48 protein-coding genes and 2 pseudogenes (2 of these 50 only partly in view) are annotated in these 57,671 nt (G+C 48.0%); 44 read left to right on the forward strand and 6 right to left on the reverse strand.

Annotated elements, in window-relative coordinates; translation table 11 throughout:
* The 36 genes and pseudogenes from PHT49_03780 to PHT49_03955 all read left to right on the forward strand — a co-directional run.
* Window positions 1-1,685, forward strand: partial view of a glycosyltransferase gene (locus PHT49_03780; GenBank protein MDD5450995.1) — the 3' portion only. The gene continues 190 nt to the left of window position 1, outside the view; the window shows 1,685 of its 1,875 coding nt (coding positions 191-1,875); its start codon lies off the left edge, out of view; its stop codon occupies window positions 1,683-1,685.
* Window positions 1,686-1,863: 178 nt separating this feature from the next.
* Complete coding sequence (locus PHT49_03785) at window positions 1,864-3,051, forward strand: glycosyltransferase family 9 protein (GenBank protein MDD5450996.1); 1,188 nt, start codon at window positions 1,864-1,866, stop codon at window positions 3,049-3,051.
* 54 nt (window positions 3,052-3,105) lie between these two features.
* Entirely contained in the window at window positions 3,106-4,101 is a 996-nt protein-coding gene (locus PHT49_03790) for a glycosyltransferase (GenBank protein MDD5450997.1), read from the forward strand.
* Window positions 4,102-4,540: 439 nt separating this feature from the next.
* Window positions 4,541-6,187, forward strand: coding sequence for a glycosyltransferase family 9 protein (locus tag PHT49_03795; GenBank protein MDD5450998.1), 1,647 nt, complete (start codon window positions 4,541-4,543; stop codon window positions 6,185-6,187).
* 769 nt (window positions 6,188-6,956) lie between these two features.
* Window positions 6,957-7,160 (forward strand): annotated as a pseudogene (locus tag PHT49_03800) (MerR family transcriptional regulator).
* Between the two features lie 36 nt (window positions 7,161-7,196).
* Window positions 7,197-8,159, forward strand: a pseudogene (gene pseB / locus PHT49_03805) (UDP-N-acetylglucosamine 4,6-dehydratase (inverting)).
* A 574-nt stretch (window positions 8,160-8,733) separates the two neighbouring features.
* Window positions 8,734-8,940, forward strand: a complete 207-nt coding sequence (locus PHT49_03810; GenBank protein ID MDD5450999.1) for a GxxExxY protein — start codon at window positions 8,734-8,736, stop codon at window positions 8,938-8,940.
* Window positions 8,937-10,325 carry a UDP-4-amino-4,6-dideoxy-N-acetyl-beta-L-altrosamine transaminase gene (gene pseC / locus PHT49_03815; protein ID MDD5451000.1) on the forward strand — a complete coding sequence of 463 codons (1,389 nt, stop codon included), beginning with the start codon at window positions 8,937-8,939 and terminating at the stop codon, window positions 10,323-10,325. The genes PHT49_03810 and pseC overlap by 4 nt, the downstream gene beginning before the upstream one ends.
* A gap of 9 nt (window positions 10,326-10,334) precedes the next feature.
* Window positions 10,335-11,354 (forward strand): Gfo/Idh/MocA family oxidoreductase, encoded by a 1,020-nt coding sequence (locus PHT49_03820; protein ID MDD5451001.1) that lies wholly within the window; start codon window positions 10,335-10,337, stop codon window positions 11,352-11,354.
* A 164-nt stretch (window positions 11,355-11,518) separates the two neighbouring features.
* On the forward strand, window positions 11,519-13,570 hold the full coding sequence (locus PHT49_03825) for an aminotransferase class III-fold pyridoxal phosphate-dependent enzyme (GenBank protein ID MDD5451002.1): 2,052 nt from the start codon (window positions 11,519-11,521) through the stop codon (window positions 13,568-13,570).
* 48 nt (window positions 13,571-13,618) lie between these two features.
* Complete coding sequence (locus PHT49_03830; GenBank protein MDD5451003.1) at window positions 13,619-13,978, forward strand: four helix bundle protein; 360 nt, start codon at window positions 13,619-13,621, stop codon at window positions 13,976-13,978.
* Between the two features lie 28 nt (window positions 13,979-14,006).
* Window positions 14,007-15,569, forward strand: a complete 1,563-nt coding sequence (gene pseG, locus PHT49_03835; GenBank protein MDD5451004.1) for a UDP-2,4-diacetamido-2,4,6-trideoxy-beta-L-altropyranose hydrolase — start codon at window positions 14,007-14,009, stop codon at window positions 15,567-15,569.
* 4 nt (window positions 15,570-15,573) lie between these two features.
* Window positions 15,574-16,629, forward strand: a complete 1,056-nt coding sequence (pseI, locus tag PHT49_03840) for a pseudaminic acid synthase (GenBank protein MDD5451005.1) — start codon at window positions 15,574-15,576, stop codon at window positions 16,627-16,629.
* A 358-nt stretch (window positions 16,630-16,987) separates the two neighbouring features.
* Entirely contained in the window at window positions 16,988-18,211 is a 1,224-nt protein-coding gene (locus PHT49_03845; protein ID MDD5451006.1) for an N-acetyl sugar amidotransferase, read from the forward strand.
* 143 nt (window positions 18,212-18,354) lie between these two features.
* Window positions 18,355-18,972: an imidazole glycerol phosphate synthase subunit HisH gene (hisH, locus tag PHT49_03850; protein MDD5451007.1), complete on the forward strand. Its 618-nt coding sequence runs from the start codon at window positions 18,355-18,357 to the stop codon at window positions 18,970-18,972.
* A gap of 174 nt (window positions 18,973-19,146) precedes the next feature.
* Window positions 19,147-19,902 carry an imidazole glycerol phosphate synthase cyclase subunit gene (locus PHT49_03855; GenBank protein ID MDD5451008.1) on the forward strand — a complete coding sequence of 252 codons (756 nt, stop codon included), beginning with the start codon at window positions 19,147-19,149 and terminating at the stop codon, window positions 19,900-19,902.
* 373 nt (window positions 19,903-20,275) lie between these two features.
* Entirely contained in the window at window positions 20,276-20,821 is a 546-nt protein-coding gene (locus PHT49_03860) for a GNAT family protein (protein ID MDD5451009.1), read from the forward strand.
* A gap of 64 nt (window positions 20,822-20,885) precedes the next feature.
* Window positions 20,886-23,345, forward strand: coding sequence for a glycosyltransferase (locus tag PHT49_03865; protein ID MDD5451010.1), 2,460 nt, complete (start codon window positions 20,886-20,888; stop codon window positions 23,343-23,345).
* Window positions 23,338-25,245 (forward strand): DUF115 domain-containing protein, encoded by a 1,908-nt coding sequence (locus PHT49_03870; GenBank protein ID MDD5451011.1) that lies wholly within the window; start codon window positions 23,338-23,340, stop codon window positions 25,243-25,245. Before PHT49_03865 ends, PHT49_03870 begins: the two co-directional genes overlap by 8 nt.
* On the forward strand, window positions 25,245-25,913 hold the full coding sequence (locus tag PHT49_03875; GenBank protein MDD5451012.1) for a hypothetical protein: 669 nt from the start codon (window positions 25,245-25,247) through the stop codon (window positions 25,911-25,913). The genes PHT49_03870 and PHT49_03875 overlap by 1 nt, the downstream gene beginning before the upstream one ends.
* 526 nt (window positions 25,914-26,439) lie before the next feature.
* The gene (locus tag PHT49_03880; GenBank protein ID MDD5451013.1) at window positions 26,440-27,063 is read left to right on the forward strand and encodes a hypothetical protein; all 624 of its coding nucleotides are present in this window, start codon (window positions 26,440-26,442) and stop codon (window positions 27,061-27,063) included.
* Window positions 27,064-27,112: 49 nt separating this feature from the next.
* A complete protein-coding gene (locus PHT49_03885; GenBank protein MDD5451014.1) occupies window positions 27,113-28,714 on the forward strand; it encodes a glycosyltransferase family 9 protein in 1,602 nt (533 codons plus the stop codon).
* A gap of 144 nt (window positions 28,715-28,858) precedes the next feature.
* Window positions 28,859-29,266, forward strand: coding sequence for a GxxExxY protein (locus PHT49_03890; GenBank protein MDD5451015.1), 408 nt, complete (start codon window positions 28,859-28,861; stop codon window positions 29,264-29,266).
* Between the two features lie 324 nt (window positions 29,267-29,590).
* Entirely contained in the window at window positions 29,591-30,874 is a 1,284-nt protein-coding gene (locus PHT49_03895; GenBank protein ID MDD5451016.1) for a glycosyltransferase, read from the forward strand.
* A 498-nt stretch (window positions 30,875-31,372) separates the two neighbouring features.
* Window positions 31,373-32,800 (forward strand): flagellin, encoded by a 1,428-nt coding sequence (locus PHT49_03900; GenBank protein MDD5451017.1) that lies wholly within the window; start codon window positions 31,373-31,375, stop codon window positions 32,798-32,800.
* 188 nt (window positions 32,801-32,988) lie between these two features.
* Complete coding sequence (locus tag PHT49_03905; GenBank protein ID MDD5451018.1) at window positions 32,989-33,384, forward strand: flagellar protein FlaG; 396 nt, start codon at window positions 32,989-32,991, stop codon at window positions 33,382-33,384.
* 83 nt (window positions 33,385-33,467) lie between these two features.
* Window positions 33,468-36,929 carry a flagellar filament capping protein FliD gene (gene fliD, locus PHT49_03910; protein MDD5451019.1) on the forward strand — a complete coding sequence of 1,154 codons (3,462 nt, stop codon included), beginning with the start codon at window positions 33,468-33,470 and terminating at the stop codon, window positions 36,927-36,929.
* Window positions 36,930-36,957: 28 nt separating this feature from the next.
* A complete protein-coding gene (gene fliS / locus PHT49_03915; GenBank protein ID MDD5451020.1) occupies window positions 36,958-37,392 on the forward strand; it encodes a flagellar export chaperone FliS in 435 nt (144 codons plus the stop codon).
* 1 nt (window position 37,393) lies between these two features.
* Window positions 37,394-37,954: a hypothetical protein gene (locus PHT49_03920; GenBank protein ID MDD5451021.1), complete on the forward strand. Its 561-nt coding sequence runs from the start codon at window positions 37,394-37,396 to the stop codon at window positions 37,952-37,954.
* 179 nt (window positions 37,955-38,133) lie between these two features.
* Window positions 38,134-38,826, forward strand: coding sequence for a response regulator (locus tag PHT49_03925; protein MDD5451022.1), 693 nt, complete (start codon window positions 38,134-38,136; stop codon window positions 38,824-38,826).
* Window positions 38,827-38,958: 132 nt separating this feature from the next.
* Entirely contained in the window at window positions 38,959-40,530 is a 1,572-nt protein-coding gene (locus tag PHT49_03930; GenBank protein ID MDD5451023.1) for a response regulator, read from the forward strand.
* A gap of 289 nt (window positions 40,531-40,819) precedes the next feature.
* Window positions 40,820-41,410 carry a hypothetical protein gene (locus PHT49_03935; GenBank protein MDD5451024.1) on the forward strand — a complete coding sequence of 197 codons (591 nt, stop codon included), beginning with the start codon at window positions 40,820-40,822 and terminating at the stop codon, window positions 41,408-41,410.
* 147 nt (window positions 41,411-41,557) lie between these two features.
* Window positions 41,558-42,358, forward strand: a complete 801-nt coding sequence (locus PHT49_03940; protein MDD5451025.1) for an ATP-binding protein — start codon at window positions 41,558-41,560, stop codon at window positions 42,356-42,358.
* On the forward strand, window positions 42,359-43,108 hold the full coding sequence (locus tag PHT49_03945) for a protein phosphatase CheZ (protein ID MDD5451026.1): 750 nt from the start codon (window positions 42,359-42,361) through the stop codon (window positions 43,106-43,108). It abuts the gene before it with no gap.
* A 13-nt stretch (window positions 43,109-43,121) separates the two neighbouring features.
* Window positions 43,122-45,695, forward strand: a complete 2,574-nt coding sequence (locus tag PHT49_03950) for an HDOD domain-containing protein (GenBank protein ID MDD5451027.1) — start codon at window positions 43,122-43,124, stop codon at window positions 45,693-45,695.
* Window positions 45,696-45,756: 61 nt separating this feature from the next.
* Window positions 45,757-47,598: a response regulator gene (locus PHT49_03955; GenBank protein MDD5451028.1), complete on the forward strand. Its 1,842-nt coding sequence runs from the start codon at window positions 45,757-45,759 to the stop codon at window positions 47,596-47,598.
* A 129-nt stretch (window positions 47,599-47,727) separates the two neighbouring features.
* Here PHT49_03955 and PHT49_03960 read toward each other — a convergent pair whose 3' ends face one another.
* On the reverse strand, window positions 47,728-48,489 hold the full coding sequence (locus tag PHT49_03960; GenBank protein ID MDD5451029.1) for a flagellar motor protein MotB: 762 nt from the start codon (window positions 48,487-48,489) through the stop codon (window positions 47,728-47,730).
* A 6-nt stretch (window positions 48,490-48,495) separates the two neighbouring features.
* Window positions 48,496-49,284, reverse strand: coding sequence for a flagellar motor protein (locus tag PHT49_03965; GenBank protein MDD5451030.1), 789 nt, complete (start codon window positions 49,282-49,284; stop codon window positions 48,496-48,498).
* A gap of 143 nt (window positions 49,285-49,427) precedes the next feature.
* Between PHT49_03965 and PHT49_03970 the strand changes: the two genes are divergently transcribed.
* The 5 genes from PHT49_03970 (at window position 49,428) to ptsP (ending at window position 54,599) form a co-directional block, all read left to right on the forward strand.
* Window positions 49,428-50,405, forward strand: a complete 978-nt coding sequence (locus PHT49_03970; GenBank protein MDD5451031.1) for an HD domain-containing protein — start codon at window positions 49,428-49,430, stop codon at window positions 50,403-50,405.
* Window positions 50,406-50,417: 12 nt separating this feature from the next.
* Window positions 50,418-51,413 (forward strand): HDOD domain-containing protein, encoded by a 996-nt coding sequence (locus PHT49_03975; GenBank protein MDD5451032.1) that lies wholly within the window; start codon window positions 50,418-50,420, stop codon window positions 51,411-51,413.
* Between the two features lie 245 nt (window positions 51,414-51,658).
* The gene (gene rsmI / locus PHT49_03980; protein MDD5451033.1) at window positions 51,659-52,510 is read left to right on the forward strand and encodes a 16S rRNA (cytidine(1402)-2'-O)-methyltransferase; all 852 of its coding nucleotides are present in this window, start codon (window positions 51,659-51,661) and stop codon (window positions 52,508-52,510) included.
* On the forward strand, window positions 52,510-52,815 hold the full coding sequence (locus PHT49_03985; protein ID MDD5451034.1) for an HPr family phosphocarrier protein: 306 nt from the start codon (window positions 52,510-52,512) through the stop codon (window positions 52,813-52,815). The genes rsmI and PHT49_03985 overlap by 1 nt, the downstream gene beginning before the upstream one ends.
* On the forward strand, window positions 52,812-54,599 hold the full coding sequence (gene ptsP / locus PHT49_03990) for a phosphoenolpyruvate--protein phosphotransferase (GenBank protein MDD5451035.1): 1,788 nt from the start codon (window positions 52,812-52,814) through the stop codon (window positions 54,597-54,599). The genes PHT49_03985 and ptsP overlap by 4 nt, the downstream gene beginning before the upstream one ends.
* Before the next feature lie 8 nt (window positions 54,600-54,607).
* On the opposite strand, the gene PHT49_03995 is transcribed toward ptsP, so the two are convergent.
* Together PHT49_03995 and PHT49_04000 are read right to left on the reverse strand one after the other, a co-directional pair.
* Complete coding sequence (locus tag PHT49_03995) at window positions 54,608-54,862, reverse strand: hypothetical protein (protein ID MDD5451036.1); 255 nt, start codon at window positions 54,860-54,862, stop codon at window positions 54,608-54,610.
* Window positions 54,863-54,924: 62 nt separating this feature from the next.
* Window positions 54,925-55,119 (reverse strand): hypothetical protein, encoded by a 195-nt coding sequence (locus tag PHT49_04000; GenBank protein ID MDD5451037.1) that lies wholly within the window; start codon window positions 55,117-55,119, stop codon window positions 54,925-54,927.
* 382 nt (window positions 55,120-55,501) lie between these two features.
* On the opposite strand from PHT49_04000, the gene PHT49_04005 reads away from it, so the two are divergent.
* Genes PHT49_04005 through PHT49_04015 form a run of 3 tightly spaced genes read left to right on the forward strand, consistent with a single transcriptional unit; the run spans window position 55,502 to window position 56,837 of the window.
* Window positions 55,502-55,801: an MTH1187 family thiamine-binding protein gene (locus PHT49_04005; protein MDD5451038.1), complete on the forward strand. Its 300-nt coding sequence runs from the start codon at window positions 55,502-55,504 to the stop codon at window positions 55,799-55,801.
* A gap of 11 nt (window positions 55,802-55,812) precedes the next feature.
* Window positions 55,813-55,944: a CD1871A family CXXC motif-containing protein gene (locus PHT49_04010; GenBank protein MDD5451039.1), complete on the forward strand. Its 132-nt coding sequence runs from the start codon at window positions 55,813-55,815 to the stop codon at window positions 55,942-55,944.
* Entirely contained in the window at window positions 55,941-56,837 is an 897-nt protein-coding gene (locus PHT49_04015) for a 4Fe-4S binding protein (GenBank protein MDD5451040.1), read from the forward strand. The genes PHT49_04010 and PHT49_04015 overlap by 4 nt, the downstream gene beginning before the upstream one ends.
* 48 nt (window positions 56,838-56,885) lie before the next feature.
* Here PHT49_04015 and pth read toward each other — a convergent pair whose 3' ends face one another.
* Both pth and PHT49_04025 read right to left on the reverse strand, forming a co-directional pair.
* On the reverse strand, window positions 56,886-57,464 hold the full coding sequence (gene pth, locus PHT49_04020) for an aminoacyl-tRNA hydrolase (protein ID MDD5451041.1): 579 nt from the start codon (window positions 57,462-57,464) through the stop codon (window positions 56,886-56,888).
* A gap of 2 nt (window positions 57,465-57,466) precedes the next feature.
* A protein-coding gene (locus PHT49_04025) for a 50S ribosomal protein L25/general stress protein Ctc (protein ID MDD5451042.1) crosses the window boundary here: on the reverse strand, window positions 57,467-57,671 show its 3' end. Its footprint extends 458 nt past the window's final position; 205 of the gene's 663 nt are visible here — the last part of the coding sequence; the start codon falls outside the window, past its right edge; its stop codon occupies window positions 57,467-57,469.

Raw genomic sequence — 57,671 nt, forward strand, 5'->3', positions numbered from 1 at the left:
TGCAGTTTGGCGTAATGGATATCCGTAAGTTACCTTTCGTAGACAACTCCTTTGATCTTGCTGTCAGTTTCGAGACCCTGGAACATATAGTGGAGGGAGATCAGTTTTTAAGGGAGATATGCCGTGTCCTTTCAGAAGATGGGGCATTGGCAATATCAACACCATTCGGAGGGCCATGCGGTAATCCGTATCACGTAGCATATTACCAGAGACAAAGTTTTGAAGAATATTTACTCGATTACTTTAAAGAGGTAAACCTTAAGTTCCAGAGAGGATCCCAATTTTACTCCTCAAGCATATCCCCGGGTTACGCACCCACTTTTACCGGCGAATATGGACTGGCTATCTGCCGCAAACCCAAAAAAGAGTTTCAGAAACTGACCTCCATTATCATCCTCACCCACAACCAGCTCGAATACACTAAAAAGTGCGTCGATAGCATCTTTGAACATACCGGAGAGCCTTTTGAGTTGATTGCAGTTGATAACGGCTCTACTGATGGCACGGCGGAGTATCTGGAATCAGAAGCCAGAAGTCATAAGGCAGGAGTCAGGATAAAAATAATCAAAAATAAAGAGAACTTTGGGTTTGCTGCGGGGAATAATCAGGGGATGGCTGAGGCTAAGGGAGACCATATCATTTTGATGAATAATGACGTGGTAGTTACCCCGGGCTGGCTGGAGCGGTTGGTTGCGTGTGCGGAGCGGAGTCCGAGAATCGGTATTGTTGGACCGATGTCCAACTATGTTTCCGGTCCGCAATTGGTCAACGGGGTTGAATATGGCACAACCTCCCTCGCCGGTTTGAATAAATTTTCTCGGTCATTTGCCAAAAGGTATGCGAGCCACGCTAAGCCCTTCTGGCGGGTAGTCGGCTTTTGTATGCTCATCAAACGGGCTGTGATCGAGAAAATCGGCGGGCTGGACGGTCGCTTTGGGTTGGGTAATTTTGAGGATGATGATTTCAGTCTGCGTGCGGCCCTGGCCGGCTTTGAGTCGTGGATTGCAGGGGATTGTTTTGTCCACCATTTTGGCAGCCGTACATTTGCCGGCGCAGCGATTGACTATCGTGAAAGTCTGCATACAAATTGGGAAATATTCAAACAAAAATGGGGCATACCGGCTGAGGTTAACTACGGAGCTCCGTATGACATGGCCGCAGTTATAAAAGATGGTTTTATTCCTGCAAAGCATTATTGTCCGTTAACTCCTCAGGAATATACGGTGGCAGATGGTGAAAAACTCTTTGAAGTGGGAGATATTAAAGGGGCCAGGAGGATATTTGAAAAAATACTTTTGGTTGCGCCGGACAATATTGAGGCCATTAATAACCTAGGCGTAATTGTCTTCCAGCAGGGTGAGATCGACGAGGCGATTTCCTGTTTTACCCGTGTTCTGGAAATAGACCGCGATTACTTTGAAGCCATAGAAAATCTGGGTAAGTGCATGGGGACGAAAAAGGACTATGCCGAGGGTATCAAGTGGTTTAAACGGGCGGTGGAGTTGAGGCCGGATGACGCGACCGTGTTAAATTCCCTGGGGAACTGCTTCATTCAGGTCAAGGATTTTGCCAGTGCGAAAGAGGTCTACGAAACATCACTTATGGTTGATGGCAAACAGAGTGGTATTGAGATAATGCTTCGGGAAATTGATAGATTAGAAAAGGCAATAATGTCTGTAACGTGAAGACTATGAAGGCCAGATATTATTGGTTAGCAGTTTCGTTTGGCCCCCCTACTTTTACGATTAGGCCTTGTACGCGGAAGAACTTGTTTTAGGCAAAGGCTAAGGAACACTTACACGATTTATTAAAATCGGGAGACGAAGAGGGAGAGTGCCGCTAAGCGGGCCCGTGTAACCTGTTGTGGCAACTTTAAATATTCCAGGCGTATGTTTTCTTACTTCATCTGTTCCGTTGGAGTTTAACACAGATGGCTGCACGACGTCGATTCAGCCCTCGGCTCACCATGGTTTTGATCCGGAGCATGTGTTGGTTTTGACAGATATGCATGTCAATCTTTTCGGCTTGCGGTCTGTCCCCGGGCTTTCGCTCTATAACTCAATAGCGACTCCTGAGAACATTAAATTTCCCCAAATCTATGACAGCACCCAGCACCTTGGTGGCAAGCGAGTCTTGATCCTCATGCTGACCGGCTGGGGTGACATGATCCTGATCCAGCCTGCATTAGCGGCCTTATACAAAAAGACTATGGTGAAGGGCGATCCCCCGTATATCACCCTGGGCTGCAATTGGATCCATAACTTTCCCTATCCCGGTGCGCCTTATGTGACCGACGTGCGACCGAATATTTTGAGCCTGCGAGAATTAAGCACGTTTGATTTCCTTGTCAATTTTATTCCGGTAAACTATCAGAGGTCTCTGCACAAATCGATGAAGGATTTATGCCTTGAAATACTTAAACTGAGTCCACATGAAGGGATCGATTCACCTTATATTAGACCTGATGCCGAGAGGGTAGAAAAGGTTAAGCCTGTGCTGGACCGGATTCGAAAGGAAACGGGCAAAAAGCTGCTTTGCCTTAATTGGAAATCGAGATTTCAACATAAGAATGCCTCGCCGGTCCTTTTTGCCGGGATAGCGAGCAAACTACAGGATAGATACCAGGCCTTGCTTATTAAGGATAAAGAGGCCTCAAGGCTTATGCAAAAAGAAATTGATGTCTTAAGGACGCCGATAATAAATCTTTCACATCTTGTTCACGACTACCATGACACGGTTGCGGCTATGTCATTGATCGATGCCTTCATATCTGTTGATACCGGTATTGTTCATGCGGCGGGGGCTATGGGCATACCCGGCATAGCCCTTTTCGGGCCGTTTCCCCCGGAAACGCATGTGGCCGATTATCCTTCTGTCGTCGGCATCAGGGCGCCGTACGAGGGCAAAACGTGTAAAGGCCCTTGTTTGGAAACGCACCGCGGCTGCAAGGAGGTTGATTTTACGCCGACCGAAGTGAGTCCTTGTTTTGAGGCGTTGCGGCCGGACGAAGTGGTTGAGGCATTTAATAAGCAGTTGACCGTTGTCCGTTAACCGTTGACCGAATAAAAGCAGTTAGCCGTGAACGAATATTGTCGGAGGCAATAGATGCGTATCCTGGTTGTTGGGGCAATTTATGGCGGCACCGTACCCATGGGACGGGCCATTTATCAGGCCTTCAACGAAATCAAGCTTGAGGCCGATTTTCTTGATTATGCAGACCTTCAGAAAGAACTGCTGGAGATAAGAAGCGTACGGGATGAGCAGAAATCATATCAGTTTTATTTGAAAGTTAGAATAAGGCTATTGGAAAGGGTTAGTAATTTCAAGCCCGATGTTATTTTCGGCGTTGCCCAGTCTCCCCTTAACGATTCCGAAATGCTGCAGGGGTTCAAAAAGGCGGGCATACGGCTGTGCTACTGGTTTATGGAAGACTATCGTATTTTTGAGTACTGGAGGGCCATAGCACCCCATTTTGATCACTTTTTTACAATACAAAAAGAAACCTTTTGGGACCAGTTAAACCAGATCGGCTGCAATAACTATTATTACTTGCCTGCTGCGTTCGACTCCAATTTGGAATGTCCGGTCCGCGAAAAGAAGCCAAAAATATCCGTTTCTTTTGTGGGGGCCCCATATCCGAATCGCGTTCATTTTTTTGGTAAGCTGCGAAGGACGGACTTTAAAATATATGGCGAAGGATGGAACAAACATCCTAACTCATCGGTGGTTGTCGGCGATCGTAGGATCACGGAATGTGAAGCGCGGGATATATATCAACGTTCGGTCATAAATATTAATCTGCATTCATCCCCGTTTCCGCACACATTTGAGGGAGGGGACTTTTTAAATCCGAGAACATTTGAATTGGCCGGGCTGGGCGCTTTTCAGTTGACCGACATGCGAAAGCCTCTGACACTTCATTTTGATCCGGCGGAAGAGGTAGTTTCCTTGAACACCTGGGAGGATATGGAACGGGCCATAGATTATTTTCTTGAACATGAAGCTGAGCGCGAGGCAATTGCAAAAAGGGCTCAGGAGCTTGTGTTAAAAAAGCATACGTATAAACACCGCGCAGAGGAAGTTTTGAGTGTTTTGTCATAAGAGCCTGTTCGTAACAAGTTAGCGTTTTTAGAATACATGATAAAAAGTGCAAAGAACATATCAAATCAGGAACTCGGGGAGGAGAGGGCTTGAAAGAATTCAGGAAGACGTTTGAATTAGGAACTCAGGAAATCAGGAAAATAAGGCTGATAATCAGGAACTCATGAACTCAGGAAAAATGTTGTTCCATTCCTGATTTTTTGATTTCCAGATTCATTCATATAAATTGTTACCAGGAAAGTATTATTGAGAAATTGATTTTCAGCAGTCCGGCTTCTGGTTGCTCTGTTCTTTCATGAGTTCGTGAGTTCCAGATTGATAGCCCTTTCTGAATGTAGGACTGTTTCAAACACCTAAGGTGTTATTGATATTCTTATTTTTTCTGTGTGCTTTGTGGTTAATCTTTTGACAATACGGGAAGCCCGGAAAGGGGATTTATATGGACGATGGAAAAATTTTGATAATCCATCTCAGTCGTCTGGGTGACATGGTTCAGAGTCTTCCGGCATTAAAGTTATTGAAAGAGGAGCAGCCTCACAGCGTAATCACTTATCTTGGCATTGAGGATTTTTGCCATATTCTTTCTGATGTTCCGTGGATCGATAATTTAGTGACACTTCCGTGGCAGGAGATCGGTTCTATTGTGGGGGAGTTAAGCGAAGGAAGTCTAGGTGCGCTCGACCGATTATGGAACAGGGTTCCTGAGTTGGCCGAAGAGTATGACTTATTAGTCAATTTGACCCATAATTGGGGCAGCAGTTACTTGTCCGGGAGGGTGAGAGCCAGGCAGAAGAGAGGCAGGGTATTTTCGGACAAAGATGAGATTGTCGTCTCCGGCAAATGGGGAAAATATCTTTTTGCTATGACAAGAAATCAGAAAGACAACTTACTAAATTTAGTTGATATTTACATGGGAATGGCTGGTGTCAAAAACAGGCCGGCAGGGCAGTTTTTGCCTACTGATCCGGCGTTAGATCAAAAATGCGCCTCTCAACTATCCGATCTCGGAGTTCGAGGTGGAAAGTTATCCGTTGGTTTTCAGCTCGGAGCAAGCAAACCCAACAGGGCGTGGCCGTTGGAAAATTTTATCAAATTAGGAGAACTCCTTTTCCAGCACCTGGATGCACAGATCGTTCTTTTCGGATCTGAAAGAGACCTGGCTCTTGCCGATAGGTTTCATGAACAGGCGACCTATCCCCTTACAAGCCTTATCGGGAAGACGAGACTTTCGGAGCTGGGTTCATTTTTTAAGGGGATCGATCTATTAATAGGTAATGATACAGGTCCGATCCACATCGCGGCTGCGGTGGAAACCAAAGTGGTCGGGATCTTCGTTAGTACGGCCCATTTCGGGGTGACAGGTCCTTATGGGGCCGGACATGTGGCCGTCCAGTCGAATTATCCATGTGCGCCGTGCCTAGGCTCAACTGCGTGTTATTATCCCTTATGCAGAGAAAACATAAAACCTGAAACCGTGGAGCAAGGGGTGAGGCTGTGTTTGGGTCTGGATGAAGGCATAGCGGCTGCGGGGCCGGAAGCCAGCTTATACAAATCTTCCTTCCATACCGATGGAACGTTGAGATACCGGTTGATCAGCCCAAATACAGACGGTTTTTTGCCCTGGCTGAGGTCGTTCCACTATCTAAAAGCATCAGTCAGCCAAAACCTCTGGAATGACTGGCTTGGCCTGCACTCGGACTTTGTTGATGTTGAAGTGAAAGGTAAGGACTTACGGACAGAAGAAATCTTAGCCGCCATTAAAACAGCTTGTTCATCCTATAAAAAGATCTATGAAGACGGAAGGACTTTATGTCAGAAGATAATCGATCAATTTCAAAGAGATAAACCGGATATCCCGCTTGTCCAGGTTATGATCGAATCCTTAAGGCAGATTGAGGAAAGGGTAAGAGGTTTAGAATGCCCGCTTTCCATTCTGAAAGAGATGCATGAGTACTATATGGCGGAAATGGAGCCTTGCAATTTTCCTGAGCTCGCGCACAAGTTTTTGGAAAAGTATATGGCACTAACGGATATTGTAACCAGTTTTGAGATAACGCTTAAAAAACGTAACAATTTAGCGTTTTGAAAATGCATGATAAAAAGTGCAAAGAAACATATCAAATTAGGAACTTAGGAAAATAAGGCTGATAATCAGGAACTCAGGAAATCATGAAGAAAAATGCATTCCTGATTTTTCGCCTCGGTCGAAGATACGCCGTAGGCGTGCGAATCTGCCTATGGCACGACTTGATTTCCAGATTCATTCATATAAGCAGTAACACTTCAGGCATTACAACCCCTCGCATTTACGACAGGCCTTCAAAAATCTAAATTGTTGCCAGGAAAGTATTTTTGAGAAATTGATTTTCAGCAATTCGGCTTCTGGTTGCTCTGTTTTTTCATGAGTTCCTGAGTTCCAACTGTAAAAATCTACAGCATTTCAGACGTTGTCGTCAAATCTTTGACTTATTTGCCTAGTACCCGGAACAATTTGCCTACCCTCGTTCCTACTGAAGATTCAGCAATTACTCTAACTACCTGGTTTCATAAGTAAAATAAGTACAAATAATTATGGCATAGCAATTGCTAATCCTAAAGTGAATCTAAAAGTTAAATTAAAGTTTCTTCTCCCATGTGCCGAGAACGGTAATAATAGTTGACCGTTATCCGTTAACCGTTGACCGAAAACAGACGCCGGGACTGGCAGGCGCGGTGACAACCGATTTCGGGATTGGGGAATGATAACGACAGAATCGGAGAGCCGGTGATACGGAGAGCAATTGAGGACTTCAATGCTATCCGGTCGGTAAACGGTGAACAGTCAACGGTGAACAATCCAACAGTGGAGCGTGACTATGGATTACAGGGTGCAAGAGGTGAGTAAGAAGTTAGGTGTCCCAACATCTACGATCCGATATTGGGAGTCCGCCTTTCCTGCGTTTGTCAAACCAATAAGGACGAATGGCGGGCAGAGAAGATATTCTGATGAGGATATTGATGCATTGATGCAAATCAAGGAATTGCTTCACGGCAAGAATAGAACAATTGAGCAGGCCAAGGGACTTCTTAAAAAAGGGAATGCCGACATCGGAAAGATAGATTGGGAAAAACAATCGATTCTCTTAACCGGTGGAACGGGGTCTTTTGGAAAACATTTCTGTAAGGTAATGGTCGAAAAGTATAACCCAAGGGTCATAAGAATTTACAGTCGTGATGAGTTAAAACAACACGAGATGCGCCAACAATTCGGCGAGGAGGTTTTAAGGTATTTTATCGGTGATGTAAGAGATGCTGACCGTTTAAAAAGGGCGATGGAGGGAGTAGATATAGTCGTACATGCCGCAGCGCTTAAGCAGGTTCCCTCCTGCGAATATAATCCTTTTGAGGCGGTAAAAACCAATATCTACGGGGCGCAGAATGTCATCGATGCTGCCATCAACACCGGTGTGAAGAAAGTAGTGGCACTGAGTACGGACAAAGCCGTAAACCCGGTCAACCTCTATGGAGCTACCAAACTCTGTGCGGACAAGCTTTTCATCCAGGGAAATTCCTACTCCGGTTCACGGGGTACGCGGTTTTGTTGCGTGCGGTACGGCAATGTTATTGGAAGTAGAGGCAGCGTTATCCCTCTATTCAAAGAGCAGAAAAAGAGCGGAAAGGTAACCATAACGGACAGACGGATGACCAGGTTCTGGATTACGCTCGATCAGGCGATTGAATTGGTTATTAAGGCCCTCTGCCATATGCAGGGAGGGGAAATTTTTGTGCCTAAGATACCAAGTATGAAGATCATGGATTTAGCCAGAGCAGTAGCCCCGGGATGTGAAATCGGATTTATAGGGATAAGGCCGGGCGAGAAACTCCATGAGGCTCTGATTACAGAGGAGGAAGGGCGGAACACTGTTGCCTACGATGGTATGTATATCATCATGCCACGCTATTCATGGTGGGAAAACCGTAATCGTTATGACATCGGTCAGAAGCTGCCGGATGGCTTTGTATACACCAGCGATAAGAATGACGAATGGCTGACGGAGGATCATTTGAGGGAAATCATCTACGACTCCCCAGCGGCGGAAGACGATTCGGCTCACGAATTATTATCCACTATTCATCATTTAAACGAGAAGGTGATCTTGAACATGCTGAATTCCGAAGAAGGATTGGAAGGAGTTCACCGTTGACCGTAAGGCTTTTAGCCGCAGACGCATTTCAAGACTGTCTTGCCACAGAGGACACAGAGGGCACAGAGAAAATTCAATGACTTCCAAAAAATCAAAAGAAAAAGGCAAGGCAGTTAAGAAAAACCGTCCAGACTGCTACCCGTGGGAAAACGGATTCTGGCTTGAATTACTGATCTCTGTGCCCCTGTGGCAAGATTCTGATTTTGGGAATAAGACATGGCAGATAAACTAACGGAACAGATCATAGCGGCGGCAATAGGTAACCGTTCACCGTTGACTGTTCACCGTTGTCCGTAAGAATTCGAAAAGCATCTTTTTGGCAAAGGGGCACGGTGATCGCGTATTCCATCGGTCTCCGGTCCTGGTGCCAAGAGACTAGGGACCAGAGATCAGGAGCCAAGTATTCTCTGAAAAGCACAAGGAACGTCTTTTCGGTGAACGGTCAACAATGAACGGTGAACGGTTACAGGGACAACGGATTGATTTACTGGTGAATAATGAAGTTGTGGTCGAAATTAAGTCGGTTCGCAGGCTGGAGGATATCTTTACGGCTCAGGTATTGTCGTATCTAAAAAGCATGGGCTTAAAACGGGGCCTGCTTATCAACTTTGGCGAAAGCAAACTGGTCAGCGGTGTGAAAAGGCTGTCTCTATGAACTCTGTGACCTCTGTGCCCTCTGTGGCAAAGAGTATTGGTGAACGGTCAACGGATAACGGTGAGCGTCCCCTTATTCCCTACGGCCGGCAGTCGGTTGATGACGACGACATAGCCGCAGTGGTTGAGACCCTGCGATCAGATTGGCTAACCCAGGGCCCCAGGGTGCGGGAATTTGAGGAGGCTTTTGCCGTCTATGTCGGTTCCAGATACGCTGTAGCGGTGAACAGTGGGACGGCTGCGCTGCATCTGGCATGTTTAGCCGCCGGCCTTGGTCCAGGAGATGAGGTTATAACCAGCCCGATTACTTTTGTGGCCACGGCCAACTGTGCGCTTTATGTGGGCGCCCGGCCCGCTTTCGTGGATATTGACCCTGCAACCTTCAATCTGGATCCCGGGCGGTTGGAAGCATATCTAAAAAGTCGTCCACCGTTTACAGTTCACCGTTCACAATCAAAAGGTCGGGCAACGGTCAACGGGCAACGGTCAACGTCCAGGCCTCGTGCAGTCATCCCTGTCCACTTTGCCGGCCTTCCCTGCGACATGTCTGAAATCCACCGGGTCGCAAAAAAGTTTGATTTAGTCATTATTGAGGACGCCTGCCATGCTCTGGGGGCCAAGTACAGAGTAGGGCGGGAAGAAGACAGCCGATGGATCAGTATCGGGAGTTGTTCTCATTCCGATATGACTGTGTTCAGCTTTCATCCTGTTAAGCATATCACTACGGGTGAAGGTGGTATGGTGACTACCAACGACGCAGCTCTGTATGGGCGTCTGGTCCTCCTCAGAAACCATGGTATTACGCGTAACCCTGAAGAGTTCACGGTTCACAGTTCACAGTTGACCGTGAAAGGCAATTCAATTGTTTCCGTCGGTGAACGGACAACGGTGAACGGACAACGGGCCATGCCCCCATGGTATTACGAGATGCAGAACCTCGGCTATAACTACCGGATCACCGATATCCAGTGTGCCCTCGGGAGATCTCAACTGAACAAAATAGGGTCTTTCGTGGAACGAAGGCGTTCCATCGCCGGGCAGTATTCACGAATAATAGGAGGGCTCCCCAAATTACGTCATCAGACGGAGCCGGACGGGTGCCAATCCTCCTACCACCTTTATGCCATACTTATACACGATGAGGCCAGGATGTCGAGAGACGAGGTCATGGCAGAGCTTAAGAGGATGGGAGTGGGCGCACAGGTCCATTATATACCGGTTTACAGGCACCCTTTTTACCAGAAATTGGGCTTTAAGGCTAATAGCTGGCCCAATGCCGAGCACTTTTTCCGGCATTGCCTGTCCATTCCCATGTTCCCCGGAATGTCCGAGAAGGAGATAGAGCAAGTGTCGAATGTCTTGGAAGAAGTAGGAAGCAGACTTTAGAGAAGCAATATGAGAATTGCTGTAGTCGGCTGTGGTTCTATTGGAAGACGTCATATCAGGAATCTGATTGTTCTGGGTGTACAGGACATTATCGGATGCGATGCCGACCCTGAACGGCTTAGTATTGTGAGAGCGGAGAATGGCATTACAGGGTTTTCCAGGTTCCCGGACGTTTTAGCGGCAAGGCCTGACGCAGTCGTTATTGGCACGCCCCCGAGCCTTCATGTTCCCCTAGCTCTGGAGGCGGCGAGAACAGGATGCCATCTTTTTATCGAAAAACCATTGTCGAACAGCTTCGATCAAGTAGCTGATTTGGTAGAAGAGGTGGAGAGGAAACAGCTTATTACCTTAATCGGTACTAACTTCAAATTCCACCCGAGCTTTGTAAAGATGAAGAAAATCCTCGAATCTGGTGTTTTGGGAAGAATGCTGTCGGCACGGTGCCAGTTTGGTCAGTACCTGCCCGACTGGCATCCGTGGGAGGACTATCGGAAGACTTACAGCGCCCGGCGGGAGCTTGGCGGTGGTATCCTTTTTGACTCCCACGAGTTTGACTATATGAGCTGGTTCATGGGCGATATAAAAGAGATCTTTTGTATGGCCGGGAAACTGAGCGATCTCGAAATCGATACAGAAGATACCGCCGAGGTGATTCTGAGATTCAGCAGCAGCACTATCGGCGAAATTCATCTCGACTATACGCAGAGACGCTATCAGAGGAACTATGAGTTTTTTGGAGAACAGGGAACGTTGAAATGGGACTTCAACGACCGTGAGGTTCGTCTCTATAAGGCAAAGGAAGAAATGTGGGAGGTATTCCAGGAGCAGAGTGGCTATGACCTGAATATGATGTATGTCGAGGAGATGAAACATTTCCTGGATTGCGTCCGGAACGGGAAGCAAACGATTACGGATATCCATAGTGGGGTGAAAATCCTCCAGGCCATCCTGGCAGCCAAGGAATCGGCCCGCGACGGACAAATAAAGAAGATGTTGAATCTGGAACTCAGGAACTCAGGAAAGAAATGAAAAGATGCTTGCCACAGAGCGCACAGAGTTCACAGAGATTTCTTTCTTTTCCCGGCGGAACCCATAGGGCTATCTTGACGGTCAGGGTTCCATTCCGACGCCCTCGCCATGATACTGAATTCCTCTGTGCCCTCTGTGACCTCTGTGGCTAGAAAGGGACTTATATGATTTTGGCTATTATTCAGGCGCGTATGGGGTCCACTAGACTACCGGGCAAGGTGCTTGCAGACATCTGCGGGAAACCCATGCTCTGGCATGTGTGGAACAGGGTACGGACAGTCCCGTCTGTAGACAAAGCGGTAGTAGCGACTTCAGTAAGCCAGGCCGACGATCCTGTAGTCGATTTCTGTATGAGACACGAAATCGAGTATTTTCGCGGTAACGAGGCGGATGTGCTTGACCGTTTTTATCAGGCTGCAAAGACATTTTGTGCGGATGGGGTGGTCCGTATCACTGCGGACTGCCCGTTGATCGATCCCGGTGTCGTTGACAGGGTGGTTCGTGTCTATCTCGGAGGCGATTACGATTACGTCTCCAATACGCTAAGATACACGTACCCTGATGGTCTGGATACAGAAGTACTTACGTTTGCGGCATTAGAGGCGGCCTGGGGGGAAGCAAGGCGGGCAAGCGAGCGGGAACACGTAACGCCATACGTTCGCACCTCAGGACGATTTCGACTGATGAATGTTGAAAACGCCGTAGATCTGTCTGCCCGCGGATTTCGATGGAGTGTTGATGAGACGCGTGATCTGGACTTCGTACGTGCCGTTTACGCCAGACTCGGCGGTAACGGCCGGCTCTTTGCTCTCTCTGATATCACGAATCTGCTCGATCAGGAGCCGGATCTAGCGAAAATCAATCAGGGCAGTGTTCGAAACAGCGGATACTATATTTCCCTGGCGAGAGAGCCTCGCGTTTCCCAGAGAACGAGAGAACTGAAGAATTCCGGTGAGCTAAAGGCAAAAGCTACGAGACTTATTCCCTCCTGCAGTCAGACCTTCAGCAAGGGGCCCACGCAGTTTGTGCAGGGTGTCGCGCCGGTATTTCTCAAGCGCGGTCAGGGTAGCCATGTATGGGATGTGGACGGCAATGAATACATCGACTACCCTATGGCCCTGGGACCGATCATCCTGGGCCACAACTATCCGGCCATAACCGAGGCGGTTAACCGCCAAATGCAGGACGGGATAACATTTTCACTGCCGCATCCGCTGGAAGTGGAAGCGGCAGAAATACTTGTCGAGATTATTCCCTGCGCCGAGATGGTACGCTTCGGAAAGAACGGATCCGATGTCACCGCAGGGGCTGTCCGTGTTGCACGGGCCTATACCGGTAAGGAGGTCGTGGCCTGCTGCGGCTATCACGGTTGGCAGGATTGGTACATAGGGACCACCACAAGGAACAGGGGGGTGCCGAAGGCCGTACAGGAACTGACTGTTGCCTTTGAATACAACAATATTGCCAGCCTGGAACGGGTATTTGACGAGCACAAGGGCCATGTGGCAGCGGTAATCATGGAGCCGGTTGGAATAATAGAGCCGTGCGACGGGTTCCTGCAACAGGTGCGGGAACTGACGCAGCGCGAAGGGGCATTACTGGTTTTCGACGAGGTGGTTACGGGCTTTCGCCTGGCGCTGGGCGGAGCGCAAGAATACTTCGGAGTTGTGCCTGACCTAGCTTGCGTTGGAAAGGCCATGGGCAATGGATATCCGATTGCGGCGGTGGTGGGACGCCGTGAGATTATGGAGGTTTTTGACGAAATATTCTTTTCCTTTACCTTTGGCGGCGAGACAATTTCTCTGGCGGCAGCGGTGGCTACCATTGCCGAGATCCGTAGGCAGAATGTAATTGGGCATCTTTGGGAGCAAGGGACGAAGTTGAAGGACGGATACAACGTCCTGGCACGAGAGTTCGGTGTAGATGCTTTCACAAGATGCATCGGTTTGCCGCCTCGTACGGTTATCACCTACAAGGACGAGAACGGAGAAGAGTCCTTGGTCTTCAAAAGCCTGTTCCAGCAGGAATGCCTGAAGCGAGGGATCCTGTTCTCCGGAGGCCAGAATATCTGTTTCAGCCACAGCGATGCGGATATCGACTATACCTTGCGTGTGTATCGGACGGCGTTGGAGATACTGGCCGAGGCCATCAAATGCGGGGATGTGGCACAGAGGCTCGAAGGCAAACCGGTGCAGCCGGTATTTAGAAAGCCATGAAAATGCAGCCATCAGCTGTCAGTCATCAGCTATCAGCAGGAGGTTGGGTTGGGAGATTTTAAGAAATTGAAAGTATGGCAAAAGAGCCATGCGGTGACACTTGCTGTTTACAAAGCATCCAGGAAATTTCCTAAAGAAGAGATTTACGGGCTTACCAGCCAAATAAGGCGAGCCAGTGTTTCGGTACCTGCCAACATCGCTGAAGGTTGCGGCAGGAATGGAGACACGGAATATGCACGGTTCCTACAGATAGCCATGGGGTCAGCAAGCGAGCTGGAGTATCACCTGCTTCTTTCTCAGGATCTCGGTTTTCTGGTGCCCTCAGATTATGACCAGATCGTTCGCGATCTCAGCGAAGTGAAACAAATGCTAACATCCTTCATTAAAAGGCTGAAAGCTGACGGCTGAAAGCTGATAGCTATTTGTGTGTGGGTCTGTGGCTAAAGAAATGAACTCTGTGTGCTCTGTGCCCTCTGTGGCGAAGAATCTTGTTATCCGGGCGGATGCCGGGACCGAAATCGGCGCCGGGCATGTGATGCGCTGCCTCGCATTGGCCCAGGGATGGCAGGATGCCGGGGGGCATCCCATTTTTGCGATGGCCACGGAGGCGCCCAATCTGGAGGTCCGCTTGAAATCAGAAGGTGTCGAGGTTGTTCATCTGGCGGTCAAGCCGGGAAGCGCCGAGGATGCCACAGCTACGGCAAGTCTGGCGCAAGAGGCAGGGGCGACATGGATAACCGCGGACGGCTACCGGTTTGACACGCGGTACCAGCGAATGGTCAAGGGCCGCGGCGCAAGGCTCCTGATAATGGATGACTATGGCCATGCTAGTCATTACTACGCAGATATCGTGTTGAATCAGAATATATATGCCTCTGAGGAGATATACAGGAATAGAGAGCCTTATACGAAGCTTTTATTGGGTACTTGCTATGCTCTTCTCCGACGTGAATTTATGAAATGGCATAACTGGAAACGAGAGATCCCTGATATGGCTCGGAAAATTCTGGCAACCCTGGGCGGAAGCGATCCGGATAATATTTCCCTGAAGGTGATCGATTCCATAAAGATGCTTAGTCATTCAGATCTGGAAGTAAAGATCATAGCAGGTCCTTCCAATATGCATGTTAGCAGCCTGAAGCAGACTATTTATGAAAGGTCGGTGAACGGTCAACGGTCAACGGTTAATATATCTCTTCTCTCTGCTCCGCACAATATGCCCGAGCTAATGGCCTGGGCGGATTTGGCCATTTCAGCCGCGGGAACTACCTGCTGGGAACTGGCATTCATGCGGTTGCCTGCTCTGCTGCTGGTCGTGGCCGACAATCAAAACTGCGTAGCCGATCGGCTGGAAGCGGCCGGAGCAGCGATTAATCTGGGCAGGCAGAGCGCGGTCCCGCCGCACGAGATATCCCGGGCGCTTCTTCGGTTGCTCAGGGATCGGGGAGAGCGGGAGGCGATGGCCCGGTCCGGCCGGAATTTGGTCGATGGTGAAGGCGCCGCAAGAGTAGTGAAATGTTTGCAGGGTGGGGAAATGGAACTGCGTCCGGCATCTGTCGATGATTGCCGGCTTTTGTGGAAGTGGGCGAATGATCCGGAGACGCGTGAGGTCTCTTTTTCGCCGGAATCTATCAAGTGGGAGGATCACGTTAAGTGGCTGGAGTCAAAACTGGGCGACCCTGGCTGCGTTTTTTGGGTGGCAAGCAACGGAGAGGGGACTTCTATCGGACAGGTGCGGTTTGACGTGGACGGCGGCGAAGCGATAATCTCGGTCAGCGTGGACAAAGCGTTTCGAAACAGGGGGTACGGTAACAGAATCATTCGATTGGCCTGCGGAAAAGTATTTGAAACTGCGCGGATTGGCTCCATTCATGCATACGTGAAGGAGGGTAATTACGGATCCGCGAAGGCCTTTTTCAATGCCGGATTCAAAAGGTCCGGGATTTGCGTGGTCAAGGGGCAGAAAGCCTTCCATTTCGTCATGGAGAGACCTCAGTGAACGTATGAACAGCCTGATTGAGATAAATGGTCGCCCTGTTGGAGAGGGATATCCGGTGTATATTGTCGCCGAGTTATCCGCCAACCACCGTCAGGAATTTGACAGGGCGGTTGAACTTGTCAAGGCGGCCAAGGCAGCGGGGGCAGACGCCGTAAAGTTGCAAACCTATACTCCGGACACCATGACCATCTGTTGTGATAACCGTCATTTTCAGATTGGGAAAGGCACCCTGTGGGAGAACCGTAGTCTATACGACCTCTACCGTGAAGCCTATATGCCGTGGGAATGGCAGCCCAAGCTGAAAGCAGTCGCCGAAGACCTGGGTATGGACTTGTTTTCCGCAGCGTTTGATTACTCGGCTGTGGACTTTCTGGAAGAAATGGGCGTGCCGGTCCATAAGGTGGCATCGTTCGAGATTGTAGATATTCCGCTCATCGAAAAAATGTCCCAAACCGGGAAGCCATTGATCATCTCAACCGGAATGGCGAACCTGGGAGAAATCGAGGAGGCGGTTCAGACCGCGCGCCGTGCAGGAGCCACGCAGATTGGCCTCCTCAAGTGCACCAGTGCATACCCGGCGCTGCCGGAGGATATGAACTTGCGGACTATTCCACACATGATGACTGCATTTAACGTCCCGGTGGGGTTGTCGGATCACACCCTGGGTATAGCCGTGCCTGTGTCGGCGGTGGCGCTGGGGGCGTGCATTGTAGAGAAACACTTCACTTTGTCGCGGGCTGTCCCCGGTCCCGATTCTGCCTTTTCCCTGGAACCGCATGAATTTGCGGCGATGGTGGAGGCGATCCGCACATCCGAAAAGGCCCTCGGAACAGTCAACTATGGTGCGAGCAGTGAGGAATCCAGGAGTCTCATGTTCAGGCGATCCCTTTTTGTGGTGCAGGACATGGAGGCCGGCGAGGTATTTAGTGCGGAGAATGTTCGGTCTATCCGACCCGGATACGGCCTGCCGCCCAAATTTTTGAAAGAAGTTCTAAGTCACCGGGCCTCAAAAGATATTAAAAAAGGCACACCCGTTGACCGGAGTTTAATGGTTGTTTGAACATGCATAGCGAGCGCATTCCCTGCTGCTTGCAGCGGGGTTAGCGAGCGAATATGATGCATTTTACCTTGCATACGGAGATTCCCCATCCGCCGCCCGCCTGCGGCGGACGGGGAGCTTCAATTATCGTAACAAGTTAGCGTTTTGAAAATGCATGATAAAAAGTGCAAAGAAACATATCAAATCAGGAACTCAGGAAATCAGGGAAGTATTTTTGAGAAATCGATTTTCAGCAGTTCGGCTTTTGGTTACTCTGTTTTTCATGAGTTCATGAGTTCCAGATTAATAGTCTTCTCTGAATGTAGGATTGTTGCAAACACCTAAAGTGTTACGAATTATCTAATCGGAGGTGCATACAATGAATGATCTCAGGCGTTGCACTAAATGCGTTCTTCCTGAGACGCACGAAACCATTGTTTTCGACGAAGAAGGCGTTTGCAACATTTGCCGCCAGCACGAATACAAGCAGACGGCTATCGACTGGGATGCAAAGAAGCGCGAACTTGATAAACTCATCGGGGCTTATCGCGGTAAGTACGATTATGACTGTATCGTTCCTTTCAGCGGCGGTAAGGACAGTACCTGGACGCTTTACTATCTGGTAAAAGAGTATGGCATCAAACCTCTCGTAGTCCGTTTCGACCATGGTTTTTTGCGTCCCAATCTACTTGAAAATACTATTCGCACCATCCGCAAGCTCGGTGTTGACCTGCATGTCTTTACGCCAAACTGGCACGTTGTACAGAAGTTGATGCTCCAAAGCTTCCTCGAAAAAGGGGACTTCTGCTGGCATTGCCACACGGGAATTTTTGCCTATCCCATGTGGGTGGCAATCCGGTATAAAGTTCCTCTGATCTTTTGGGGCGAACCTTCCGCCGAGTATACCGCGTACTACAGTTATGATCAACCGGAGGAAGTGGACGAAAAACGCTTCAACCGTTACATAAATCTTGGGATTACGGCTGAGGATATGTTTGTGCGGTTCGAAGGCCGCATCGATGAGCGCGACCTTCAACCTTTTAAATATCCGCCCCTAAAGGAACTTCGCAAGATCAATTACCGATCAGTCTGTCTCGGAAGTTTCATCCCTTGGGACGTCAAGCGACAGAAAAGCATCATTGAGGCCGAGCTGGGGTGGAAAGGTGATGAAGTGGAAAATGTTCCCCCTGGGTACGATTATGAAAAAATAGAATGCTATTTGCAGGGCGTGCGCGATTATATCAAATACATTAAGCGAGGTTATACTCGCCCTGCCCACCTCGCATCCATCGATATTCGCAATGACCGTATGAGGCGTGACGAGGCGCTGGAGATGATCAAAGGATTCGAGGGGAAACGTCCTCCCAGTCTCGATATTTTCCTGGAATATACCGGATTGACGGAAGACGAATTCCTTGAGATCGCAATGAGTCACGGTGTTTCGCCTTACAAACATGACCCTTCGAAGGTTGAACCTGGCGGGAAAGTTCATGATGTTGAGATGTGGCCCAGACACGGAGCCATGTCCCGGGAAGAAACAGAGGTTCAGCTTGACCGCTGGCGTCGCAGAAATGGACGAGTCCCGTTGCGAGCAGCGCTTTGATTATGGGACGCAGATGAACGCAGATTTTCAGGATTTTATCAAAAGATGTTGCGCGTTACGAGTTACGGGTTGCGGGTGCTGCAAATTCAGGGTTGAGGCTAAGGGGTTACGGTCAACAGTGAACGGAGAACGGTGAACGATCAATGATCGGTATCGTTGATTACGGTATGGGGAATCTGCTTTCCGTTTACCACGGGTTGGAGATGGTGGGAGCGGAGGTGAAAGTCTGCACCCGGGGGGAAGATCTCAAAGATGTTGAGCGAATTGTGCTTCCGGGTGTCGGCGCTTTCGGGGATTGTATGACGAACCTGACAGAGAAAGGTTTCACAGAAGCCCTGAATAAGGCGATTCTCCAGCAGGGCAAGCCCATTCTGGGTATCTGCCTCGGCATGCAGGCCATGGCGCGCCGAGGTTTCGAAGGCGGGGAACACAAAGGATTGGGTTGGATCGAGGGTGATGTCGTCCGCCTCCAGCCTGACGATCCGCTTCTGCGAGTGCCCCACGTGGGCTGGAATGAGGTTCATTACCGTCAAGAGAGCCCGCTTTTTGCAGGGTTACCGCTGTCCCCTGATTGCTACTTCGTCCACTCCTATCACTTGAGGTGCGATCATGAACACGATGTGGATGCGATCTGCAATTACGGCGGCGCGGTAACCGCAGCGGTCAGGCGTAATAATATCTTCGGCACCCAGTTTCACCCGGAAAAAAGCCAGGATTATGGCCTACAGGTGCTTAGCAATTTTCTCAAATGGAAGCCATGACCGAGTTGCGGGTTACGTGTTTCGCGTTCCGAGTTAGGAGTTACGGGTGGGCCTTATAAGTTGCGGGTTGCGAGTTATGGGTTACGGCATGCCGTCCATGTCAGGGTTGAGTCTGTGTAAGTCAGTGTGGGTCTGTGGCTGATGTTGAAGAAGCGCCTTATACCAAAGTTACAGATGAGAGCGAGCCGTTTCGGGTCAACAACCCAGATGGTTCTCGTGACTACCGTTCAGTTCGGAGAGGTTATCGAGATAGGGGATCCAGTCTCCCAGGCCAAGATCTATGAGGCCCAGGCTGCAGATGAATTGATATTCCTGGATCTCGATGCTTCGCTGGAAAATCGAGAGACGGTGATAGACGTGGTGAGAAAGGCGGCCGAGGAAATTTTTATACCATTCACGGTGGGAGGCGGAGTCCGATGTATAACAGATTTTCGCACATTACTGTCTAACGGCGCCGACAAGGTGAGTGTTAATACTGCTGCGGTCGAAGCCCCGGATCTGATTAATAGGGCTTCGGAAATATTTGGTGCGCAGTGTGTAGTTTTGAGCATCGACTATCGGAGAGATGGAGATAACAAGTACTGTGTTTGGGTCAAGGGAGGCAGATATAAAACCGGCCTCGATCCTGTGGACTGGGCTGTTGAAGGTGAGAAGCGTGGCGCAGGCGAGATATTATTAACGTCCATTGACCGGGACGGCACCCGAACTGGTCTGGATTTGGCGCTGACAAAGCGAGTGACAGAGGCAGTTTCCATTCCGGTCATTGCTTCAGGAGGTTGCGGAATGGCCAGCCATTTTGTGGATGGCTTTATCGTGGCAAAAGCAGATGCCGTTTCGGCAGGGACTTACTTTTGCTTTAAGGATGAGAACCCTATGCAGACCCGTTCCCGGGTCAGAAATGCAGGCATACCTATTCGTCTGCATACGTAGAATTAGGAGGAAGATTAGACAGTACCAGCCCGGATGAAGTTGCATATAGTAAAAATGGTAACAATTTAGCGTTTTGAAAATGTATGATTGATAAAAAGTGCAAAGAACATATCAAATCAGGAATTCAGGAAGACGTTTGAATCAGGAACTCAGAAAATTAAGGCTGATAATCTGGAACTCAGGAACTCATGAAAGAACAGAGCACCCAGAAGCCGAATTGCTGAAAATCAATTTCTCAAAAATACTTTCCTGATTTCCTGAGTTCCAGATTAATAACTTTTTTTTGAGTATAGGACTGGTAACCTCAGGTTTCAAGGCTGAAAGCATTCGGGCGGAGGGATTGTAGCCGGAAGAGGGTCAGAAAAGAGGTATCATGGAAAGTCAAAAAGAAAGCGCCAGGCCATTTATAGATGGAGAACGGATTTATTTACGAGAAGTTCGCCTTTCGGATGTGACTGAAAATTACTACCGCTGGATGAACGATCCTGAGGTGGTCCAATATTTGGAGACCCGGTTTTTTCCATATTCACGAGAGAAGATAGAATTTTACGTGAGACAAATGCAAGAAGATGCCAACAGTGCGTTTATGGCTGTTATTGTAAAAAATGGGGACGAGCACATTGGAAATATTAAGGTAGGCCCTATCAACTGGTTTCATCGCTTTGCGGATATTGCTCTTATCATTGGAGAAAAAAAAAGCTGGGGGAGAGGATATGGTACAGAGGCTATTAAACTGGTCACCGATTACGCTTTTAACACGTTAAATCTTCATAAATTGACGGCAGGGATATACGCAAACAACATTGGTTCGATTGAGGCCTTCAAAAAAGCTGGTTTCTCGGTAGAAGGGGTCAGGAAAAAACAGCGATTTTACCGTGGAGAGTATGTCGATGAAGTCATATTGGGCATTACACGATAATCTGTCGATTATGCCGGCAGGATAAAAATTGAGTTTGATTTAATGCCGGCTAAAAGGAGCGAAAATGGAAAATAAGTTATCTATATGTATCATCGGCAAGGATCAAGAGGGACTGTTAGGTGAGTGCATTGACAGCGCCTTGAAGTTGAGCCGGCGCGCGATTTATCTTGATCTGGGTTCAACGGACAAGAGTGTTGATCTGGCAGAACAAAAAGGTCTGGAGGTGGTAAAAAGTGAGCCTTCTTTAACCGAGGCACAAGAGTCATTGGAACGGTGGTGCAATTCGGAGTGGATCCTTTTTTTGAAGGCGGGTGAAAAAGTCATCCTGCAGTCCGATGCGCTGATAGATAAGATACTCGGCAATGGACCTGCACAGGGATACAGTCTGATTGTCAAGGATGTTGTTGAGCCGGATGTCCTGGAAGACTATCGCTGGATAAAAATTTCCGGGCAATACAAATACTCCAAAGGTTCCAGATACGTGTCAAAGGTTGAAATCCGGTTGGTGCGTCGCCAGTATTTTGCCAAAATTTTAAAATTAATGATGACCTGGTCAAAAGAAGATCTATTTTCATTTAACAGTCAGATTCTAAGGGAGGTCCAGATTTATCCGTGTCAGCGTAATGAAGAATCAAAGGAAGACAGCCCCGCAGAGGCCAGGGAACTTGAGATGAAGTATCTCAAGGGAGAAATATTGTTTGATCCGGCTGAAGAGGATAGTTTGTGGGAACTCGGGGATACCTATATTACTTACGCCGTCTTGACAAAGAAGGATTTGAACCGCTACTACAAAGGGCTTTCTGCCGGTTTTGGCGGGGAAAGGATGTATCTCACCCTGCTGCATAATCTGGGCAGATTTGGGAGATATGCGGAGGCAAGGGACTTCTTTGAGGCGTGGAAAAATACGTGGGAATTTTTTGACACACCTGAACCTTACAGGATTGGGGGTATCATATATGCCCATCTCTTTGATACAGACAAGGCCATACAGTGCCTTGAAAAATATGTCGAATCAGTTTCTGAAGATCGTTTAGGAGAACCGCTATCTCTATTGGGTAAGACCTACCTGCTGCATGGGAATAAAGAAAAGGCTGTCTCCCTGCTTAAACGCTCAAGGGAACTTCGCTATGATAAATTTGATGCTATGGTTATTGATTGCATCGACAAAGATGGCTGGGAACCGCCAAGGTTAAGTGTTTGTATGATTGCCAGAGACGAAGGGCCGAACATACGCAAGGCGCTGGATTCCGTATCCGGTATCGCGGATGAAATTATCGTTGTGGATACGGGATCGACAGACAACACCAAGGAGATCGTCAGGGAATTTAAAGGCAAAATCATCGAGTCTCCATGGGAAGACGATTTTTCAAAGGTGAGAAATATCGGCCTTCGGGAGGCAACCGGCGCTTATATACTGTGCCTTGATGCGGACGAGTTCATAGATGCGCGGGACAGGATAAAGCTGGCATTAGTTAAACAGATCTTGCCGGTAGGGCGGGATACCGCTTTTTGCATAAAGGTCGAGTGGGAAGATAAAGAAGAGGAGATGACGGTCATGTTGCGTCTTCCTCAGATGAACCAGCCTTATTACCTTACAAGGTTATTTCCCAATCACCCCGAAATACATTTTGAGGGCAGGGCATTTGAAGGCGTGGATAGCTCCATCGGCGCCTTGGGGATAAAAATCGAGCGCAATGACTTGTTTAAGATCACTCATTCAAGGTGTGATCGCGAATTGAGGGATCGGAGGAAGAAGATAGCCGTGCGCAATGCTTTCGAATTTATCTCTGATCCTGAGACGGCCTTGCGGGGGATTCTTTATTTTCTGAGACTGGGTGACCTGGATGCCGCTCTTAAGTGGTTAGATAAGACCAGCATGGATAATCCTCAGCTCCTGGCAAGAATTGTCGAATTATATTCTACGGTTGGTAAGGCTAACAGTGTGGCAGGGCTCATTAATAAAGCTATCGATAAATTTCCGGAATCGATGGAATTGAATCTGGCGAAAGCGGAGTTGGATCTTGCAGGCGGCAAATATGAAGAGGTGTGCAATATTTTGGAGCCTCGTCTGGGGAATATAAAAGAGGCAATGAGCAGGGCGGATTGGGCGAGAGCTTGTTATCTCTATGGTATGGCTTTACTGGAAACGGGGGACCTGGGTAGAGGCCTCGAATGCCTGAGTGACGCTCGCGAGGCAGACCCGTGGAACATCAGGTATAAGACAGGAGGCATCTATGCGCTCGCCAGGTGCGAAGAATGGGAAGGGGCGATCGGCGCGGTCGGAGACGTATTGAGGGGAGAAAATCTTGACCCTGGAGGGATAATCGGTGACTTTGCAGACCTAGGACTGGTTTTGGCGAAGTTGAGCAGACACTTTGCCGATACCAACAGGGGGGAGATGGCCGCTCTGTGCCGGAAGGTCATGGAAGAGATTATTCAATATAAGATATCAAATAAAACAGAACTCGAAAAAATGTCGGGGTATCTCAACGCGGTTGGGTTCGGAGGAGATGTCAATGCGTAACAATATGTTTTTTAAGAAAAACATGGCTATTTTGGAATCGAAATATCCTGATCTTGCCGCCAAAGTCAGGGCAAGTAGCAAGGTAATTGGTAAATGCAAGGTCATAAAGTCAAAAACAGGGGATCCGAATGTTATTGTTAAGAGAGATCTGGATCATATAATGCTTTATGACAATGACGACCCTTTTGGGTATTGCAAAACCTATTTCGAAGAATTGAATATCAATCATGCCCCGATTGTTGTGTTTATGGGGCTGGGACTCGGGTATCACCTCCACCTTTTTCTCAGACTTTATGGTAATCGTTGGGGGGCAAGGAAGATCATAATCTTCGAGGAGGATATTGAACTCTTCCGTCTGGCCTTGCAGTTTGCGGACCTGGAGCAGATAATCAGCCATCCGGATATCCACCTCTTTGTCGGTCGTGATCCTGAGGAGGCTTTTACACAGATTCGAAGGAACATCATTACTGAAAAAGGAATACATAATTTTATGAGGTCCACCAAGATCATTCCTTTACCGGCTCATATTTTATTAAATAACGAATATTATCTTAGAGCGCTTAATACAACGAAGAAGGCCTTTCGCCAGATGATGATTTTAGCCGGTAATGATCCGACGGATTCTTTCGTCGGCATGGATAACCTGCTCAGCAACCTTAAACATATTGTCTCCAACCCCGGAATCAAACTGTTATACGACAAATTTAAGGGAATGCCTGCTGTTACAGTAGCATCCGGCCCTTCTCTTAATAAGAACATTCATCTGTTAAAAGATATTCGCGAACGGGCTCTGATCGTTTGTTGTGACGCGAGTCTTGTGCCGTTAATGAAACGCGACATCCGCCCCCATATTGTAGTTTCCCTCGAAAGGACGGACGGGACGGAATACTTTTTTGAAGATGTGCAGGATTTGGAAGGTATCTATCTGGCTATCTGTCCATTGGTCAGGCCAAGGGCCTTTGACAGTTTTAAGGGCGGAAAATTTATTGTTAATAGAACCTTTTCTCACTTTGATTGGCTTCATCAGGATAAGGGCTCGCTGTCCATTGGCCCTGCGGTATCGAATATGGCATTCAAGGTGTCTGAGGCGCTGGGTTGCGATCCGATTATCATGATTGGACAGGACCTGGCCTTTGCAGAGGATGGCGACACGCATGTTAAAGAGATGCCTTTTGGGGAACGTGATGAATATTACCATAAAGAGGTTTTGGAAGTGGAGGGGAACAACGGAAGGCCTGTCAAGACATCGAGGGCATGGGAGATATTCAGGTCACACCACGAGGAAGATATAAAATCCTACAAAGGGCTATGTATCAACGCAACGGAAGGGGGCGCGAAAATTCGGGGGGCCAGAGTCATGCCCTTTAAGGAGGCTATTGACAAATACTGCCGGGATAAAATCCATTCCAATTCGATTATCAGTGAAACGATTTCGAATTTTTACAGGGATATTGATGTTAAAAAGGAACTCGAACAGTTCCTGCCGCGGATACGGGGAACGCGGGAAACCCTGGAGGGCTTAATCAAAGTATTTAAGGATTTTCATGACGAAACCCGCTTGGCGCAAAAAACAACGATACATCCTTTCATGTATGAAGGGGCAAAGATTGATAAAGATGTCCTTACCGGAATTGCCCAAAAGTTTCTCGATTTATTGAACTCTTATCTGAAAGATCAAGACGTCAACGACATCATGCTGCACACACTGCAACCTCATCTCGTGTGGTTCGCCAACAGGTTGAATTTTCTGCCTGAAATATATTCGGATCAGAACTGCCTGCGATCGGCACAGGTGCTCATGATAAAAGAATGGCTTGGAGTGCTCGGGCAATTTTTTGTATCTACCGCTGATTCACTCAGCGAGGCCGAGACTTTTGTCTCTGAAGCCTTGAAAAATTGATGCCGGCCCACGGGTTTTTAGAAAGCAACCTTGCCCTTCTGGCAAGCAAAGACCGGGATCTGGGCGCGAGGATGTCAGGAGTCGGCGTGGGCCTGTCCTGGGAACTATTGCCGGCCGTGGACGGGCTTTTAACGGCCGGAAAGTTGTTTGGACAAGGGCATTATCGCTATATTCATAGCCGGATAAGTCCCGGACAGGAAGCTGAACAATGGGCGGCATCGGTGGTAGATGTCTGTGGTAGTTTTGTTGTTTTGGGATTCGGCCTTGGCTATCATATTTCCCAACTCCTTAAAAGAAACAGGTCGTTCAGCCGGTTATTAATCGTCGAGGCTGAACCTGAACTCTTCCGGGCGGCTCTGGAGTGCGTGGACCTGACCGGTATTTTAAATGACGGCAGGGTGAATTTAGTCGTGGGAACAAGCGTTCTGAACGTAAAGAATTTTATTAGTGAAGGCAGTATGCAACCTGTTTCTTATCGGAAGTTTCTTTCTGCCACAGGGCTTCATCCGGAGTTTTATAGAGAGGTGGAACATATATTGGAAGAGTTGATTTTCAGGTATAGAAGAGATTCCCGCGACCCCGCCTTTGCTAAAAATGACCTGGCCGGGAGGGGCAGAATAACCCTGTGTGACGGAGTCTCTCGCCTGTTGGAGGAAATGAAAGAATGACGTTTTAATCAGGAACTCAGGAAATCAGGAAAATAAGGCTTCAATCAGGAACTCATGAACTCAGGGAAAAAATGCTGTTCCATTCCTGATTTTTTGATTTCCAGATTCATTCATATAAATTGTTACCAGGAAAGTATTTTTGAGAAATTGATTTTCAGCAGTTCGGCTTCTGGTTGCTCTGTTCTTTCATGAGTTCGTGAGTCCCTGATTAAACTGAGATTTTTGTATTTTCTTTTTATGAGTTCCTGAGTTCCAGATTATCAGCCTTTTCTGAATGTAGGGCGTTTTCAAACACCTAAAGTATTATGGAGGAATTACTGAAGATATGGAAAAGTTGAAAATAGGTGAAACGACCTATTCCGTTATAGGGTCACAGACCACCTTGCGTAGGAGTTATAGGTTAGAATCCTCTAAAGGTTTCCCATGGTACACATATACAGGTTGGGACAGAATATGTGGGGAGGGTATTATAGCTTACGCAAGCTATTCAAAAGCCGATAGCAGGGGGCGCCGCTTTCTTTTTTCAGTGGGTCCATGGTGGCTGGATGCGAACCATAGCCATCCCGGGTTTGGCAGCCTGTCGCTGATTTTTTTTGCCTTCGTGAGGCAGATACCTGGGTGGATAGGCCCGCTTTCCCTATATCCCACCTTACTCTATCCCAATATGCGGGGGATGAAGATACGCGGTAAGATCCGTGGCTGCGACGTCGATTTAAAGGGTGCAGACCTGGTCTTCTGGTTCCAATGTTACTCCAGAAAAATAGGGAAACGCGTGAACTATGCCTGTCTAGGACAACCCCTTAATGACAGGCTTATCGACGGGAACATCAATGATTTTGAGATGAAGATAGACATCGGGACCATAGATGATTGGGTATGCCTTGGAAGTTGTGACGAGAAAACCGATTTATACGGTAACCTGGATTTGCAGGAGCTTGATCTTGATACGCCGGATAATATCGGCTTCATTTTAGCGCCAATTGAAGCCAGGCCGCTTTGGGCCGATGAATGTAATGTTGCGTCGCAGATAGATTTGGGTCTTAACAGGACGTGGCCTATCGACATTGGCAGTTTGCCGACGGGAGCTATTGCCATGTACGAGTTGGAGATCGATTATTATTCGAATTATGAAATAATAGCATTAAGCTAAAACCGGGCCTTTGGGCGAGCGATGGAATTAAGAGGTATCAACAAATTCCATGCAATCCGGATCTATCTGTGAGGCAGAATTTGCTATGGATATCTTGGTTATCCGCACCCATCGCCTTGGAGATGTACTCCAGTTGACTCCGATGTTGCAAGGTCTCAAGGAGAAATACCCGGCCGGCAAAATTACCTTCCTCACCGGACGGGACATGGCCGGTTTGCTGTCAGATAATCCCAACATAGATGAAATTATTTCCATTCCTGAAAAAGAATATCGATGGTATTTGAAGAATAGGCCTGAATCTTACGCGAAGATATACAATCAAACTTATGATCTCCTGTCTGAATTAAGGCAGAGGCGTTTTCAATTGATCGTCAACCGGCAGTACGAGGTTGGCGGCATTGTGGCCGGGCTGATAGGGGCAGATGAAATACGGGGGGGAGTTTTTTGCCCCGGGTGTGGATTTATTTTTGAAGACGGGGCGTCGAAAGCGCTCTTCGACATAATACGGACGAATCGGAAGGCCAACCGGCGAAATCTGGCTGATTGGGCCTGTCACATATCCGGCGTGCCGCCCGGTTGCGGGGACATGGCTTTTTATATACAGGAAACAGATCGCTGGGAGGCAGACGTCTTGCTTACAAAAGGAGGCGTAGGGGAGGACGAGTCGCCCGTCGCTGTGCAGATGGGTGCCGCGCGCTCATTCCGCCAGTGGGGGGCGGAAAACTATGTACGGGTCATCAGGTGGTTGACCAAGGCAAAGGAAAAAAAGGTTGTCCTCCTTGGAAGCGAGGACGAGCGGGATTTGGCCGAAGCAGTGCTGGACAACCTTGGCCAGGATAAGGGCCATGTCGTTGATTTGATCGGAAAGACGACTCTCAAGACCCTGGGCGGGGTGCTTGAACGGTGTCAGTATTTAATCACCGGAGATACCGGTACCATGCACATGGCCGCTTCAGTGGGGACACCGGTTATAGCCCTTTTATACGGCACGGCCTACCCCTGGGAAACCGGTCCGTATGGGACAGGACACCTCGTGCTTTACGCAGACGAACCTTGTGCGCCATGTCTGAATCCGGGCGACTGTACTTCCGGACATAGATGCCGAAAGGCAATTACCCCTGAACACGTTTACGGGGCTTTAGAGATTGCCGAGGCAATGAGAAGATATCCATGCACCCCTCTCTCTTGGCCGGACGACGACGTCCGTCTATATATGACACTCACGCAGCCCGGTCATGACCAGCTTCTAGTCCCCATAGATAACGTCAATTCAGAACATCGAGAATCCGGTCTGTTTTTTTCCAGAGAACCGGGAAGAGAGTTGGGCTGCGGAAGCATCCTGGAGTCCGCTGCCGGCGCTTTGGTCCAACGAGGGGACAATATCATCAAGGAATTCTATGAAGGAAACAAAGAAGGCTTTCTGGAGACCTTACCTGAGTATTTTGATCGCCTGGGCAGGTTTGTGGAGTTTGTGAAAGGTCGACAGTCCGGTGATAATAGTCCGGAAATGATTCAGCTCCTGGCTCCGGCGCTGAACGAGGCCTGCCGGGCGATGGAAGCGGGGGATTATGTGACTATTATTGATTTAATTCAATACAAATTTAAGACGATTCTTGAATCAGGAACTCAGGAAATCAAGAAGAATGAATGAGCCAATCAGGAACTCAGGAAATCAGGAAGAACAAATAGGCTAATCAGGAACTCAAGAACTCAGGTCGTGCCTGAGGCAGATTCGCCTGGGCGAAAAATGAGGAAATTAAGGCCAACAACCAGTGACTCAGGAAAGAAAGGACCGATGGATGACAAGGATTTGACCGGAAAGATTATTGCTGCTGCTATTGCCGTACACCGGGAGCTTGGGCCGGGTTTTCTGGAATCAATATACGAGGAAGCCCTTTGTATCGAGCTAGACCTTCTAAAAGTTCCCTACGAAAGGCAGAAACCCATTGCGATTATATATCGCGCAGAGATAGTCGGGGAGCACCGCCTGGATCTGTTAGTTGCCCAAACTGTCGTTGTTGAACTCAAGGCGATCAAAGCCTTGGAGAATATCCATTTTGCTACAGTACATTCCTACATGAAAGCAACCCAGGCGGAAAGCGGCCTGTTGCTTAATTTTGCCTCTATGCCGTTGACAATAAAGAGAGTTGGTCGTGAATTTATTCAGGATAAAACAGCAGTTTTCGAAGACGGTGAAACATGATTTTTAATCAGGAACTCAGGAAATCAGGAAAATAAGGCTTCAATCAGGAACTCATGAACTCAGGAAAAAATGCTGTTCCATTCCTGATTTTTTGATTTCCAGATTCATTCATATAAATTGTTACCAGGAAAGTATTTTTGAGAAATTGATTTTCAGTAGTTCGGCTTCTGGCTGCTCTGTTTTTCATGAGTTCATGAGTTCCAAATTGAAGTGAGATTTTTGTATTTTCTTTTTATGAGTTTTCGCCTGGGCGAATCTGCCTGTGGCACGACCTGAGTTCCAGATTTAATATATGGAGATCGGATGGGTACTATTTCATTATGTATGATCACAAAAGACGAGGAGGATTTTCTTTCTCAGTGTCTGGACAGTGTCAAGATCCTGGTTGATGAGATCGTTATTGTGGACACCGGATCAACCGACAAGACCGTCGCTATCGCGAAGGACTACGGGGCGAAGGTACACCACCACCCCTGGGAGAATGACTACAGCAAACACAGGAACCAGTCTATCTCTTATGCCACCGGGGACTGGATATTGGTTATGGATGCAGATGAAGTTATCGCAGAGAGAGATCGGGACAAGATCAAGACGCTCCTCTCTTCCACAAATGCAGACGGCTTCCTGTTTACTCTAAGAAATTATGAGAGCACCCTTAACCTGGCCAATGTCACAGTCAATCCGGATGATTACGAAGAAGGAAGGGGGTATCCCGGTTTTATAGCCAATGATTTGATTCGCCTCTTCAGGAACGACCCTGATATATATTTTACCGGAAAAGTCCATGAGACTGTAACAGAATCCTTTCAGCAGGCAAAAAAGACCCTTTTCAATACGGGCATTCCCATCCATCACTACGGCAAGGTCAGAGAAGATCGCATAAGGCACAAACAGGAATTATATCTGAAACTCGGTGAAGAAAGGCTGAAAGACAATCCGCACGACCCGGTGGCCTATAAGGGTCTCGCGGATCAATACCTGGATATCGGGATGCCTGACCGGGCTCTGGAGGTCTCAAACAGGGGCATGGCGCTGTTTCCCGAAATGGTCGAACTGCGCTTCAACCGTGGGTTGTCCCTTGACAGACTCGGCCGGCGAAAGGAAGCCGGAGAGGAATATTCATGGGTTCTTGTGAGGAAACCGGATCATCTCGGGGCGTGTCACAACCTGGCGCAGATTTATTATTCCGGGCAATGCTATGACGAGGCCGCTTCTGTGTTGGACAAGGGAATCCATAATGGTATCAGGCATCCGGCCATCTTTTTTCTCCTCGGCCAGGTCTGTTTTGCCCTCGGATACTGGGATAAGTCCTTGAAAAGCATAGAACACGTCTCAGCTATCCAGGAGAATTACCCCAGCATTAATTATTATAAGGCAATCCTGTTTTTGAAAAAGAATATGCCTGATGCCGCCATAAGCGCCCTGGAGAGGGAAATCAAAACCGGGGGCAACCTTGTTGCCGCCTACAACCTGCTCGGAGAAATATCTCTCACGTATGGAGATGCACAGAGCGCGGCGCAGTTTTTTCAAAAAGTCCTGACTATCAACCCTGATGACCCGACCGCAAAGGCACACTTAGAGAAAGAATGTAATACCTTGGGTGTTTAAACCCGTCCTGCATTCAGAAAAGGCTATTAATCTGAAACTCAGAAAATCAAAAAATAAGATAATCAGGAACTCATGAACTCAGGAAAAAATGCTGTTCCATTCCTGATTTTTTGATTTCCAGATTTATTCATATAAATTGTTACCATGAAAGTATTTTTGAGAAATCGATTTTCAGCAGTTCGGCTTCTGGTTGTTTTGTTTTTCATGAGTTCCTGAGTTCCTGATCCAAAAATCTAAATTGTTAAAAAAATTCAAGTGATCCCCCTTGCCTTCCGATAAGCATATCAAAGAAAAGCGGAAAAAACACTAAATCAAGCAGAAAGGGGGGATGAAAAAGTAGGGAGTTGGGCAGTCCTCGCAGGATTGTCCTTGGTTTAAGCACATGGCAAGGATGCCAAAATAGTTATGAGTTGAGAGTGACGAGAGACGAGTTAAACACAATAACTCGTAACCCGGAACTCGCAACTCGGAACCAAAAATTCACGGAGGATTAAGACTATGGGACTTAGAATCGCGAACAACATTACCGCGATGAATGCTCATCGCATGTTGAGTATCAATGATGCACAGTTATCAAAATCTCTTGAAAGACTCTCCTCAGGTTACCGCATCAACAGGGCAGCCGATGATGCTGCCGGTCTGGCCATTTCTCAAAGTTTCAGGGCAAATATAGCCAGTTTTAAGGTGGCTTCCCGAAATACCACTGAGGCCTCGGCGCTGTTGCAGGTGGCTGAAGGTGGTATGGACCAGGTCGGTAACATGCTGACTCGTTTAAAAGAGTTGGCTACACAGGCCGCCTCGGCAAACGTGGGTTCCAGTGAGCGGACAAAGATAAACTCGGAGGGGAACGCCCTCATCTCGGAAATCGACCGGATCGCCCAGGCCACCAAGTACGGGAGCACTGCCCTTCTGGACGGGACGTTCGGGTCTTCCAAAACGGCCGGGACATACTCCGGAGGCGCGGATGATGTCAGGGTGTACGGGGATATTACCCATGTATACTCTATTGTATGTAATGCAAACGCTACAGGCATGTCGGACATGGATGTTACCATTACCGGTTTTACAGCATGCGCGGGGACATGGACCTTCGCTGCTGCGGGCACGGCTTCTCTGACCGTAGGCAATGGCACGGTGACGGAGACATATACCGCCATAAACTTTGCCGCCACATCTACCGAGACGGTAACCTTTGCCAACCTCGGGATAACCCTTACCATTGATTGTGGTGTTGGTTCGGCGGCTTGGTGCGCTTCGCAGATGGTGATTAGGGACACCGGCCTGACCAGCCTGACTGTGGAAGGGGCTACGACAGGCACCTACACCTTTGCCACGGCAGGCACGGGCGCGGTTACCATAGGAAACGGCACGGTTACGGAGACGGTTTCAGGTCTAAGCCCGGGTACGGCAGCGGATCTGAATTTCAGCACCCTGGGTATTACCTTCTCCCTTGGAACAGACTACACGGAAAACGATCTTGAAGGTGTAACCTTTATTGTGAGCGACTCCGGATCCAGCGGGTCCACGTTCCAGGTTGGGGCTGATAATGACACGAACAATCGCCTTTCGTTTACTATCAGCTCCTTGCGGGCTACTTCAACCACGGGGTTAAGCTTGTCATATGATTACCTGGATTCTGCAACCGAAGCCCAGAGCATGCTTGACCTGGTTGACAGCGCCATCAGCACCCTGTCTTCAAGGCGAGGCGATGTCGGCGCTGCCATGAACCGGTTGAGTTATGCTGCTGCCAACCTGGCCACGACCATTGAAAACGTGCAGGCGGCTGAATCGGTCATCCGGGACGTGGATATGGCGGCCGAGATGACCTCGTTCACCAAGAGCCAGATATTGCTCCAGGCGGGTACCGCGATGCTGGCACAGGCCAACATGGCTCCGCAGAGCATCCTCAGCTTGATAGGTCAATAGGTCGTTAGTACCTGGCATGTAGGGGGAGGAGACCTCTCCTTCCCCTACCTTTTAGCCGGAGCTGGTGTAAGAAGCGTTCACCGATAGTGTCGTTCACCGTTAACGGTTCACCGAAAAAGACGTTTTTGGGGCTTTTCACGGTCAACGGTCAACGAACAATAACGGTGAACGGTTACTGGGAGGCTGAGATGGAAATCATCGAAGTGAGAGCAAGCGCAGTTGCTAATCCACCACCGCGCGCTCCCATGATAAGCTTCAATGCGGAAGAAACGAAGACTAAGCAAACGCCGGCATCGCCCGAGCCGAAAAGAGACGCTGAACCGGCGCAGTCGGAACTTATCAGAAAGGTGGCTAAAGGAAACGAAGAGGCCATCAGGAAAGTAGCCGAAAATATTAACCGTTTCATGGAGGACATGGACTTCAGTCTTCGATTCATTCCGGACAAGGAAGCAGGGATAGTGACCGTAAAGGTGTTGGACAGCGATGGGAACATTATCCGTACCATACCGCCGGAGGAAATGGCAGCCCTTTCTTCCAGGATCGGGTCGAGCATTGGCATGCTGGTAAATAAAACACTGGGATAGTATAGAATGTCCATGGGTTGTTTTTTGCCGTGTGAAGGCGGTCAACGGGAAATGGTTAATGGACAGCGGGGAGGGAGTTTTTCATGGCCGGCACTCAGTTAATAAGTGGATTGATCAGCGGTCTTGACTGGAGATCTATGGTTGACCAGTTGATAGCGGTCGAGCATAAGCGAGTTGACCTGGTCGCAAATAGAAAAAGTGAATATGAGTCAAAACTTGGCGAATGGCGGGGTGTGAATACGAAGCTGTTGGCCCTTAAAACAGCATCTACCGCCCTAAGCACCGAGAGCGCCTTTAAGGTGTTTTCCTCAACCACCACGTCCAACACAAGCACCGCAGCCTCCAATCTGCTGACGGTTTCCACCAGTTCCACGGCCTCTCCCGGGACCTATAACATTGAGGTCAATAATCTCGCTCAGTCGGAAAAGATTTCCTCAAAGAACTATGCCGCCACAGATACGGCCCTTTCTCTGTCCGGGGATATCTTAATATCGGGAAAGGTGGTCAGCATCGCGTCCACCGATACCCTGGCAAACATCAAAGACAAGATCAATGCCCTCAATACGGGGACGACGCCGACCGGAGTTACTGCCAGTATTGTCAAACACTCTTCTACAGATTATCACCTGGTCCTGAGGAGCGATGAGACAGGAGAGGACGGACTCAGTGTACTCGAGGGGGCCTATAATGGCGGTGATAACATCCTTGAGGAAATGGGTTTTATCAGCGGTTCAACCACCATCAAGAATACGACCAGCGACGGCGCCAAGAGCGACCTGTTTACGAGTTCCTACGGAGCCGTCAAGACACTATTAGGATTGACCAGCGCACCGGGGGCCACCAATGTTACAATAGGTGGAAACTCCGTTAGTATTGATCTATCCAGCGCTACCGAATCACTGACGACGATTGCGCAAAAGATAGACGCGCTCGCGGGCATTTCGGCTGAGGTTGTCTCGGAAGAAGTGGATGGGGAGACTAAATACCGGATAGATATCAGCGGCACCACCTCTTTTACCGACAACGGCAATGTCCTTCAGACGCTGGGCATTCTTGAAGGGACATACGGGACAGTCCAGGAGGTTCATTCAGGAGATGCGATTTATGCCATCGGCGGGGCGGCTATAACTGCTGCAACAAAGTTCTCAGAGATCTTCACGGGCGCCCTGCGCGGGGATCAAAAAAATCAGGAGATTTCAGCCCAGGGCAGCGACTATATCTCGGCAAGCACCCAGTGGAATTGGATTAATACGGGGGGGGACGCTAATGATATAGATAATCTTGACACCATACGGGTTGAGGGAACGGACCATGACGGCAACGCGGTTGATCAGACCTACACCATTAACGACAATACAGAAACTTTAAGCAACTTTTTGAGCTGGCTGGAAACCCAGTATGGTGGATCTTCAGAGGTTGATGCGTATTTTGATTCCGACGGCAGACTGGTTCTCGAAGATCTTCAGTCCGGCAGCAGCCAGCTCAGTATCAGCAATGTGACGTACGGCGGCACCAATCTTACTTTCAGCGGTACCGAGCCATTTGGTAACAATATTTCAGACAACGACACCATCACCATTGCAGGGACAAGGGGAGACGGAACAACAGTCAGCGCTATTACATATACGATTGCTGATGCCAGCACAAATACAATACAGGATCTTTTGAATAAGATTCATGATGGAGATGCCGGTGATGACGCCTTTGGTGAGACGTCAAGGACTGCCACTCCCAGCGTTTCCGGCGGGAAAATCACAATTACCGATGACACGGCCGGAGACAGCCAACTTTCTCTATCTCTTATTGCCAACAACGAGGATGGCGGCACCCTTAATTTTGGAACGATCTCCATGACCACGGAAGGCCGATCCATGCAGATAGCTGCCGGGGAAGATGCCGAGATCGTGGTCGATAATGTGGTCATAACCAACTCATCCAATACTATTACTGACATCATAGAAGGTACGACCCTGAATATTGCAGGGGAAAGCGCTGATACCACGGTTACCCTCAAAATAGAACGGGATATTAGCGCCATAAAGGAAAAAATCAATGCTGTGGCCGATGCCTATAATGCGATCATGGAGTACATAAATACCCAGTTCGACTATGATGAGGAGAATGAAAAGGTCGGGGGGATTCTCTTTGGGGACGGGACACTGTCTTCTATAAAGTCTGAATTGATAAATACCATCACGCAAACAGTCACGGGGGTATCCAGCGACTATAACCGGTTGCCTCTGATCGGAGTCTCGCTGGATGACGATGCCCTGATGACCATTGATGACGAAGACCTGACCGCTGCCCTTCAGGCGAATTTTGATCATGTAAAAAAGCTTTTTATCGCCCATGGCTCGTCACCAAATTCCAATCTGGAGTATGTCGGGCATACAAATAATACAGTAGGGGGCGCCTATGATGTAAATATCACCCAGGCCGGCACCCGCACCACTGTCACCGGCTCGAAAGCCCTCGCCGCGACGTTAGGGGAAGCGGTAACGGTGACCATTACGGATTATGCCACCGGCCGGGTGGCTGATGTGAGCCTTACCGATAGTATGGATATAGACGATGTGGTCAACGCCATCAATTCGGAGCTGGGCGAAGAATACACGGAGCAACTTAAGGGGGATAACGCAAACGCCGGTGTCACCTCCTCGACCTTGTTTAACGATGCCAGTGTGGGCGGCGATAATAATGATGTCATCACGTTTTCCGGGACAAGACGGAACGGAATCAGTGTTTCCGGGAGTTACACGATCAGCGATGCGACTACAGAAACCGTAGGAGACCTTCTTGAAGCTATCGAAGATATGTTCGAAGACGAGGTGACCGCTGCCCTGGATAGTAATGGAAAATTAGTCATAACCGACACGCAAGCCGGGGACAGCAACCTTTCGTTTTCCATCGATACTACGGCGCTTGACGCCCTGAATTTCGGCACGGTTGACGTGGATCCCACCGGAGCGGATGGCAGCCAGGAAGGCCGTTACGCCATGACCATTACCGCATCCGAAGGTACGGGCGGCGACGCAAACAAGCTGATCCTGACTCATAATACATACGGCACCGGGCATATCATTGTGGTCTCCCAGTCCAGCGCCTCGGACCCCCTGGGACTGGACGATGCCACGCAGGTTTACGGCAAAGATGTTGCCGGAACGATCAATAGCGTGACCGCCACGGGGAGCGGACAAACGCTCTATCTGGATAGTGATGGCAACAACGCAGACGGTTTGTCGATTAACTATACGGGCAGCGGCACCACCACTACAACTTTTACCTTAACCCTGGGGATCGCAGATTTGCTGGAACGTCAGCTTGGCTTTATCACCGATGCCACTGATGGGTACGTGACGTACAAACAGACCTCCCTTGAAGACAGCATTGACAGCTTTGAGACCCAGATCGAGCAAATGGAGGCAAGCCTGAACCGCAAAATGGATGTGATGATCAGCCAGTTCGTGGCCATGGAACAGGTAATCGGTCGACTTCAGACTGTAAGCAGTTGGTTGTCCTCCCAGATGACCGCGATGTTTTACTAAAAAATTTGAAGGATAAGGAGTAACACGGATGAAGTACCCCAAAGGCGCTAGAGCTTATAAAAATACAGCAGTAGGGACGGCTGACCAGAAGGACCTGATCCTTATTTGCTACGATGAGGCCCTAAGGTCTCTCCAATTCGGAAAGGAGTGTTATTTCAAGAAGGAATTTGAGGAAAAAGCGAGGCAATTTATTCGGGCGCAGGGTTTTATATCAGAGCTGTTGTGTTCGCTGAATATGCAAGCCGGCGGCGAGATTGCCCGGAACTTAAGCGCTATTTACAAGTTCTGCTTGCAACATATTGTGCAAGGTGACGTAAGTGGAAATATGAGGGCTATTGATGATATTATTAAGATGCTTTCAGAACTAAGATCAGCCTGGGCGCAGCTTGATATGAGGACCCAGGTTGAGTCCCGGCCTGAGGAAGTAACCGGTGAGGCCAGGGAATTCAGTGTGGGGGCCTGATATGGGCAGAATACAGAAGACAGAAGACAGAAGACAGGAGACAAAGGAGAGCGTAGAAGAACTATTAAAAGAGAAAGAGGGCCTTTGCCTGAAGTTAAAGGAGAATATGCAGGCCTTTAAAGGGGCCCTTCAGTCTGGAGACGCGGGACTGTTGGCAACTGTCACCGGACAGAGAGATAGGGTTATGAAGGCCATAGATGCCATTGACCGCCGGCTTTCCTTAGCCGGATTTCGCCCGGCATCCGGTCAGAGTGAGACACCCATGTCTCAAAGAGGCCCAAACGACAAAGAAAATAATCCCCCCTTACCCCCCTTTAGTAAAGAGGGGATGGGGGGATTATCAGATGAAAAGGGGGACAACTCTGTCCAAGGGTGGATCGATAAATTGAAACTTATATTGAAAGAGATATTCGTCATCCATGAGGAATGCCTGGCCTATGCTGAGACGCGTTCCCGTGAGCTTCGGCAGCAGATTTTATGCCTGCAACGTGATACACGGGCGGTTAAGGGTTATGCTCCTCAAAAATTTTTTTCTCCCCGCTTTATAGATACGGCGAAGTAATGTTTTTTTATTGTCTTATCCCCTCTACCTAAATATCCCCGGCATATTTAAGTTTCCTGTCTTTTTTGACGATAAGCCAGAAAAATCTATGTTCTTATTTTAGAGAGTTACTTTAGAAAGTTGCAGAAGTTACAAGAGCTACAAATACTTCAGTTTGTGAATTTTGGAAGAATCTGGACATGAATGGAAATACTGATAGAAACATCCATATCCTCATTGTTGAGGACGAAAAGAACATTGGTGATCTTCTAAGGGAGAGCCTTGCGTCTGACGATCGCAGCATAAAGGTCTCATACGATGGGGCGGAGGCTATCCGCGAGCTTAAACGGAAGAAGTATGACCTGGTAATAACGGATATTATGCTGCCCGGCGCAAGCGGGATAGATGTTCTTCGCGAGGCCAAAACCCTTTATCCGCACAGTATGGTTATCATTATTACCGGCTACGCCTCCCTGGAGACGGCCATAGAAGCAGTCAGGGAAGGGGCCTATGACTACCTGCGCAAACCATTTCGACTGGACGAAATAAAGATAGCTGTTAACAACGCCTGCGAAAAGATAAGACTTATAAGGGAAAATAGTCTTTTAATGCATGACCTGAAAGAGGCGTATGCCGAGTTAAAGAGATTTGATGAGGCCGAGAAGAGACAGGCAAAAGCTGATGGGGCGAATATCGGAAGAACTGAGTTAAGATCAAATTCTTTGGACATATTCCCCCGGCATGTTATTCCGCCTTCGTATTTCGAGGGGGAGGAGGGGATCAAGAAGATTCTAACCGATCTGGAGCGGATTGTTCGCCTGAAGAATGCCGGCTTATTGGATGAAGACGAGTTTAGCCTTTGCAAGAAACTGCTGCTTGAGATGGCAAAATAAAAGTGATGAGTGATGACTAAAAAAGAATTCAGGAGACAGGATACAGGAGACAGAAGACATTCTGAATTCTGACCAATGACCAATGACTATTGACCAGTGACCAATAAATAGCTCCGATTAGAAAGGTACACTATGGACAAGCCTTTAAATGTGATGGTGGTTGACGACGATGCGGTCATCTGCGAGACGCTGCGGGAATTTTTTCTTGCCCTGGGCGATTACGAGGTATTTACGGCCCATGATGGTTACGAGGCCTTTGATCTGCTGAATAAAGTAGAGATGGATTGTATTTTTGTTGATTTCATGATGCCGGGCATGAGCGGTTTGCAGTTCCTGGAGAAGGTGAAGACCCATGACAAGTCTATTCTGGTCGTAGTTATGACCGGATATCCTTCTCATGACGCCATTATTGAGGCTATGCGTAAGGGCGCCTCAGATTTTTTAACCAAGCCGTTTAAATTAGATGAGATAAGAATAGCCTTGGAAAGGCTGGCCCGGGAGCGTTCCATCTTAAAAGAAAATATATTTTTAAGCGAGGAACTCAAAGAGAAGAAGGCCCTGGAGGACCTTAATAAACGATTAGAGAAAAAGATCAGAGAGCAGTCTATACTCTTTATGATCGGTGATACCCTGAGCAAGGTTCATCGCACCGAGGAACTTTATCAAAAAATAGTTGAGATGGCCTGCCAATTGGTGGACGCCGAAAAATCATTTTTTATGCTGGCCGATATGGAGAAGGGAGAGATGGTGCTCATTGCTGCCAAGGGTATTGATAAAGAGGAATATATCGGTAGATGGGCGGCCCCATTAAAAGGCAATATGATCGGGCAGGTTATCTTAGAGGGCGTGCCCTTGATTTTAAAGGACATTCAGAAACATGGCGGTCCCAAACTGGATTTTTTGCCCCAAGGCATCAAGGGGACGCTTATTACTATCCCGTTTAAAATCCGCAATGAGACCTTTGGTGCTTTAACTGTGACCGGGAAGAAGACGGGGGATGTTTTTTCTGAAGAAGACCTTTTTATCCTCTTTTTACTGGCAGAGAAGTCTTCCCTGACCGTAGAAAATTTGATCTTATATGAAAGCGTGATGTTGAACCTCCACGCCACATTAAGGGCGCTGGTCAGTACGCTGGAGGCGAAAGATCCTTATACCAGAAGTCACTCGGGACGGGTAACCGCTTATGCCATAAAGATAGCCAGGGCCTTGGGACTTAAGCAGGAAGAGATCGATTCCATAGCCTTTGCCGGCTATCTGCATGATATAGGGAAAATAGGCATCCGGGATGATATTCTCTTAAAGCCGGGTAAGCTTTTAGCGCAGGAATATGATATTATAAAAAAACATCCGGTTATCGGTGAAAATATAGTTAAACACCTTGGGCTATTGCCTAAGGAAAAGGCCATTATCCGGCACCACCATGAGAGATGGGATGGCAAAGGATATCCGGACGGGCTTAATGGAGAAGATATACCGTTGCTTTCCCGGATACTGGCGGTGGCGGATGCTTATGATGCCTTGACTTCCAACCGCCCTTATCGTAAGGCCAAAAGCCGGAGCGAGGCTATCCGAATACTGCAAGAGAACAGGTTTATCCAGTTTGATGGTCAGTGTGTAGATATGTTGGTCGGCATTTTGGATGAGGAGGGCAATACCAAAGAAATTAAAAAGGGATTTAAGCGCCGGCACATGTCAATAGCTTGACGGTATGTCGATTTTTACTACAACATTGAATATAGGTGAAGAGCACGTAGGGTGGGCTTTGCCCACCAAAGGAAATGCCAAATTATTTCTGGACTTAAGGCTTTAGCCTTTTATAAAATCCTGAAGGGTTAACTCCAGCGGTGGTTACGTATTAATGTGGGCAAAGCCCACCCTACGACTGATAGCTGAGTGCTGACTGCTTCATCCGGAACTCTCGGATTTCCGGATGGAAACTATTTATTTGGCATGATAAGTGCAAATGCCTCGTATGGGGGAGAATGAATCTCTGATGGACGAAAAAGAGAATATAGAAAAGCGAGAATTTGCCCGCGCCAGGGTCAGCCTGCCTGTTCAATACAATATCTTTGACTTAGAGGGATATAATAAGCTACGGAAAAAGAGAAAGGCTGAGACCCGGGTCTGCCGGCACAATCTTTTGGCTATTACATTTCCTCCTACGCCAATTTCCCGCCGCGAAGAGACCGATTATGATATAAGGGAACGCCTGGAAATCATTAATAATAAATTGGATTACTTAATAGGTCTTATTATAGGTGGTGTGCCAAAGAAGGAATATAAATATAGGGATGCGGTAGTGGAGTTAAGCGGCGCAGGATTGAGAATTATGACCTGCCGGCCGATTCCCCCGGCGATGTATCTGGAACTCTGTCTTATAGTGCCATTTTTTCCCTATTTTATCGATGAGATTTATGGACAGGTCAAACGGGTAATCTCCGTACAGGAGGAAAATTCCCCTGAAGAAGCCTGTGAGGTGGCCGTAGAATTTATAGAGATAGAAGATGGCGTCAGAGAGAAATTGATTCAATTAACGTTTGAAAAACAAAGGGAGCTTTTGCGGAGCAGGAGGGAGGGAAAATGAGTTTGTTTTTGACCCCTCAAGCTGATAAGATAGAGGAAAGGAACGTAAACGTTCCCCGTTGTTCGTTCACCGTTCACCGAAAAAAGCTTTTCGGGTTCCTACTGACAACGGTAAACTGATACAAAAGAACAAAGCAGGTGCAAGGCCTTGGAAGATAAATTAATACAGGAAGTAATCCACCAGCATTATATGTCCGGTATCGGGCGGTTAATGAAGGGCGTGGCCCATAATATGAATGGGCCCTTACAGGTTCTATCTATTCAGGTTGAACTTTTGAAAAAAATAATGGCCGAAGGGGGGGGGATTTTAGCTGACCTGGGCGCATTATCTTTCTCCGGCGAGGGTGGAAAACTTCTGAAGGATCTCGAGAGTAAACAAGAGATATGCGTTAAGAAGATCGGACAACTGGAAGAGGAGTTGGAGCGGCTGCATAGCATGACGGATTTTATTGTTAACCGGTGCAGCGCAAGCGAAGAGAACAATACCAGTATGGTGGACCTCAATGAGGTAATAAAAGATGAGGTCGTCCTCCTGCACGCAGACCTGTTTTTTAAGCATAAGGTCAAGAAGACACTAAAGTTAAAGGAATCTTTACCGTTGATCTTTGCCCGGTATCCGGACTTGAGTCAGGCCCTGAATCACATTCTCCAAAACGCAATAGAAGCGATTATTGACGCAGAGGAACGGGAAATCATCGTTGAAACCGGTCTGAATGGTGGTAATGTCTTTGTTTCTGTACAGGATACAGGTTGCGGGATACCTCCTTCAGCCAAAGAGAAGCTCTTTACCCCGTTTTATACTACTAAACCTCACCCCCATCCCGGACTTGGTTTATTTTTGGCCAGGAAGATATTGGAACCGTTAAGAGCAAAGTTTAAGGTCGAAAGCGAACCGGGAATGACCCGGGTGGCGGTGTTTTTCCCCTATAAAAAGAAGGAGAAAATGTGAATGAAGTTTGCAGATGAAAAAACCATGGATGAGTTGGTGCGGCAGATTGGTCAATACGTTGCCGAGACCCTGGAACCTACCTTTCGCGTTACACTGGAGACAGAGATAGGCAAGGCGCTGGACCGGGCTATAAATGAAGGCCGATTCTATAAATACATGAGCGGGGAATTTCAAAAAGGGATAACCGGACTGTTCAAAGAAATATCTGACTTCAAAAAGACAACCGTTCAAACCGAATCCTCCTGCCTTCCGGATGCCCAGGAGAATGCCGAGAAGATGCTGTCAGAGGCATCCACCCAATTGGATTATGTCTTTAAATCTACAGAGGAAGCGGCCACCAAGATATTGGACATCATAGAGAAGAACATGGGGGTCCAGGAAAGGATATCGACTCTTCTGGAAAAAGAAGGGGCAAAGGTTTCCAGCAATGGTTTTGTTGGGGAGCTTAAGGCTATAAACACAGAGATACAGAATGATTATGTAGAGATTATGACTACCTTAAGCTTCCAGGATCTTACCGGGCAACGCATCAAAAAGGTTGTAGGATTCTTATCATTTATTGAAAATGAAGTACTGCGCCTGTTAATCTCAACCGGGATGAAGATAAAGGAGAAAGCGGCCTATCCGGATAAAGACGCAGAGCAGATCATCTCTGAGGCCGAAGCCAGGGCAGATATCACTTTAAAAGGACCGCAAGACGGGACAAGCCAGGCGGACATAGATAAGTTATTGGCTGACCTGGGTCTTTAGGTGAATTTTAATCTTGACCGGAGATATTTACAGCCAGATCAAATCCTCAGGATACTTGCCTCCACTTCCTCAGGTTGTGGCCGAACTCATGCGGGCCACCCTGAGTGATAAAACTTCTATAAGCGATATAGCCAAAATAATCCAGCGAGATCCTTCCCTTACCGGTTATGTGCTAAAGGTCGTAAATTCTCCCTTTTATGGTCTAAGCCGGAAGATTACCACGCCTTCTCAGGCCATCGTGATCCTGGGTCTCAGGGCCGTTCAGAATATCAGCCTGACCGCTTCTGTCTTCCAGACCTTTCGTGGGGTGAAAACAAAAAGCGCCTTTAGTGTCGAGCGATTCTGGTGGCATTCCCTGGCCTGTGCCCTGACCAACAAGCATCTGTCCGAAGAGGTCGGTTATGACAACAGCGAAGAGGCCTTTGTGGCCGGACTGTTGCACGATATCGGCAAACTGGTTCTCTATACAAACTTTAGCAGTGATTATGAAATAGTAGTCAGGAAACATCGGGAGGGAGAGAACCTGATTGTAACGGAAGAGAGCTTCTTCGGGACCAATCACGCGGATATTGGCGGATGGCTTCTGGATTCGTGGAACCTCCAGCCATTCATGGTGGATGCGGTTCGTTATCATCACCGGCCTCTTAAGAGAATAGTAACCGCCCTGTCCTTAGTCAAGACAACTTATCTGGCCAATGTGCTATCGCATGCCCTATTTGAAACCGGCGTTGAGGCCGGGCTTGGGGAAGAAGCGGAACTGGTGAGTAAATCACTGGGGGTTCCCTTAGATTATATAGATAAATTAAGCGAAAAACTGTCCAAGGATATTGAAGAACTTGCGGAGTGTATGGGTATCGCGGTTGAGACCCCCGGTCTTTCGCGCTCTCCGTCTATTAGTTACGGACAGTTGGATGATCTTTCAGAGAAGAAACAGAAAGAGATATGCGCTGCTATTAAGGATGTTTCACTTTTATTAGGGATGTTAAGAGCGCTCCTAGAGGCCAGGGATCGTGAAGAGGCTATTGATATAATCTTTGAGGCCCTTTCTATACTCTTTTCCTTTGAATCGGCCCTTCTCATGCTGGTGGATAATAATGGGCACAAGCTGGTCGGCAAAAGGGCCTTCGGCACGAAACAGGACGACCTGGCTGAAAAGATAATCATTCAACTGGATAAAGACGGCAGTATCTGGCAGGAGGCTTTGACCTCAAAGTGCATAGCCCGCTCCAGGGAATTTTTTCGCAACCATTCATACGCGATAATAGACGAACAGATCGGGAATCTCCTCAAGGCCAAAGATTTTATCGTTGTTCCGCTGATACACGCGGGAGAAATCTTTGGCGCGCTGGCTCTGTGTGCGGAAAAATCATGGGATGAATCACAAGAGAGCTTACTGCAGGTGCTGGCCGTTCACGCGGCCAGCGCCTTAAAAACGCATAATCTTAGGGAGCGGTTATTTGAAGCCGACCGCCTTAATAAAACTATAGTTTATCACGCCCCGATCGGCCTTATCTCCCTGGATAAGGACGGGAGGATTATGCGTTTTAACCCGATGGCTAAAAAAGTCTTTGAGATACCGGCCGCCAGGAGCATGACCGGCCTTAATATCTGTGATGTTTTCGATGTGCAGTCAGATATGCTTAAGGAGAGGTTCGCGCCGCTCCTTTCCGGGCGTTATCAGGAGATATCTCCTTTTGAATATCGTGCTCCATCCGGCAAAACCTATTGGTTATGCGGCAAAGGGGTGCCCTTGGAAGACCGGAACTCCCTTAAAGGTTTTTTGATCCTGATGGAAGATGTGACCGAACGCATCCAGGCTGAAGAGACCATGCAGAAGTATGCCGCTTCCTTAGAGGAGCGGGTAAAAACAAAGACCCGGGCCCTGGAAGAAAGTCAGGCCCAGCTCTTGCGTGCCGCGCGTCTTGCCGCTACCGGACGTCTTGCCCGTAGGGTGGCCCATGAAGTGAATAATCCGCTGGGTATAATACGCAACTATTTACAAATTATGAGCCTCAAGATGCCGGAAGACGATCCGAAGAAGGAATCAATGCGTATTATAGATGAAGAAATAAGTCGTATCGCTTCCATAATTCAACAGTTAGTAGATTTTTCCCGGGCGGAGATGATTAACCTCCAACGCCTGGATATTAATAATCTTCTTCAGGACCTGGTCAAAATTATGCGGGATTCTTATCAAGAGCAGGGTATTACCATGATTTTAGATTTGTCAGAGAGTCCGGCTTATGCTAATGTGGATATTGATAAAATCAAACAGGTCTTTATTAACCTGATCAAGAATGCGGCGGAGGCCATGCCGGACGGCGGAGAGATCCGGTTAGCTACGCGCCTGAGGGATAAAGACGGAAGGAATCTGGTGGCCATTGAGGTGGCTGATACAGGAGCCGGTATCCCTGACGACGTCAAAAAACATATGTTTGAACCCTTCTACAGCAGTAAGGGATTATCTAACTCCGGACTCGGGCTTTCAGTTTCTTATGGTATCATCAAGGCCTTGGGCGGCGACATTGCGGTGGAGAGCGCCGTAGGGAAGGGCACGACCCTTACCATTTTTCTGCCGGCGGGTTGATATATGGATTTTGATCGCACATACGGGATTATTACTCATGGAGGAGTAGACAGGCCCCAAAATGTATAATATTTTGATTATTGATGATGAAAAACGGATGCGTGACAGCCTCAAGGTGCTTCTTTCGGGTGAGGGTTACGAGATTGAAACCGCCGATAGTTGTCAGAGCGGCATAGAGTGTCTGAAAAAAGGCCCTTATGCCTTGGTGGTTACGGACTTGGTTACTCCCCGATTGACCGGCTTTGAGGTGATGGATCATGTGGCCAAACATTGTCCTGAAACCTTAGTTATTGCTATGACCGGTTATGCCTCTCTGGACTCGGCCGTAGAGGCTATGCGCAGAGGCGCTTATGACTATATAGTTAAGCCCTTCAATTTTGACGTCATGAAATTGACGGTGGAGAGGGCTATAGATCGGGTCAACCTTTCCCGGCGGGTCAGGAAAACTGAAGAAAAATATAAATTGCTCGTAGAAGAAATAAACGATGGTTACTTTGTCTTACAGGATAAGAAATTGGTATATGCGAACAAGACCTTTGCCGGTATGTTGGGTTATAAACCGGAAGATATAACGGGCCGGGATTTTACATATTTTATCGGCCTTGGGACTTATCCTAAATTTGAGCAGTTACTATTGACTAAAAATGGAGATTCTGTCCAGGAGGAGTTTCATTTTAAAAGTAAAGAAGGGGCAGATGTCCCTGTAGAGATTCGGGTGACGCGGACTTATACGGATGATCAGCCTTCTCTGGTAGGGATATGCCGGGACATAAGAGAAAGAAAGGCATTATGGGATAAGATAATACGTTCGGAGAAACTGGCCTCACTAGGGGGACTTATTGCCGGGATCGCCCATGAATTAAACAACAAACTTACTCCGGTTCTGGCCTATGCCGAGCTGATGGGGGATTCTACGCTGGATCCTCAGAACCGGCGGCGAATTGAGATTGTCGCTAATTCGGCTATGGGAGCTAAAAAGGTCGTGGAATCGCTTCTCCTCTTCGCCCGTCAGGAAAAACCGCAGAGAAAGCGTATTGACATCAATGAAGTCATCCATAACGCCCTAAACTTGTTACAATATCAGTTTAAGAATGAAAAAATCGCCCTGAGACTGGATCTTAAACCTGATCTGCCGGATATCTTTGCCGATTTTCATCAAATGGAACAGGTTTTCCTGAATATAATCAAAAATGCCTTCCAGTCCATGGATGGGACAGGCGGACAATTAACCATTTGTTCGCTGAGTGATGAGAAAGATATTATAGTAGAAATTTCAGACACAGGTATCGGCATTCCCCCGGAAATCCTGCCGATTATCTTTGATCCGTTTTTTACCACTAAGGCCGAAGGCAAGGGCACAGGGTTAGGATTAAGTCTTTGTCACGGCATCGTGCAGGAGCATGGAGGCGAAATATCAGTGACCAGCGAGCCGGGCCGGACGACCTTTCAGGTCAAATTACCCTTAAACAGGCCTGAAGCCGACCGCGGACAAGATAGATATTCATCCGGCGATAATACGGAAAGAGAGGCCCGTAAGACCATCCTGGTTATTGATGATGAGGAAAGCATCTCCCTTCTTTTAAGTGAACTGCTGGAAGGTAAATATGAAGTCGCAAGGGTGTCGAACGGGCATGAGGCATTAAAGGTGATGGCGGACAGGGAATTCGATTTAATTATATCGGATATTAAAATGCCTGGTATGGATGGTATGGAATTTTTTAAATGGATTGAGACGAACAAGCCGTTGTATAAAAGGAAAATAGTTTTTACCACAGGAGTTACATTTGACGCTGAAGTCCACGCCTTTCTGGAGGGCACAAAAAACCCTTATCTTACTAAACCCTTCAAGATCGCCCAGCTTATGGAGGCCGTAGAGACGACATTGGCCAGAGGTGAAGGATAGAGCGACAGCCTGTCCCAAAAATGTCAAGGCCCAAAGTTCAAATGAAATTCATCGTGAGTGTCATTAGTCAATGGTCATTTGTCATTGGTAAAAACGATTAACCTTCCCAACTTGACCAATGACTAGTGACTAATGACCAGTGGCTTCTTTCTCCGCCCCTGAGCGCAGTATAACTATATCCACCCGTCTGTTTTTAGAACGTCCGTCCTCGTTATCATTCGGGACTACCGGGCGATATTCGCCGTAGCCGGCCGCTGACAGTTTCCTGGGGTCAAACGGATGATATGTTAAGAGATGCCGGATGATCGCTGAGGCCCGGGCAGTTGATAATTCCCAGTTGGACGGGAATTGGGGTGTATTGATGGGTACATTGTCCGTGTGCCCTTCAATACGGATGTGATTAGGCACTCTTAAGAGGGTCTGGGCTATATCGTCCAGAACGGGTTTTATATCTTCGCGGATGGTGGCCCGGCCGATATCAAAAAATACCTTGTCCGCGATACTGATAACCATACCACGTTCATCGATAGAGATGCTGACGGCCTGATTTAATCCCTTCTCCTTGGTCTCCAGGGATTTTTTGATTTCTTCGGCGGCCTTCTTCATTTCCGCCTCTTTATACCCGGCGCCCTTATCGCTCACGAAACTGGGTTGGGCGGGGACGTTTGCCCCGGGCAGTACGCTTCTGCCCCCTCCGCTTATCTCTGACAGGGGGATAGCGCCAAAGGCCCGCTGGATGGAGTCCATAACATAGCCCATCTTTTGGCCATCCACGCGGGACGAGGCATACATGGTGACAAAAAAGGCGAACAGCAGGGTGATAAAGTCCGCATACGAGACCAGCCATCGTTCATGATTGACGTGTTCTTCGTGTTTTTTCTTTTTGCCCATAGTTATCTATCCTTTCTCGCGTACGGTCTGAGGCAGCGGTTTTTCTTTGGCGGCCTCAGACAGGAAGGATTTAAGCTTTTCTTCGATAATCCGTGGATTTTCACCGATGGAGACGGCCACCACCCCTTCCAGCATCATTTCCTTGGTAATTATACCGTCGCGGTTCCTTAGTTTTAATTTATTGCCGACGGGCAGGAAGATCAGATTGGCCGAACCCACCCCATAGACAGTAGCCACGAAGGCACAGGCAATACCAGGCCCCAGCTTGCTCGGGTCGGAAAGGTTTTCCATAACATGAATCAGCCCCAAGACTGCCCCTATGATGCCAATGGTTGGCGCATACCCGCCGGCTGACTCAAATATCTTGCCGGCTACCGCACCGTATTCTTCCGTATATTCTAATTCCGTTTCCATGGTCTCGCGAATAGACTTTGGCTCGATACCGTCAATGGCCAGCATGAGGGCCTTTTTCAGGAAGGGGTGCTGTATATCCTGGGCGTCTTTTTCCAGGGATAGGATACCTTCTTTGCGGGCCTTATTGGCAAAGCTGGTTATCTGGGCGATAATTTGATAAGGTTCTTCTTTCGGTTCGCTCAGTACGGTGCCGATGCTTTTTATAGCGCCGATAATATCCTTAAGAGGGAAACTGACAAATACAGCCCCAAATGTCCCCCCGAAGACAATGACGGCCGCGGTTCCCTGTGTGATGCTGCCCAGGTGGCCGCCTTCCAGTATCTGGCCGCCGACTATGGCGCCTATGCCTAAGATTAAACCGACGATGGTTGCTATATCCATAATGTCTTATCTGGCTGTTAGTGGTATTTATCTTCCGGGGTTTTACATCTTGTTATCGGCAGTATTAGTCTGAAACTTTAGCCATTAAGTTTGAAGATTTGGTTGAAAGTTGCCGAAAGGTTTTACAGAGGGGTTAAAGGGAGATGGTTAAGGAAATGCCGGAATCTTTATCTTTTATCCCTATCCCCCTCGAAACCCTTATTGAGGAAAGTTCTCCCGATTTTGATATTTATCTGCGACAAGGTAGTGAGGATGAGGGGTTTGTGCTTTATCGGGAGGCGAACCTCTTTTTATCCCATGTTCAGTTGGTACGCCTGAAACATAACGGAATTGGTACGGTTTTTATCCGGAGTGCGGATAGAGGCAAACGGTTACGCTATATGGCCGGTCAGCTCCGGCAGATGATGGAAAGACAGAATATACCGGCATCAAAGAAGGCCGGTATAATTTATGGCCTTAGCAAGGGCGTAGTAGAGAATGTCATGGGGGATCCGCGGATAGAGAATGTAGAGATATGCAAAGAAGTAGCTGCGCAGCATGTAGCCCTTATCATAAGCGATGAGATGGCGTTCCAGAACTTTTTTAAAATCATGTCTTACGATTATTATACGCACACTCATAGCGTGAATGTCTGCATTTTTGTAACGGCCTTAATCAAGGCCCTAAGATTGTGTGACGAACAGACTATGAAGGTACTGGGAATGGGGGCCTTGCTGCACGATGTAGGCAAGAGCCGTATAGATAAGGCCATTCTGAATAAAAGAGGGCGGCTTACTCCGGAAGAGTTCGCGGAGATTAAAAAACATCCTGAAATGGGGTTTGAAATCGTACAGGATAGTTCACCGCTGCCCGCGGCAGGCGCAAAAATTATTCTGAATCACCATGAGAAATGCGATGGTTCAGGTTATCCCCGTGGCTTGAAAGGCGACGAGATAGATGTGTATTCAAAGATAACTTGCATAGTGGATATTTTTGATGCCCTGACCACAAATCGATGTTATAAGGGTGCATTACCCGGTTTTTCAGCCCTGGAGATAATGCAAAATGAGATGAGGGATCAGGTGAATCAGGCCTTATTAAAGGAACTCATCGTTCTAATCGGCAAAGTTTCCAGGCATTAGGAGGTGATGATTTTGGACGGCAAAGATGATGTGTGGGAGATAGACCTGGATGACGATACGGGAAACAGTGATGAACTTGATCCTGCCGTCTTTAAGCTTATCTCTGAACAGATAGAGCAATTGCCTCCATTCCCGATGGTGATTAATCAGGTCCTGTCTATGATCGAAGACCCGAATGCCACGCTTGCCGATCTGTCCAGGATTATTTTGAATGACCCGTCATTGACCGGCATGATATTGAAGGTTATAAATTCTGCTTATTATGGATTTAACAGTAAAATATCAACGGTTTCACATGCTGTAAGTCTTTTGGGGTTCAATGAGGTAAAAAATATGGCCTTAAGCCTGCCTATCAATGACACCCTTTTCGCTAAAACCAGGTCGTCTGGTCTTAGCCAGGCCGACTTATGGGTACACTCCGTAGGCGTGGGTATTTGTGGCCGTAAGATAGGGGAGAAAGTGCGCTACCCTGTCCCCGAAGAGGCTTTTGTAGCCGGTCTGCTGCACGACATTGGAAAAACCCTGTTAAATGATGTATTCCCGGATAAGTTTGACCAGGCGTTGCACAGGGCAGAGGAACAACAACGGGCGCTCGTGGATATTGAACAGGAGTTATTAACTATCTCGCATGCTACAATCGGCTTCTGGCTGGCCCAACACTGGAAGCTGCCGGATGCCTTAACCGCTGCTATTCAGAATCACCATCAGCCGCTCATTGCCATATCTGATGGAAATGCCGGTATACGTCTGGAAGCCATAATTTTCCTGGCTGATTTTTTGGCTAAATTCCTTTCGCTGGGGTTTAGTGGCGATAGATGCCTCCCTCCAATAGGACCGGAAATCGTTAAACATCTGGCTATTAAACCTGAAGATGTCGTCTCTATCGCCGAGGCTGTACAAAAGGATATCCAACCCACCTTACGGCCGTTTGGCCTGGAAATCGATTTGAAATCGATTACTGCTGAAGACAAGACAAAGATGGCTGGTTTTTTTACAACCCCGGATTAGCCCGCCCTCAATCCTTTTTGCTTGCTTTTTCGCCTAGGTCTAAGTAAATTTTGATAAACTCGTAAAAAAGCCGTTTCACCGCTGAGTACGCAGAGCCCGCAGAGAGAACTTCATTTTCGTTATTGGTTGTTAGTTATTTGTTACTCGAATAACGAATAACAATTAACGAATAACTTCATTTCTTATCTCGGCGACCCTGCGGTAATTTTGACTTTTTACGAAGCCGTAGAGGTTGATTTTTGAAAGTGGAACCAGCTAACAAAGGCGTACTCTACATAGTTTCCACCCCCATCGGTAATCTGGAGGATATTACTCTACGGGCCCTCAGGATATTAAAGGAAGTGGATATAATCGTTGCCGAAGATACCCGGTGGACGCGCAAGCTTCTTTCCCGCTACCAGATTCACGTCCCTCTTGTAAGCTGTCATGAACACAATCAGGTAGAAAAAAGTGGAGAGTTGTTAGAAAAGTTGCGTCTGGGTATTAAAGCAGCTTTGGTTACGGATGCGGGCACTCCCGGAATTTCGGATCCAGGTTATTATATCATCCGTGTGGCTTTAGAAAATGGGGTCAGGGTTATTCCTGTTCCCGGGGTTTCGGCGGTTATCGCCGCATTGAGTGTTTCGGGGCTGCCTGCAGATTCTTTCTCCTTCCTGGGTTTTTTGCCGCGGCAATCGTCGAGGCGTAAAGCTGTCTTACAGAAACTTCGTTACGAGAAGAGGCCCTTTGTCATTTATGAAGCGCCTAAGCGGCTGATGGCTACTCTGCGGGATATTTTAGATGAGGCAGGAGACCGTAAAATGCTCCTGGCGAGGGAATTGACCAAGAAGTTCGAAGAACTGAAATGGGGTATGCTGAGCGGGGTCCTGGACGACCTGGAGGGAAAAGATATTCGGGGTGAAATCACGTTGGTATTTGACGGCTCAAGGGAGCAGGAAGTGTTTGATGAGGATACAATACTTAATACTATCAGATGGTATCAAGAGAATACGGACTTAAAACTAAGCGGTATTGTCCGTAAGGTGGCTGAAGAGTTGGGCGTCTCGAAAACAGAGGTTTATCGCTTGGGGCTGAAATTTAGGAAAGCTGATAGCTGATGGCTGAAAGCTATAAAAGAATAATGACTACTCCCAAAATCAGTAAGGTGTGTACGATCAAGAATAAACTTGGGCTCCATGCCCGGGCGGCGGCCAAATTTGTACAGACGGCCTGCCGTTTTAAATGCGATGTCCGGCTGGCCAGAAATGGTGAAGAGACAGATGGTAAAAGTATTCTGGATATATTGACACTGGCCTGTCTTAGGGGTACGGAAGTTGAGATTAGTGCTGTGGGGGAGGATGCGCCTGAGGCTGTCAGTGCCCTTGAAAAACTAATAAATGATAAGTTTGGGGAAGAACAGTGAAACGAGAAGCGGATAACGTCAAGACATTAAAGGGCGTCCCGGTCTTTCCGGGCATAGCCATCGGTAAGACCCTGCATATAGATCGCCGCAAGATTAAGGTGGTTTATGAATACCTCATGAACGATGAACAGGTGGCGGCAGAGATCGTGCGTTTCAAGGAGGCAGTAGAACAGGCACAACAGGCCCTCCTGGCCATTAAAGAAGAAATCCCGGAGGAGTTAAGAGAGCACTGTTCTATAATAGATAGCCACCTTCTGATCCTGAAAGATAAGATGCTTTACGACCAAGCACTCCGGATTATTGCTGAAGAGAAAATTAATGCGGAATGGGCGCTTAAGAAGGCGCTGAAAGAAAGTCAGGCCATTTTCGAGCGTATCCAGGACGAGTACATCCGCAGCCGTTTTCATGATGTGGAGTTTGTTACAGAGAGGTTATTAAGGGTCTTGACCGGCCATTCACTGGAGAGCCTGGCGGATATTAAAGATAATGTAATCGTGGTAGCGCATGACCTTTCGCCGGCCGATACTACCCAGATGAAACCGGACAGGATTATGGCCTTTCTGACGGATATAGGCGGGCGGACTTCGCATACGGCCATAATCGCCCGTTCCCTGGGGATACCGGCCGTAGTTGGTCTGGAGACGATAACCGGCGCGGTTTCAAGTGGGGATCAGATAATCGTCGATGGTGTGACGGGTACGGTCATCGTTAATCCCCCGGAAGAGACTATTCAGGAATACAGACAGAGGCAAGGCCGGTACGAAGATTATCGGATACAAACGGTCAAATACGGCCATCTCCGGGCAGAAACAATCGACGGCTATCAAATCAAGATAAAGGCCAACGTTGAATTTTTAGACGAACTGCCTTCTATTCTGGAGTATGGCGCGGAAGGCATAGGACTGTTGCGCACGGAGTTTTTATACCTGAACCGTGATGACTTGCCCACCGAAGAAATCCTTTTTAATGCCTATAGCGAGGTAGTGGAGCGCATTGCCCCTAACCCGGTGACTATACGTACACTGGATATAGGAGGGGATAAATTTGCTTCATCAATAAAGTGGGTAAGCGAATCAAATCCTGCCCTTGGACTTCGGGCCATTCGTTTTTGTCTGAGGGAGAAGGACATCTTCAAGGTTCAATTGCGCGCCTTGTTAAGGGCCGGTTGTTTCGGCGACCTGCGTATCATGTTTCCTATGATTTCCGGCAAGCAGGAGATAGTGGAAGCCAAGCGTATCTTGGAGGCGGCGTGTGAAGAATTGTACCGGGAGGGAATACCGTATAAGGAATCGGTCAAGATTGGCGCCATGATTGAAGTGCCGACGGCGGCAGCCATAGCCGACATCCTGGCCGAGGAAGTGGATTTTTTTAGTATCGGGACGAACGACCTCATTCAATATTCCCTGGCTATAGACCGGATAAATGAACACGTGGCCCACCTTTATGAGCCGCTTCATCCCGGCGTTCTTCGTATGATAAAGCAGGTGGTGGAAGCCGGTCACCGTGGGGGCGTTGAGGTGGCCATGTGTGGAGAGATGGCCGGTGAGGCGTCTTATATGCCTATTTTACTGGGACTGGGGCTTGATGAACTAAGTATGAATCCCCTGGCAGTTCCTCAGGCTAAACGTATTATTCGCATGTCCACTATGGAAGAGGCTAATGAAGTGGTAAATGATATATTGCAATTTTCTACGGCTGATGAAATACACGCCTACTTAAAAACAAAATGGGCTAAAAGGTTCACGGAAGAATTTTTGTGGCCTTCTTCCCAATTTACACTTTAGAAGTATTATCAGTCAGCGCCCTTTTTCAGGGTCTTCAGGCGGGTGCGCATCTTGGCGACCAGAGTTTGCATGTCCACCTGGAGGTCGGCCATTTGTTGATGTCTTTTCTCGTAAACTTTTATAAGTTCACTTAACCAATATTCAGTAGCCTGTATTTCACGTTCCCTGAGTTCGTTTTCAACCTTTCTTTTCATCTGTTCCACGAAGGCCTTGTCCATTGTCTGCATAATCCTTTCCGCTATTGAGATAATTTTTGTGGGCACGAGTATGGATAAGTCAGCTACCGGCTTTCAGCTTTGAGCCTTCAACCAGCGGCCTTTAGCCGTCAGTCGGCTTTACCGGAACCATAGAGTTCACAGCGGGTGAAATCTATCTCCTTCTTGCACTTCGGACAGATGTGCTTAACATCAAATTCATCCGAGAATATCTCCTTTTCTGCTCCACAGTTCGGGCACTTACATATAAATGAGTTTAGATTCTTATTAGATTCAAATCCCGGGCAGTGTTTTGGGGTGGTCATCTCTGCTTCCTCCTTGGATGTCTTTTCTTAATAAACACTATACAACAAATCTAAAAATTTTTAAGCTGTTTATTGGTATGACAGGACGCCCTGGGTTTGACAAAAAAACCAGTTTACAAATACCGAAATTACATCGTAACATAGGAATACGATAAGTTAATTAGTTACCCATCCGAAAGCCCCGGTTTTCCGGATGGAGCAGTCAGCTATCAGCATGAAGCCGGTTCACCGTTCACTGTTGACAGTTGACCGTTTACCGAAAGAAGATGTCGGACAACGGTTAACGGATAACAATCATACTGACAGCTGAAAGCTGATCGCTGAAAGCGTGAAGACGGAAACGGCAGTTTCCGGATGGAAACCAATTAAGGAGGGATGGATTATGGCGCTTATGGAGTTAAGCGTGGTGCCCCTTGGGTTAGGGACGCCCAGCGTCGGGGATCATATCGCAGATATTCAAAAGGAACTGGCCAAGGGGAAATTACCTTATAAACTAACGGACATGGGAACGATTATTGAAGGCAGTATATCAGATGTCTTATCCTTAGCTGCAAGGTTGCATGAGCTTCCTTTTGCCAGGGGTGTAAAACGTGTGCAGACCGTGATTATCATTGATGACCGGAGAGATAAAAAAGTCCTGTTAGATGATAAGGTGAAGTCGGTTCAGGCCAGATTGAAGTAGGGGTTAGTCGGATGCGAAAGGGACCTTTTATCATTATTGGTGTATTTCTTCTTTTGTGTTTAATAGGCACGGTTAGCGGCGAGATCAAGTATGTACTGCAAAAGGCCGTCAGTATATGCCTTGATTGCATAGGCATCGGATGAGGCAGCATCTGCGGCGAATTATCCAGTCCCTCTCGGCCTTACTCCTGAACGGTTACTGGTATTTTCCTGTAAGCCGGACTATATATCAGGGTCGGCTTAAGTCTATCTGCTCTCCGGGATTAAACTGTCATTCCTGCCCGGCAGCTACAACCGCATGTCCGCTAGGGGCTATCCAGAATTTTATGGCCGGTATCCGTGCCTCATTAGAAGCGGCGCGCTACCATTTTGGATTCTATGTCCTGGGATGGCTGGGGATTATTGGAGGACTGGTGGGGCGCATGCCCTGCGGCTGGATATGCCCCTTTGGTCTTATTCAGGACCTTTTGTTTAAGATTCCCGGGCGCAAGATCAGGATACCCTATATCTTCAGCTATGGCCCTTATATCTTCCTGGCCCTGACCATCTTTATCTTACCCGTCTGGGTGGTTGATGCCTTTGGATATGGTTTCCTGTGGTTCTGTAAGTTTATCTGCCCGGCCGGGACCCTGGAGGCCGGACTGCCGCTTTTAATCCTGCAACCAACCCTGCGTATGATGGTTGGGCATCTTTTTTACATTAAGGTAGCGGTCTTGTTTTTCCTTATTACCGGGAGCGTCCTGGCCAGCCGTCCATTCTGTCGCACCGTATGTCCCCTCGGGGCATTTTATTCTTTCTTCAATCGGGCGAGCCTCTTCCAGCTCAAGTATCATCCGGAGAAATGCACGCATTGCGAGTTATGCTACCGGGACTGTCCCGTAGATATTAAATTTTATGAATCACCTAACGACAGGCGGTGCATACGCTGTCTGGTATGTCTGCGCGAGTCCTGTGCATTTGGGGCTATTTCCTGGGAGATGGGAGGCCTGGAAGGTCAAAGTTCAAGGCCCAAAACGTCACCGGTCAATAGTCAATAGTCACTGGTAAAGACGATCCAGCCTCCCGACTTAACCAATGACTAATGACTAAATGACATTCACTTCTTTGATGTTAAAAAGATTCATGGCTTCCTCAATCCCCTGCCGGACTATGGCTTCAGACGCCCTTGCTGCTTTTTTTAAAGTCTCTTTTAGGATTGCTCTCTCCTCAAAAGAAAATGGCTCAAGGACATAGTGCTCTGGCTTCTGTTGAGGCAATGGCCTGCCGATCCCAATCTTAAGGCGTGGGAATTCCCGGGTGCCCAGGATCTCAATAATCGAGTCCACGCCATTATGTCCGCCTGATCCTCCGCTTCGCACTATCTTTATGCGTCCTAACGGGATATCCATATCATCATGGACGACCAGAAGATCAGGGGGGGGTATCTTGTGGAAGTTAAGTATCTGTGCTACTGCTAAACCGCTCCGGTTCATATAGGTAAGGGGTTTGGCCAGGAGGACTTGCCTTTCGCCAATATACCCCTTACCAATGAGGCTATCCCACTTTTTTGCGGCGAGTGAGATCTGAAATATCCCGGCAAGGTGATCAATAAGGATAGCACCAATATTATGCCTGGTTTCTGCATACTTGATGCCGGGATTGCCAAGGCCAACAATACAGCGCAACTTTATTTCGACTCTTTTACCTCGGGTTCCTTGCCCTTGGTGGAAACCACTTCCGGTTCGGCAACGACCTCTTCCTCGGCGACAGCCGCTTTTTCTTCAGCTGCCGGCGGAACCACGGTAACTAAAGTGACAGCGGCATCGTCCAGCACATGGAGGTTTTCCGGCAGCTTCAGGTCTTTTATATGGATTGATTCCCCAATATCCAGG

The sequence above is a fragment of the Desulfovibrionales bacterium genome (assembly GCA_028715605.1).
GTDB lineage: Bacteria > Desulfobacterota > QYQD01 > QYQD01 > QYQD01 > QYQD01.

What these genes read in the sequence shown, in the direction of transcription:
- PHT49_03925 (MDD5451022.1), top strand. Translation starts at nt 38,134, where the DNA reads ATGAATGGAAATACTGATAGAAACATCCATATCCTCATTGTTGAGGAC.
- PHT49_03790 (MDD5450997.1), top strand. Translation starts at nt 3,106, where the DNA reads ATGCGTATCCTGGTTGTTGGGGCAATTTATGGCGGCACCGTACCCATG.
- PHT49_03845 (MDD5451006.1), top strand. Translation starts at nt 16,988, where the DNA reads ATGAATGATCTCAGGCGTTGCACTAAATGCGTTCTTCCTGAGACGCAC.
- PHT49_03855 (MDD5451008.1), top strand. Translation starts at nt 19,147, where the DNA reads ATGAGAGCGAGCCGTTTCGGGTCAACAACCCAGATGGTTCTCGTGACT.
- pseI (MDD5451005.1), top strand. Translation starts at nt 15,574, where the DNA reads ATGAACAGCCTGATTGAGATAAATGGTCGCCCTGTTGGAGAGGGATAT.
- PHT49_03795 (MDD5450998.1), top strand. Translation starts at nt 4,541, where the DNA reads ATGGACGATGGAAAAATTTTGATAATCCATCTCAGTCGTCTGGGTGAC.
- PHT49_03930 (MDD5451023.1), top strand. Translation starts at nt 38,959, where the DNA reads ATGGACAAGCCTTTAAATGTGATGGTGGTTGACGACGATGCGGTCATC.
- PHT49_03820 (MDD5451001.1), top strand. Translation starts at nt 10,335, where the DNA reads ATGAGAATTGCTGTAGTCGGCTGTGGTTCTATTGGAAGACGTCATATC.
- PHT49_04010 (MDD5451039.1), top strand. Translation starts at nt 55,813, where the DNA reads ATGCGAAAGGGACCTTTTATCATTATTGGTGTATTTCTTCTTTTGTGT.
- PHT49_03895 (MDD5451016.1), top strand. Translation starts at nt 29,591, where the DNA reads ATGATCACAAAAGACGAGGAGGATTTTCTTTCTCAGTGTCTGGACAGT.
- PHT49_03985 (MDD5451034.1), top strand. Translation starts at nt 52,510, where the DNA reads ATGGCTGAAAGCTATAAAAGAATAATGACTACTCCCAAAATCAGTAAG.
- PHT49_03945 (MDD5451026.1), top strand. Translation starts at nt 42,359, where the DNA reads ATGAAGTTTGCAGATGAAAAAACCATGGATGAGTTGGTGCGGCAGATT.
- PHT49_03885 (MDD5451014.1), top strand. Translation starts at nt 27,113, where the DNA reads ATGCAATCCGGATCTATCTGTGAGGCAGAATTTGCTATGGATATCTTG.
- PHT49_04015 (MDD5451040.1), top strand. Translation starts at nt 55,941, where the DNA reads ATGAGGCAGCATCTGCGGCGAATTATCCAGTCCCTCTCGGCCTTACTC.
- PHT49_03960 (MDD5451029.1), bottom strand. Translation starts at nt 48,489, where the DNA reads ATGGGCAAAAAGAAAAAACACGAAGAACACGTCAATCATGAACGATGG.
- PHT49_03810 (MDD5450999.1), top strand. Translation starts at nt 8,734, where the DNA reads ATGAACGGTGAACGGTTACAGGGACAACGGATTGATTTACTGGTGAAT.
- PHT49_03865 (MDD5451010.1), top strand. Translation starts at nt 20,886, where the DNA reads ATGGAAAATAAGTTATCTATATGTATCATCGGCAAGGATCAAGAGGGA.
- PHT49_03870 (MDD5451011.1), top strand. Translation starts at nt 23,338, where the DNA reads ATGCGTAACAATATGTTTTTTAAGAAAAACATGGCTATTTTGGAATCG.
- PHT49_03965 (MDD5451030.1), bottom strand. Translation starts at nt 49,284, where the DNA reads ATGGATATAGCAACCATCGTCGGTTTAATCTTAGGCATAGGCGCCATA.
- fliS (MDD5451020.1), top strand. Translation starts at nt 36,958, where the DNA reads ATGAAGTACCCCAAAGGCGCTAGAGCTTATAAAAATACAGCAGTAGGG.
- PHT49_03935 (MDD5451024.1), top strand. Translation starts at nt 40,820, where the DNA reads ATGGACGAAAAAGAGAATATAGAAAAGCGAGAATTTGCCCGCGCCAGG.
- PHT49_03970 (MDD5451031.1), top strand. Translation starts at nt 49,428, where the DNA reads ATGGTTAAGGAAATGCCGGAATCTTTATCTTTTATCCCTATCCCCCTC.
- hisH (MDD5451007.1), top strand. Translation starts at nt 18,355, where the DNA reads ATGATCGGTATCGTTGATTACGGTATGGGGAATCTGCTTTCCGTTTAC.
- PHT49_04000 (MDD5451037.1), bottom strand. Translation starts at nt 55,119, where the DNA reads ATGACCACCCCAAAACACTGCCCGGGATTTGAATCTAATAAGAATCTA.
- pseC (MDD5451000.1), top strand. Translation starts at nt 8,937, where the DNA reads ATGAACTCTGTGACCTCTGTGCCCTCTGTGGCAAAGAGTATTGGTGAA.
- PHT49_03890 (MDD5451015.1), top strand. Translation starts at nt 28,859, where the DNA reads ATGGATGACAAGGATTTGACCGGAAAGATTATTGCTGCTGCTATTGCC.
- PHT49_03860 (MDD5451009.1), top strand. Translation starts at nt 20,276, where the DNA reads ATGGAAAGTCAAAAAGAAAGCGCCAGGCCATTTATAGATGGAGAACGG.
- PHT49_03955 (MDD5451028.1), top strand. Translation starts at nt 45,757, where the DNA reads ATGTATAATATTTTGATTATTGATGATGAAAAACGGATGCGTGACAGC.
- PHT49_03920 (MDD5451021.1), top strand. Translation starts at nt 37,394, where the DNA reads ATGGGCAGAATACAGAAGACAGAAGACAGAAGACAGGAGACAAAGGAG.
- PHT49_03825 (MDD5451002.1), top strand. Translation starts at nt 11,519, where the DNA reads ATGATTTTGGCTATTATTCAGGCGCGTATGGGGTCCACTAGACTACCG.
- PHT49_04005 (MDD5451038.1), top strand. Translation starts at nt 55,502, where the DNA reads ATGGCGCTTATGGAGTTAAGCGTGGTGCCCCTTGGGTTAGGGACGCCC.
- PHT49_03905 (MDD5451018.1), top strand. Translation starts at nt 32,989, where the DNA reads ATGGAAATCATCGAAGTGAGAGCAAGCGCAGTTGCTAATCCACCACCG.
- PHT49_03875 (MDD5451012.1), top strand. Translation starts at nt 25,245, where the DNA reads ATGCCGGCCCACGGGTTTTTAGAAAGCAACCTTGCCCTTCTGGCAAGC.
- PHT49_03900 (MDD5451017.1), top strand. Translation starts at nt 31,373, where the DNA reads ATGGGACTTAGAATCGCGAACAACATTACCGCGATGAATGCTCATCGC.
- fliD (MDD5451019.1), top strand. Translation starts at nt 33,468, where the DNA reads ATGGCCGGCACTCAGTTAATAAGTGGATTGATCAGCGGTCTTGACTGG.